34 protein-coding genes and 2 pseudogenes are annotated in these 41475 nt (G+C 72.1%); 21 read left to right on the top strand and 15 right to left on the bottom strand.

Annotated features, from left to right (window positions below; genetic code table 11):
- Positions 1-189: 189 nt before the first annotated feature.
- Positions 190-915, bottom strand: a complete 726-nt coding sequence (locus tag ACFXKZ_RS27645; RefSeq protein WP_380003721.1) for a GntR family transcriptional regulator — start codon at positions 913-915, stop codon at positions 190-192.
- A gap of 189 nt (positions 916-1104) precedes the next feature.
- Positions 1105-1839, bottom strand: coding sequence for a TetR/AcrR family transcriptional regulator (locus tag ACFXKZ_RS27640; RefSeq protein ID WP_380003720.1), 735 nt, complete (start codon positions 1837-1839; stop codon positions 1105-1107).
- Positions 1840-2087: 248 nt separating this feature from the next.
- Between ACFXKZ_RS27640 and ACFXKZ_RS27635 the strand changes: the two are divergent.
- Positions 2088-3587, top strand: a pseudogene (locus ACFXKZ_RS27635) (MFS transporter); the annotation flags it as partial.
- Positions 3588-5545: 1958 nt separating this feature from the next.
- Here the strand turns inward: ACFXKZ_RS27635 and ACFXKZ_RS27630 are convergent.
- The 6 genes and pseudogenes from ACFXKZ_RS27630 to ACFXKZ_RS27605 all read right to left on the bottom strand — a co-directional run.
- Positions 5546-5662 (bottom strand): annotated as a pseudogene (locus ACFXKZ_RS27630) (23S rRNA (adenine(2503)-C(2))-methyltransferase RlmN); the annotation flags it as partial.
- Between the two features lie 528 nt (positions 5663-6190).
- The gene (locus ACFXKZ_RS27625) at positions 6191-6859 is read right to left on the bottom strand and encodes a class F sortase (RefSeq protein WP_380003719.1); all 669 of its coding nucleotides are present in this window, start codon (positions 6857-6859) and stop codon (positions 6191-6193) included.
- A 376-nt stretch (positions 6860-7235) separates the two neighbouring features.
- On the bottom strand, positions 7236-7853 hold the full coding sequence (locus tag ACFXKZ_RS27620; protein ID WP_380003718.1) for a hypothetical protein: 618 nt from the start codon (positions 7851-7853) through the stop codon (positions 7236-7238).
- 307 nt (positions 7854-8160) lie between these two features.
- Positions 8161-8811 carry a pyroglutamyl-peptidase I gene (gene pcp / locus ACFXKZ_RS27615; protein ID WP_380003717.1) on the bottom strand — a complete coding sequence of 217 codons (651 nt, stop codon included), beginning with the start codon at positions 8809-8811 and terminating at the stop codon, positions 8161-8163.
- A gap of 144 nt (positions 8812-8955) precedes the next feature.
- On the bottom strand, positions 8956-9924 hold the full coding sequence (locus tag ACFXKZ_RS27610; protein ID WP_380003716.1) for a DUF979 domain-containing protein: 969 nt from the start codon (positions 9922-9924) through the stop codon (positions 8956-8958).
- Positions 9921-10664, bottom strand: coding sequence for a DUF969 domain-containing protein (locus ACFXKZ_RS27605; protein WP_380003715.1), 744 nt, complete (start codon positions 10662-10664; stop codon positions 9921-9923). The genes ACFXKZ_RS27610 and ACFXKZ_RS27605 overlap by 4 nt, the downstream gene beginning before the upstream one ends.
- A gap of 158 nt (positions 10665-10822) precedes the next feature.
- On the opposite strand from ACFXKZ_RS27605, the gene ACFXKZ_RS27600 reads away from it, so the two are divergent.
- From ACFXKZ_RS27600 to ACFXKZ_RS27565, 8 genes are all read left to right on the top strand, one after another.
- The gene (locus ACFXKZ_RS27600; RefSeq protein ID WP_380003714.1) at positions 10823-11545 is read left to right on the top strand and encodes a GntR family transcriptional regulator; all 723 of its coding nucleotides are present in this window, start codon (positions 10823-10825) and stop codon (positions 11543-11545) included.
- Positions 11542-12345 carry a LamB/YcsF family protein gene (locus ACFXKZ_RS27595; RefSeq protein ID WP_380003713.1) on the top strand — a complete coding sequence of 268 codons (804 nt, stop codon included), beginning with the start codon at positions 11542-11544 and terminating at the stop codon, positions 12343-12345. The genes ACFXKZ_RS27600 and ACFXKZ_RS27595 overlap by 4 nt, the downstream gene beginning before the upstream one ends.
- Positions 12342-12959, top strand: coding sequence for an allophanate hydrolase subunit 1 (locus ACFXKZ_RS27590; RefSeq protein WP_380003712.1), 618 nt, complete (start codon positions 12342-12344; stop codon positions 12957-12959). The genes ACFXKZ_RS27595 and ACFXKZ_RS27590 overlap by 4 nt, the downstream gene beginning before the upstream one ends.
- Positions 12960-13120: 161 nt before the next feature.
- Positions 13121-13996: a biotin-dependent carboxyltransferase family protein gene (locus ACFXKZ_RS27585; protein WP_380003711.1), complete on the top strand. Its 876-nt coding sequence runs from the start codon at positions 13121-13123 to the stop codon at positions 13994-13996.
- Between the two features lie 402 nt (positions 13997-14398).
- Positions 14399-17143, top strand: coding sequence for a class III lanthionine synthetase LanKC (gene lanKC / locus ACFXKZ_RS27580; protein WP_380003710.1), 2745 nt, complete (start codon positions 14399-14401; stop codon positions 17141-17143).
- A gap of 96 nt (positions 17144-17239) precedes the next feature.
- Complete coding sequence (locus ACFXKZ_RS27575; RefSeq protein ID WP_078980719.1) at positions 17240-17371, top strand: SapB/AmfS family lanthipeptide; 132 nt, start codon at positions 17240-17242, stop codon at positions 17369-17371.
- Between the two features lie 203 nt (positions 17372-17574).
- The gene (locus ACFXKZ_RS27570) at positions 17575-19440 is read left to right on the top strand and encodes an ABC transporter ATP-binding protein (RefSeq protein ID WP_380003709.1); all 1866 of its coding nucleotides are present in this window, start codon (positions 17575-17577) and stop codon (positions 19438-19440) included.
- Positions 19437-21179, top strand: coding sequence for an ATP-binding cassette domain-containing protein (locus tag ACFXKZ_RS27565; RefSeq protein WP_380003708.1), 1743 nt, complete (start codon positions 19437-19439; stop codon positions 21177-21179). The genes ACFXKZ_RS27570 and ACFXKZ_RS27565 overlap by 4 nt, the downstream gene beginning before the upstream one ends.
- 82 nt (positions 21180-21261) lie before the next feature.
- On the opposite strand, the gene ACFXKZ_RS27560 is transcribed toward ACFXKZ_RS27565, so the two are convergent.
- The 4 genes from ACFXKZ_RS27560 to ACFXKZ_RS27545 all read right to left on the bottom strand — a co-directional run bounded on the left by ACFXKZ_RS27560 (position 21262) and on the right by ACFXKZ_RS27545 (position 25184).
- A complete protein-coding gene (locus tag ACFXKZ_RS27560) occupies positions 21262-21849 on the bottom strand; it encodes a LuxR C-terminal-related transcriptional regulator (protein WP_380003707.1) in 588 nt (195 codons plus the stop codon).
- A 310-nt stretch (positions 21850-22159) separates the two neighbouring features.
- On the bottom strand, positions 22160-23149 hold the full coding sequence (locus tag ACFXKZ_RS27555; RefSeq protein WP_380003706.1) for a sporulation protein: 990 nt from the start codon (positions 23147-23149) through the stop codon (positions 22160-22162).
- Positions 23150-23254: 105 nt separating this feature from the next.
- A complete protein-coding gene (locus ACFXKZ_RS27550) occupies positions 23255-23899 on the bottom strand; it encodes an isochorismatase family protein (protein ID WP_380003705.1) in 645 nt (214 codons plus the stop codon).
- Between the two features lie 130 nt (positions 23900-24029).
- Entirely contained in the window at positions 24030-25184 is a 1155-nt protein-coding gene (locus ACFXKZ_RS27545) for an ROK family protein (RefSeq protein WP_380003704.1), read from the bottom strand.
- A gap of 148 nt (positions 25185-25332) precedes the next feature.
- On the opposite strand from ACFXKZ_RS27545, the gene ACFXKZ_RS27540 reads away from it, so the two are divergent.
- The 7 genes from ACFXKZ_RS27540 (at position 25333) to ACFXKZ_RS27510 (ending at position 31364) form a co-directional block, all read left to right on the top strand.
- On the top strand, positions 25333-26100 hold the full coding sequence (locus tag ACFXKZ_RS27540; RefSeq protein WP_380003703.1) for an amino acid ABC transporter ATP-binding protein: 768 nt from the start codon (positions 25333-25335) through the stop codon (positions 26098-26100).
- A gap of 71 nt (positions 26101-26171) precedes the next feature.
- A complete protein-coding gene (locus ACFXKZ_RS27535; RefSeq protein ID WP_078980331.1) occupies positions 26172-27137 on the top strand; it encodes a glutamate ABC transporter substrate-binding protein in 966 nt (321 codons plus the stop codon).
- Between the two features lie 206 nt (positions 27138-27343).
- Positions 27344-27988 carry an amino acid ABC transporter permease gene (locus ACFXKZ_RS27530; RefSeq protein ID WP_078980330.1) on the top strand — a complete coding sequence of 215 codons (645 nt, stop codon included), beginning with the start codon at positions 27344-27346 and terminating at the stop codon, positions 27986-27988.
- A complete protein-coding gene (locus ACFXKZ_RS27525) occupies positions 27985-28848 on the top strand; it encodes an amino acid ABC transporter permease (RefSeq protein ID WP_380003702.1) in 864 nt (287 codons plus the stop codon). Before ACFXKZ_RS27530 ends, ACFXKZ_RS27525 begins: the two co-directional genes overlap by 4 nt.
- Before the next feature lie 73 nt (positions 28849-28921).
- Entirely contained in the window at positions 28922-29905 is a 984-nt protein-coding gene (locus ACFXKZ_RS27520) for an asparaginase (RefSeq protein WP_380003887.1), read from the top strand.
- Positions 29906-29995: 90 nt separating this feature from the next.
- Positions 29996-30769, top strand: coding sequence for a copper homeostasis protein CutC (locus ACFXKZ_RS27515; protein ID WP_380003701.1), 774 nt, complete (start codon positions 29996-29998; stop codon positions 30767-30769).
- Positions 30770-30881: 112 nt separating this feature from the next.
- Positions 30882-31364 carry a VOC family protein gene (locus ACFXKZ_RS27510; RefSeq protein WP_380003700.1) on the top strand — a complete coding sequence of 161 codons (483 nt, stop codon included), beginning with the start codon at positions 30882-30884 and terminating at the stop codon, positions 31362-31364.
- Between the two features lie 116 nt (positions 31365-31480).
- On the opposite strand, the gene ACFXKZ_RS27505 is transcribed toward ACFXKZ_RS27510, so the two are convergent.
- Together ACFXKZ_RS27505 and ACFXKZ_RS27500 are read right to left on the bottom strand one after the other, a co-directional pair.
- Positions 31481-32134: a response regulator transcription factor gene (locus ACFXKZ_RS27505; RefSeq protein WP_201261055.1), complete on the bottom strand. Its 654-nt coding sequence runs from the start codon at positions 32132-32134 to the stop codon at positions 31481-31483.
- The gene (locus ACFXKZ_RS27500; protein WP_380003699.1) at positions 32134-34233 is read right to left on the bottom strand and encodes a histidine kinase; all 2100 of its coding nucleotides are present in this window, start codon (positions 34231-34233) and stop codon (positions 32134-32136) included. The genes ACFXKZ_RS27505 and ACFXKZ_RS27500 overlap by 1 nt, the downstream gene beginning before the upstream one ends.
- 212 nt (positions 34234-34445) lie before the next feature.
- Here ACFXKZ_RS27500 and ACFXKZ_RS27495 point away from each other — a divergent pair, with 212 nt between their 5' ends.
- Both ACFXKZ_RS27495 and ACFXKZ_RS27490 read left to right on the top strand, forming a co-directional pair.
- Positions 34446-35144 carry a hypothetical protein gene (locus ACFXKZ_RS27495; RefSeq protein WP_380003698.1) on the top strand — a complete coding sequence of 233 codons (699 nt, stop codon included), beginning with the start codon at positions 34446-34448 and terminating at the stop codon, positions 35142-35144.
- Positions 35145-35189: 45 nt separating this feature from the next.
- Entirely contained in the window at positions 35190-35822 is a 633-nt protein-coding gene (locus ACFXKZ_RS27490) for a hypothetical protein (RefSeq protein WP_380003697.1), read from the top strand.
- Positions 35823-35880: 58 nt separating this feature from the next.
- Here the strand turns inward: ACFXKZ_RS27490 and ACFXKZ_RS27485 are convergent, their stop codons facing one another.
- Positions 35881-36594: a TetR/AcrR family transcriptional regulator gene (locus tag ACFXKZ_RS27485; protein WP_380003696.1), complete on the bottom strand. Its 714-nt coding sequence runs from the start codon at positions 36592-36594 to the stop codon at positions 35881-35883.
- Between the two features lie 172 nt (positions 36595-36766).
- Here ACFXKZ_RS27485 and ACFXKZ_RS27480 point away from each other — a divergent pair, with 172 nt between their 5' ends.
- From ACFXKZ_RS27480 to ACFXKZ_RS27470, 3 genes are all read left to right on the top strand, one after another.
- The gene (locus tag ACFXKZ_RS27480) at positions 36767-39196 is read left to right on the top strand and encodes an alpha-L-rhamnosidase C-terminal domain-containing protein (protein WP_380003694.1); all 2430 of its coding nucleotides are present in this window, start codon (positions 36767-36769) and stop codon (positions 39194-39196) included.
- A gap of 170 nt (positions 39197-39366) precedes the next feature.
- The gene (locus tag ACFXKZ_RS27475) at positions 39367-40899 is read left to right on the top strand and encodes a long-chain fatty acid--CoA ligase (RefSeq protein ID WP_380003886.1); all 1533 of its coding nucleotides are present in this window, start codon (positions 39367-39369) and stop codon (positions 40897-40899) included.
- A gap of 262 nt (positions 40900-41161) precedes the next feature.
- Positions 41162-41365 carry a cold-shock protein gene (locus ACFXKZ_RS27470; RefSeq protein ID WP_078980715.1) on the top strand — a complete coding sequence of 68 codons (204 nt, stop codon included), beginning with the start codon at positions 41162-41164 and terminating at the stop codon, positions 41363-41365.
- Positions 41366-41475 lie beyond the last annotated feature (110 nt).

The following is a 41475-nucleotide window of genomic DNA, read 5'->3' as shown; positions in this document are numbered from 1 at the left end:
CCGGGGGGCCCCCATTCGGGTACTACACCACCCCGATGTGGGTCCCCGAACCGCGGCCGCGGGGGGGGGGGGGCCCGGGGGGGGGCGGCCCCCCCCCCCCCGCCCCGCCCCCCCCCCCCCCCGACCGGCAGGCGCGGATCGGATGCGGAGATGCGGTCGACGAAGACCGAGCCGGGGGCATACCCCCGATCAGAACAGCGGGCGCTCGCCCGTCGTCCCCGCGATTCCCACCCAGCGGCGCCATTCCGCGACCAGACCCCAGCTGTCCTCGCCGGTGTTGGCCACCAGCAACTCCCCCGAGCGCACGACGTGTTTGCGCATCGCGCTCTCCGCGGCCACCCCGTCGCGCCGGCGCAGTGCCTCGACGATGTCGGTGTGCTCCCGGAGCGCGGTCTCCACCGATTGGTACCTGGGCACGCTGAGCCGCCCGTCCAGTGCCAACGTCTGACGCAACTCGCCGACGAACTTGGCCAGTCGCCGGTTTCCGCCGGCCCGCAGGATCACGTCGTGCAGCTTCTCGTCGGCGGCGAAGTACTCGGGGCCGGCGTCGGGGTGCGCCGCCATGATCGCCAGTTGGGCGGCCAGTTCCTCGTCGTCGCGGGTGGTCATCACCGCCGCGGCGCTGCGGCACGCCGGCGGCTCCAACAACACGCGCAGGCTGCACAGTTCGACCACGCCGCGCCCGTCCGGGCCGAGCACGCGCGCGCCGCGGTTGCGTTCGATCCGGACCAGTCCCAGGTCCGCCAGTTTGAGCAGGGCCTCCCGTACCGGCGTCCGGGAGGCACCGAACCGTTCGCCCAACTCCCGCGCGGAGTACAGCGTCCCGCGTTGGAGTGTGCCGAACCGGATCGCGTCGCGGATCTCCGCGGCGATCTGCTCGGACTTGATGTCCGCCGACGACGGTAACGACGACAAGGGGTTCCCCAGACCGGCCGAGCGACCAGGAGTACGATTCCCGGCCCGCTCGACCCGAGGCCGGAGCGGCCAGGATAGCCGCCGGAACCCGACCCCCGTCCGCCGCCCGCCGGCGGCTCCGGCACCCGCCCCGACGGGCTCTGCGTCCGGCGCGGCGGGTTCACCGGCCGCCGCGAACCCCCTCGTGGATCAGCCGGTTGCGAGATGTTCGAGGCGGACCGCCAGGCCGTCCAACATGCGCTGGAGGCCGTAGTCGAAGTTCGCCTCGCGCAGTTGCTCGGGATCCCTGCCGCGCATCGCCGACTGGCTCTCCCGGACCCGGGGATGGTCGCGCATCGCCTCCTCGGCGCTGGGTTCCAGGCTCTCCATCAGTTCCTGTTCGGTCCGACCGCTGCGGGCGAGCATGGACAGGTAGGCCGCCTCGCTGGTGGCCATCCCGATCACATAGGCCAGGACCGTACTCATCGCCTGATCGCTCTCCTCGACGGCGAAGCCCGCGCCCTCGACCACGGCGAGCATGCGCTCGGACAGCCGGATCACGTTCGGCCCCAGGTAGGCCAGTCCCACCTGGCCGAGCACCGCCGCCACCCAGGGATGGCGCAGCACCATCGCGCGCACGCTGTACGCGCAACTCCCGATCGCGGCACGCCAGTTCGCCGGATCCCCCGGATCCGGCACGGTCAACTCGCCGTAGACCTCGTCGACGACCAGCTCGATCAGCTCGTCCTTGTTGGCCACGTGCCGGTACAGCGAGGTGGCCCCCGCGCCCAAGCGGGTACCCAGGCGCCGCATGCTCAGCGCCTCCAGCCCCTCGGTGTCGAGCAGCCGCACCGCCTCGGCCACGATCTGCTCCCGGCTCAGCTGCTCGCGTTGGCGACGCGGGCGCGTCCATACGGATTCGATCGGCTTTTCGTCGGCTGCCATGGCGCCCCTCGTCTCTCCGTACCGCGTGTATCGCGCGTTTCGCGTGTGTCGCTGTCTTCGAGCCACCGTAGCGCACAGTGTTCGCATTCTGCGTACACCTGATCCATAACTGCGCACGGAACGACGTTCACAACTTGCGCACACTGTTCCGTGATGCGTACAGTGTTCGCAACGGGAGCACGGCGTACGCATCACGCATCGTCCGCTGCGCCGAGAAGCCGTGAAGCCGAGAACTCGAGGGGCCCACCATGGAGAACCACCGCAATCCGCGCCGCTGGCTGATCCTCATCGTGTTGTGCCTGAGCACGCTGGTGCTGGTCGTGGACAACATGGTGCTGACCGTCTCGGTCCCGCCGATCGCGACCGACCTGGGGGCGAACGCCCAGGAGATCCAATGGATCATCGAGTCGTACGTACTGGTGTTCGCCGGTCTGTTGTTGACCGCGGGCAGCCTGTCCGATCGGTTCGGTCGAAGGCGGATCATGATCGTCGGGTTGGCGATCTTCGGCGCCGCCTCGCTGGCCGCGACCTTCGCCGCCAACCCGGAGCAGCTGATCGCCGGTCGGGTACTGATGGGCGTCGGCGGGGCGCTGATCATGCCGAGCACGCTCTCGATCCTGATCACCGTGTTCGACGACGAGGAGCGGCGGAAGGCGATCACCGCGTGGAGTGCGGTGGCCATGGTGGGTCTGGTCGGCGGGCCGGTGGTCGGCGGCGTACTGATCGCGCACTTCTGGTGGGGCGCGGTGTTCCTGATCAACGTGCCGATCGCGATCGTCGCGATCATCGCCGCGCTCGTGCTGATGCCGGAGTCGAAGGGGCCGTGGCGCAAGTCCGACCCGCTGGGCATGGTGCTGTCGATGGTCGGCATGACCGCGCTGGTGTGGACGATCATCGAGTCGGCCAACGGTGGTCTGTCCCACCCGGGTACGCGGATCTCGCTCGTGGTCGCGGTCGTCGCGCTGGTGGCGTTCGGCTTCTGGGAGACCCGTACCGCGCACCCGATGGTCCCGCTCGCGCTGTTTCGGAACCGGGTGTTCAGCGGTGCCGGTTTCTCGCTCGTCCTGCTGACGTTCGCCAACGGCGGGCTGATGTTGATCCTGACCCAGTACCTCCAGTTCGTGCTGGGCTACTCGCCGAGCAGGACCGGTCTGGCCTTCGCCCCGATGGCGGTCGCGTCGCTGCTGTTCAACGGCATCGGCGCCACGCTCGGCAACAGGATCGGCAACCGGCCGATGACGGCGGTCGGCCTGGTGGTCATCGCGGTCGGCTTCGGCACCGTGGCGAGCCTGCCGTCGGACGCCGGCTTCGCACTGCTCTCCGCCGCGACCGTGCTGATCGGAATCGGCAGCGGGCTGGCGATGCCCGCGGCGACGGCGGCGCTGATGGGCGCGGTACCGGCCGAGCACGCCGGCGTCGGCTCGGCGCTCAACGACACGGTGCAGCAGGCGGGCGCGGCGCTCGGAGTGGCCGTCCTCGGCAGCATCCTGTCCGGCACCTACACCGGCGCCATGCCCGACACGGCCCCCGAACAGGCCAAGCAGTCGATCTCGGACGCACTCGCCATGGCCGACACCGCCGACGACCACCACCTGGCGAACACCGCCCGCGAGGCCTTCACCACGGCAATGTCCGCCGGCTTCTGGACCGCCGCAGCCTGCATCCTGGCCGCCGCCGCCCTCGCCCTACTCCTGATCCGCAACCAGACCGACCCCGGGAAGGCCACGGGCGCGGAGGCGGAGGGCGCGGGCACGGGCACGGGCGCGGAGGCCGAGGGCGCGGGTGCGGAGGCCAAGCGCGCAAGCGCCGGGGCCGAGGGCGCAGGCGCGGAGGCCAAGCGCGCAGGCGCCGGGGCCGAGGGCGCAGGCGCGGGCGCGGGCGCGGGCGCGGGGGCCAAGCGCGCAAGCGCCGGGGCCGAGGGCGCGGGCGCGGGCGCGGGGGCCAAGCGCGCAGGGGCGGGGGCCAAGGGCGCAGGCACGGGAACGGAGGCCACGGGGACTGGGGCGGGGGCAGAGGCCGAGAGCGAGGGCACGGGAGCAGAGGTGGCGGGGACCGTGGGCGCCGTGGCCGAAAGCGTGAAAGCCATGGGCACTGTGGCCGCAGGCGCGGTGGGCATCGTGGCCGAAGGCGCCCAGAGCGACATGAGCGTGGCCACAGGGGTGGTGGGCACCATGGCCGAGAGCGCCAAGGCCGACAGCGAGGGCAAGCGCGCAGGCGCCGAAGGCGCCGTGGACGCGAGGACCGTGGACGCCCAGAGCGAGGGCACGGGGGCCATGGCCGCCGGGGCAGTGGCCGCCGACGCTGCGAGCCCGGAGGGCAGCGAAGCCCAACCGGCGTCGGCCGAGCCCGCCCCCGCCTGCGCAGCGGCGGCCCACTGACCTTCCGCACCCGGACGATCTCGCACCACAACGCCCCGACAGCCCACCCGCCGTCGGGGCGCGGTGGCATCAGTCGGTCCAATTGGACTCGAACACCCACACGCCACCCGACAACCGATCGGCCTCGAACACCGGCCGGACCGATGGCACGCGCACTGTGGACGAAGCCACAGCCATCGCCCACCCACCTGCGGCCCGCCGGATCTCAACCACGGCTGGGCCGAGGGCGATCGCACCCCAAAGCGGACCGCAGCCGTTGCCCACCCACCTGCGGCCCGCCCGCCCTCAACCACGGCCGGGCCGAAGGCGATCGCACCCCACAACGAACCGCCACCGATACCCACCAGCCTGCGGCCCACCGGCCCTCAACCACGGCCGAGCCGAAGGCGATCGCACTCCCCCGCGAACCGCAGCCGGCCGCCCACCAACCTGCAACCCGGTTGCCCTGGGACGCCGAACGAGCCGAACGTATTCGCCGGTCGCCGCAACCTCGGCCGACAAGCCCGGCAACCGGCCTGCGGCCCACTCGTCCTCAAACGCCGGACGGGCTGGATCCGTCCACCAGCGCTCTCGGCCTGCGGCAACAGACCGGCAGGTCGAGTGCCTATGACGGTAACTACAACCGGACGAGGTGCGATGGACGTATTGGGGGGCGGGAGTTCACAAAACCGGACGGCGTGAAGTGCCGTGGTCTCGGCGCGAGAGAAAACCGCAGGTCAACGGGAAGAGAAGCCGTTTCGAGTGCCTCGGGATCCGGTTTCGACCTCGCTGGGCACTTTCGGTGGTCTCAACGACCTCCGCGAGGTCGCAGCAATCGAAGCCGACCCCCACCGGGCAATTTCGGTCTCCACAGCGACGGTGCAGGAGGCCGGAGCACACGAAACCGGCACTCGACGCCCGACTTTCCACCCCAACCACACAAAACCGCAGGTCACCGAAGCTCGACGCCCACAACCACCCACCGCGATCCGGTTTCCAACCCCAACTCCCCTCCAAACACCCCCGAAACTCCCCGACCCACCCTGGAAGGCCCTGGAGAACCCGACCCGACCACCCACCCGCTCCCCGCTGCCGGCCGGTTTTCACCGAGCAACACACCCGTCTCGTCGGGAACCCTCCGTCTCGGAGCCCCGCACGCCGGCGGCGGCCCACCACCGACTCTGACCAGCCCCGCACCGGCCGGCCGCAACCCAAGGCGCAACGCGCACCGGCAGCGCCCGGCCCACTTGGGAAGGCTCGCCGGCGGACTCGACCCGAGCGGCGGATACGCCGCGGTGCTGATCGGGGCCGCGCTAACCGTGCCGTGGTTGGCGGCCCGGCTTGATGTCCAGCACGTACTCGATGGACCCCCGGCGACCGGTGACACCCTCGTAACGCCAGGCGGCGTCCAGCACCTCACGCACGTCCCAGCGGGCGTTCGGCTGCTGGGTGGCCCGGGCCGGGTCTGGCCCACTTGAACGGATCCCACCCAACGCCCGCAGATGTTCGAAGCCGGCTCGAAGTGGCCCCACCCAGGCGGATACCGTCACAGCCCAGGCCCGCCGCCAGGGACCAACCGCGTTGCCACGGCCCAACTATGCTCAAGGCCATTGCCCGCGGCAGCTCCGCGCAGCGCCCGGTGAGACCGGCAAACGCCACGACATATTGCCCAGGCAGCGCTGTCGGCGGGGTTGGGACCGCCGCCAACGTCGGCTGTCGGAGCGCTGCCCTGTCGACGGATGCACCCGCACGCCGCCCGGTGACGTGCGCAAAGGCCATCCCACGGTCGAACCACCGCCGCGAGGGATCACCGGGCGGCGCTCCATCGACGGGTCGTGGTCCCCTCCCACCGGCGGCTGCACGCTTGGTGGTCGGTGCGGTGGGTGAAGGCTGTCACGCGGCCCGAGCGGCGCTGTTCGACCGGGTCGAACCGCTGCCGTGGGTGATTGCCGGGCGGTGCTTCGTCGGCGGGCGTGGTTCCCTTCCGCCGGCAGTTATGTGTGGTGGCTGGTGAGGTGGGCGAAGGCGACCACGTTGCCCATGTAGCGCCGTGTGGTTTGGTCGAAGCCGGCGCCGCAGGTGATCAGGCGGAGTTCCGCTGTCTTGGTGGCGCCGTAGACCCGTCGGTCCGGGAAGTGCTCGGCGCGGTAGACCTCGATCGCGTCGATCGTGAAGACCGCGGTGCCGCCGTCGGCGCGATCGACCTCGACCGTGTTGCCGCGATGCAGCGCCCCGAGGTGGTAGAAGACGGCCGGGCCCTGGTCGGTGTCCACGTGTCCGGCCACGATCGCGGTGCCGCCGGAGCCGGGCGACGTGCCCCTTCGATACCAACCCGCGAGGTTGGGCTCGTCGGTCGGCGGGGCCGCGAGCCTGCCCCCGCTCTCCAGGTCCAGGCCGGTCAGTGGGGCGTCCACGCCGATGGCCGGGATCCGCACGCGGGTCGGCGCGGCGGCGGGCAGCGGGGCGAGCGGCGGCGGATCTTGCGGCGCGGGTCGGGCCTCGTCCGGGTACACGTCCGCGACACCGGGCTGCGGCGGCGGCCCCGGAGTCCCGGTGCCGTTGACGAGCAGCGCGACCCCCAGACATATCGCCACCACCCCCGCCCCGACCGGCCCGATCCTCCGCTTCACCACACGCTCCTCGGCGACGACCTCTGACTCCACCGAACCTCCCGTCACTGCGATCGAGGTGGGTCGACATCGACCCGGGGCTGCTGGTGATGCCCGACGTCACACGCCGCCGGTGGTGGCGCCGACTCACTGACGTGAGGGAGCGACACATGGTCGACGGGGCGCAGGTGGGTGAAACACACGACGTCGGCAGCGCACGCCCGCCGAGTCGAATGGGCAGAGCATCGCCGGTGGCGCGGGCCCGGCGGCAAGCGCGCGAAGCGCCATCGATGGCACGAACGCGGGCTGCGCCGTCGCCGGGTCGCGCCCCCGCCCGCCGCTGCGCCCGCCGCGCCCCCTCGTCCGTGGCCGTCCGAGTGCCCGCGTCGCCGATGTGGATCGGGCGGCGCGGGCACCTGGTGCGTGGGGGTCAGGGGTTGCCGGCGTTGCGGCGGCGGTGCAGCACGATCAGGCCCGCGCCGGCGGCGAACAGGCCTGCGCCGAGGGCGATGTCGGCGTTGGTGTCGGTGTCGCCGGATCCGTCGGACGTACCGCCCGCGCCGGTATGCATGCTGCCCGAGGGGGCTGCGGCGTGTGCGTCCTCGTGGCCGGGGGCGTTGCCATGCGCCGACTCGGGCTTGCCGTCCGCACCCTTGCCGTCGGCGGCCTTGGTGTCGGCGGCCTTGCCATCCGCACCCTTGGCGTCTGCGGTCTTGGCGTCTGCACCCTTGGCGACTGCGGCCTTGGCGTCCGGGCACTGCTTGGCGGCGTTCGAGGCGGTGGTGGTCATCTCATTCTTGGCGCGTTCGAGTTGGTCCTGGTGGGACTTGTCGGGCCGGCCGGCGGCCGTGGCGGTGTCCTTGCCGTAGTCGGCGACGGCCGCGTCGTACGCCAGTTGCGCTTTCGCGGCGTCGGCGACCGCCTTTGCGCACTCCGCCGGATTGCTCTGGGACGAGGCCGGTGCGGCGGCATAGGCGAGCGCCGGGGCGGCCAGGGCGAGACTCGCGCCGAGCAACGGCGGACCGAGCAGCCTGTGGATCGAACGCATGATGGAACCTCCGGCGAGCGCGGACGCGATAGCGACCTACCGCTGGGACAGCCGTGCTCGCGACTTCCAGGTAAGCCGGGCGGATACCCTCGCGCACGCCGAAATCACCCGAAATGGGATCGAACAGCCACGCTCCGTAAGCATGGGATTCCCGGTTTCCCCGCCCACACGGCCCCGACGAACCGGAGACACATTTCCGCCCCCGTCTACCCGAACGGGTGACCTGCGGCGTGCCCGCCCGCGCCGTCGCGGCGGCATCCCACCCCCGTGTGTGGGATGACGCCGCGACGGCTCGGGTCCGGAAGCGTCAGTGGGTGCTTCCGCCCTGGGCGGTGATGTCGGTGGTACGGGTGGCGGCGGTGGTCACGATCGCCCGCAGCGCGTCGGCGATGGCGGGCAGCGGGAGCGAGGCGACGGCACGGTCGGCCACCTGCTCGGAGGCGAAGGGGACGTGTACGAAGCCGCCCCGGGTGGTGGGCCGTTCGGTGGCGATCAGGTGCATCAGGCCGTAGAAGACGTGGTTGCAGACGAAGGTGCCCGCCGTCGAGGACACCGACGCCGGCACACCCGCCGCGCGCGCCGCCGCGACGCACGCCTTGATCGGCAGGCCGGCAAAGTAGGCGGCGGGCCCGGTCTCGACGATGGGGACGTCGATCGGCTGCCGGCCGGCGTTGTCCGGGATGCGGGCGTCGTCGACGTTGATCGCGATCCGCTCCACCGTGACGTCCGGCCGGCCGCCGGCCTGGCCCACGCACACCACCAGGCCCGGGTCGACCCGCTCCACGGCGGACCGCAGTTCGTCGAGCGCGGTCCCATATACACAGGACAACCGCACCGCCGTCACCTCCAGGTCCGCCGCGGCCCCGGGCTCCGCCGCTACCAGTCGCACCGCCTCCCACGACGGATTGCTCGCCTCGCCGGCGAAAGTGTCGAATCCGGTGAGGAGTACGCGGGTCATGGGTGATGCCTCCTGAAACGGCGGAGCAAAGCGGGTGACGAAAGGGCCCGATCGCAACGCGAGAACGAATCGCGAGAACGAATCGCGAGAACAAAACGCGAGAACGAAACGCCAAGCCGGAACGCAAAACCTCGAAACGCGAGGTCAGAACGCGAAGGCCGACATGATGCCGATGTTGACCACGAGCAACGCACCCGCCGTCGGCAACTGCGCCTTGATCGGACCGTATTGGTCCTTGAGCCCGAGCAACGCCGCAGGCACGATGTTGAAGTTGGCGGCCATCGGTGTGCACAGCGTGCCGCAGAAGCCGGCGAGCATCCCGAGCGCGAGCACCACGGCCGGGTCGCCGCCGCCCTCGACCACCAGCACCGGCCAGCCGATCGCCGCGGTCATCACCGGGAAGGCGGCGAAGGCGTTGCCCATGATCATGGTGAACAGGAACATGCCCAGGCAGTACACGATCACCGCGACGTAGATCTTGCCGTCCGGCAGCACCTTCGAGGTGATCACGCCGACCTGCTTGCCGACACCCGACACCTGGAAGATCGAGCCGAGCGTGGCCAGCAGTTGGGGCATCAGCAAGGCCCAGCCCATCGCCTCCAGCATCGACCGGCCCTCGTGCACGGGCACGCTGATCCGCTTCTCGCGGACCACCAGCATGCCCACGACGAGCGCGACGATCGCGCCGACGCCGAGCCCGAGGATGGTCTCGCTGCCCTTTTGCAGCACCGGTTCGGTGCCGATGTGCCACTTCTTCACGAACACCGCGCACACCATCGCCACCACCGGGATGGTCAGTGCCGGGATGAAGATGCGGCTGCCGAGCCGGGACGCGATGGCGACCCGCTGCTCACGGCTGGTGGTGGGCACGGTGCCCTTGCCGGTGAAGCCGAAGCCGGCCAGACAGACCATCACCAGCACGGCCACGCCCAGCGGTTCGGCCGGGGAGGTCTTCTCCACGACCCGGGTGCTGTAGATGAAACCCGCGCCGAGCAGGCCCCAGAACGCGGCGCTGCCGAAGCGCTTGGGATTGCTGCGATCCACCAGCATCTGCGCGGCCATCACCAGGAAGACGGCGCCGACCAGCCAGAAGAACCATTCGACCTTGATCACTTGAGCTTCCCCTCGGCGGCGGAGTCGACGGCGGACGCCATGGCGGGGACGGCCCCCGCACCGGCCGGCGCCGCGGCGAAGTCGCGGGCCAACGTGCGGTCCAGGCGCAGCAGTCGGGCGCCGTGGATGAGGAACGCGAAGACGGCGGTGGGGATCGCCCACAGCGCCACGTGCAGCGGCTCGATGTGCTGGTGGTACGTGGTGTTCACGAAGCCCGTGATCAGCAGGATGGAACCGACCGCCAGGAAGCAGTCCTCACCGAAGAACAGGCCGACGTTGTCCGCGCCCGCCGAGTGCGAGCGGATCTTCTCGCGCGTCTTCTCGGGCAGCGGGCCGTGGCTGCGCTCGGCGGCGCCCTCGGCCATCGGCACGACGAGCGGGCGCACCGTCTGGGCCGGGCCGCCCAGGCTGACCAGGCCCACGGCGGCGGTGATTTGCCGCAGTCCCAGGTAGAGCACCAGGAAGCGGCCGGTGGTCAACTTGCCGAAGCGCGCGATCAGCGTACGGGCCTGTTCCTGGAGGCCGTTGCGTTCCAGGAGCCCGATGACGGGCAGGGTGATGGCGAAGATCGTCACGCCGCGACTGGACGCGAAGCCGTTGCCGAAGGCGGCCAGCACTTCACGCGGCGACAGGTCGCCCAGCAGGCCGGTGGCCACACCGGAGACACCGACCACCAACAGGGGGTTGCGTCGGGTGGCGAACCCTACGATCACCAGTAGGACGCCGAGGAGCACAATCATTGCGCAGCCTTCCACGCTCGGGTCCTCGAACAGTGGGGACGAGGAGGTGCCGAGGAGGCTAGGCTATTGTTGAACAATCCCACAAGACCTTGTGAACGGCGCGGGAAATTGGTGTACTCCTCCCGCACCGCTCGTCGCACTCTGGGGGACTCCACCGTATGACCCAAGATGTCGACCTTGCCCGGACTTCCGGCGACGATACACTCAGCCGTCTGGCCGCCGACCGCGACCTCCTCGGTCGCGCCGGCACCGCGCAGCGCGTCGCGGAGGTGTTGCGGGATCGGATCGCCGAGGGCGCCCTGCCACCCGGCACCCGGCTCTCCGAACAGGCCCTGGGCGCCGCCCTCGGCGTCTCCCGCAACACGCTGCGCGAGGCGTTCCGCACGCTGGTCGACAATCGCCTGGTGGTGCACGAGATGAACCGGGGCGTCTTCGTCCGGATGCTCGACCCCGACGACGTCACCGACATCTACGCCGTCCGACGCGCCCTCGAAGGCACCGGCCTGCGGGCGGTCTGTACGGCGGCGCCGGAGCGGATCGCGGCCCTGCACGCCGCGGTCGCGGGCGGCGAGGCGGCGGCCGAGGCGGGTGACTGGGCCGAGGTGGGCACCGCCGACCTGCGTTTCCACCGGGCCCTGGTGGCGCTCGCGGGCAGTCCGCGGCTCGACGAGTACATGACCCGCCTGATCGCCGAACTGCGCCTGGCCTTCCTGGCCATGCCCTCGGCGAGAGCGCTGCACGAACCGTTTCTGCGGCGCAACCGGGAGATCGTGGACCTGCTCGCGGGCGGCGACTTCGACGGCGCGACGGTGGTTCTGGACCGGTATCTCGACGACGCGTGCGAGATGATCTGCACCGCGATGCGAATGGACGGCGCATGAGCGTGAACGCCGACGCGACCCCGACGGGCGAGGACTCGGGCTCCGTCGTGATCGACCTCAACGCCGATCTCGGCGAGGGCTTCGGGCGGTGGCAGCTCACCGACGACGAGGCGTTGCTCTCCGTGGTCACCAGCGCCAACGTCGCGTGCGGCTTCCACGCCGGGGATCCGGTCACCATGCGCCGGGTGTGCGAGCTGGCCGCCGAGCGCGGTGTGCGGATCGGCGCGCAGGTCTCCTACCGCGACCTGGCCGGCTTCGGGCGCCGGGCGATGGACGTGCCCGCCGCCGAACTGGCCGCCGAAGTCGCGTACCAGATCGGCGCGTTGGAGGTGTTCGCGCGCGCCGCCGGTTCGCGCGTGTCCTATGTCAAACCACACGGGGCGCTGTACAACCGCACCGTGTGGGATGCCGATCAGGCCGGCGCGGTGGTGGCCGGCGTGCTCCTGGTCGGCGGCGCGTTGCCGGTCCTGGGGCTGCCGGGCTCGCGCCTGCTCGAAGCCGCCGAGTTCGCCGAACTGCCTTGTGTGCCCGAGGCGTTCGCGGACCGCGCATACACCGCGCGGGGCACCCTGGTGCCGCGCGCGGAACCCGGTGCCGTCGTTCACGACGGCGACCGGGTCGTGGCCCGCTCGTTGACGATGGCGCGTGAGGGCGCCGTCGTCGCCATCACTGGAGAGCGGGTCGCCGTCTCGGCCCGGTCGCTGTGCCTGCACGGCGACACCCCGGGCGCGGCCGAGTCGGCGCTGCGGGTCCGCCGCGCGCTGCTGGCCGCCGATGTGTCCCTGGAGCCGTTCGCGTGAGGACCTTGCCGGTGGGCCGACACGCACTGCTCCTGGAGGTGGACACGGCCGACCGGGCCGAGGCACTGCACGCCGAACTGCTGCGCCGGCGCGCGGCGGGTACGCTGCCGGCCGTCCGGGAGATCGTCCCGGCGGCCCGCACCGTCCTGCTCGACGGGCTCGCCGACCCCGCCGCGCTGGCCGCGGACGTCACGGGCTGGCGCATCCCGCCGCTGTCGCCGGAGGCGGGCGAACACATCGAGATCGCGGTCCGCTACGACGGGCCGGACCTGGCCGAGATCGCCGGACTGTGGCGCGAGCCGGTCGAGCGCATCCCCGAGATCGTCGGGGCGATCACCTTCCGGGTGGCGTTCTGCGGCTTCGCGCCCGGTTTCGGCTATCTGACCGGCCTGCCCGAGCGCTATCACCTGGCCCGCCGGGCCACCCCGCGCACTGCGGTCCCGGTCGGCTCGGTGGGCTTCGCCGGGGAGTACGCGGGCGTATATCCGCGCTCCTCGCCCGGCGGCTGGCAACTGGTCGGCAGCACCGACGCGGTCCTGTGGGACGCCGACCGCGAGCCGGCCGCGCTGTTCGCTCCCGGTGTCCGCGTCCGCTTCGTGGCGGTGGGGCCGTGAGCACGGGACGCGGCGGCGTGGGCGGAACCGAGGCCAGGCGGGCGGAGCGGGACAAGCCGCGCCGGGGCGAGGCGGGTCGGGGCGAGACTCGCCGGCGGGGGGTGAGCGGGGGTGAGGCGGCGCAGCGCGATCCGGGGTCGGAGGGGCCTCGGGTCACCCACGTGAGTGACGCATCACGCACGATCGAGGTGATTCGAGCCGGCGCGCTCACCACCGTCCAGGACCTGGGCCGAATCGGCTTCGCACACCTGGGAGTGCCACGCTCGGGCGCACTCGATCAGCCGGCCCACCGCCTCGCCAATCGCCTGGTCGGCAATCCCCCCGAGGCGGCAACCCTGGAGACCACTCTGACGGGCACCGCCGTGCGGGTGCGCCGAACCACCGTGGCCGCGGTGGTCGGCGCACCCTGCCCGGTCCGCGTCGCCGGTCGCCCCGTCGCGTGGGGCGCGGCGATCCGAGTGCCGGCCGGCGCCGTCCTCGAGGTCGGGCCGGCCACCGCGGGCCTGCGCACGTACGTGGCACTCGCCGGCGGCGTGGCGGTCGAACCGGTCCTGGGCAGCCGATCCACCGACCTGCTGTCCGGACTCGGCCCGCCCCCACTCGCCGACGGCGACCTGCTCCCACTCGGCGAGCCCACCGGCCCCACCCCGCCGGGCGCGGACGTCCACCGCCGATCGGGCCCGCCCACCGAACTGGTACTCCCCCTGGTACTCGGCCCCCGGCAGGACTGGTTCACCGACGCCGCCCGTAACTCCCTCGGCGCCGCCCACTACACCGTGGCCTCGGCAAGCAACCGCATCGGACTACGCACCGACGGCCCCGCCCTGACCTGGGCACGCACCGAGGAACTCCCCAGCGAGGGCATGGTGTTGGGCGCGGTACAGGTCCCGCCCGACGGCCGCCCGGTCCTGTTCCTGGCCGACCACCCGGTCACCGGCGGCTACCCGGTAATCGGCGTCGTCCCAGAGGAACACCTACCCGCCGCCGCCCAAGCAACCCCGGGCACCCCGGTCAGATTCACCCCCACCACCCACTGAACCCCAACCCCACGCGGCCCGTTCCCACCCCAAAAGCCCCACACACACGGGCCACCCAAAGCCCACCCAAACCCGGCCCCACCCAGCCGAGACGCAACCCCCGCCACAAACGCCCGACCCACCCGGAACGGCTCCTGGCGGGGGCAACCGCACCACCCACCCTCCCCGCCACCGGACGCCTACTCGCCGGTAGCAGCCCCGAGCCCGCCTTCGAAGCCCGGCCCGGCCGCTTGCACATCACCCCCACCCACCCAGCATCTCGCCCGATTTGTCCATGAGTTCATCACACTCCCGCCCATGAATTCCTCACTCCGCATTGATGACGAATGCGACTTTCGGCGGCTTCGGGGCGCCGGCAGTGTTCCGGTTGGCACCCGGTCTTCCGGACGGAATAGGAGTGCGATGAATCAGGGATACGCGGTCTTCTGCGACGCCGATCGGCTGTTCTACGACGCGCCGTATCGGCTCCGCGCGGACGACGCCGGCCTGGCCACGCACTACGCCACGCTGAGTCGCGAACTCCCCGTCGGCTGGCTGCGTAACCCCTCCGGTGACTGGCTCGCGTTCCGGCCCGATCCGTGCGAACTGCCGGAGCAGGGCTGGAAGATCCACATCTCCGCCGTACACGCCAACGCCGAGCGGGTGTTGACCGTCGTCTGGGACTACTGCATCCCGCGCGGCATCGCGTTCAAGTGCATGCCGAGCCCGTATCTGCTGCACAACCGCAACGGCAAGTACGCCGACCGCGCGGCCAGCGGCAAGTTCGTCACCGTCTACCCCGCCGACGACGAGCAGTGTCGCGTGGTCGCGGAGGAGTTGTCCGCCCGTCTGGCCGGCGAGCCGGGGCCGTACATCCTGAGCGATCTGCGCTGGGGCGAGGGGCCGGTGTTCCTTCGCTACGGCAGCTTCACCGAGCGCAACTGCCACGACGCGCGCGGCGAGTTGTGTCCGGCGATCGAGGACGACACCGGCACGCTCGTCCCGGATCGGCGCGAACCCACGTTCCAGGTACCGCCGTGGCTGGACCTGCCCGCGTTCCTGGAGCCTCACCTGGCCGCCCGCGCCGCGACCACGGTCGGCGAACTCCCGTACCGGATCGAGCGCGCGCTGCACTTCTCCAACGGCGGCGGGGTCTACCTGGGCCGGGACCCGCGCACCGACGAGCAGGTCGTCCTCAAGGAGGCCCGACCGCACGCCGGACTGGGCGCCGACGGCGCGGACGCGGTCACCCGCCTCGAACGCGAGCGCGACGCGCTGCGCCGGCTGAGCGGACTGGCCTGCACGCCCGAGGTGCGCGACTGGTTCACCCTCGGCGATCACCGGTTCCTGGTCCTGGAGTTCGTCGAGGGCCGCCCGCTGAACACCCTCTTCGCGCTCCGCCACCCGCTGATCGAGACGGACCCCACGCCGGAGTGCCTGGCCGACTACACCGCGTGGGCCATGCGGATCTACGGCCTCGTGGCCGACGCCGTCGAGGCGATCCACGCGCGGGGCGTGGTCTTCAACGACCTGCACCTGTTCAACATCATGATCCCCGAGGACGAACAGTCGGTCACACTCCTCGACTTCGAGGCCGCCGCGATCGACGACGACACGCGCCGTCAGGTGGTCGCCAGCCCCGGCTTCGTGGCGCCCGCCGACCGACGCGGCTTCGACATCGACCGCTACGCGCTCGCATGCCTGCGAATCGCCCTGTTCCTGCCGCTCACCAGCCTGTTCGCGGTGGACCGGAACAAGGCCCGGCACCTGGCCCAGGTCGCGCTCGCGGAGTTCCCGATCCCGGCCGGCTGGCTGGACCCGGCGGTCGAGGAGATCCTGCGCGGGTACGACCCGGCACCCGAACGCGAATCCGGGACGCCTCCCGAGCGGGAATTTGGTACGCCCCCCGAGCACGCCCGCGCCGACATCCCCAAGCCCGAACACGCCCGCGCCGACGCCCCGACCCCCGGGCCGAACCGGGCGGGGACCACCACCCCCAACAGTTCGCCCACCGTCTCCCCCTCCGACGGCTACCTCCCCGTAGCCCTCGCCGACTGGCCGCGCAGCCGCGACTCGATGGCCCGGGCGATCATCCTGTCCGCCACCCCCGACCGCGAGGACCGCTGCTACCCGGGCGACATCGCCCAGTTCGCCGTCCCGGGCGGCGGGGCGTGCCTCGGCTCCGGGGCCGCCGGCGTGCTGTACGCGCTGGCCGAGACCGGCGCCGAACGCCACCCGGCGGGCGAGGAATGGCTGTTGCGCGCGACCAAGAACCCGCCCGCCGGCAACCCACCCGGCTTCTACGACGGCCTGTCCGGCGTGGCCTGGATGATGGAGCGCCTGGGTCACCGCGATCGCGCCCTCGACCTGGTCGACCTGATCCTCGGTCAGAACCGGCACGGCCTCGGCGTGGACCTGCACAGCGGACTGGCCGGACTCGCCCTCGCGCTGGACGACCTCGCCCGCACCACCGGCGAACACGCTCTGCACGATCGGGCGTTGGCCTGGGCCGAACAGGTCGCCGACCGAATCCGCACCGGCCCCCCGTCGACCCGAGCCGGCCTCCTGTACGGCGCCACCGGCGGCGCCCTCCTCTTCCTGCGCCTGTACGAACGGCTGCGCGACCCGGGCCTGTTGGACGCCGCCGCGGACGCGCTGCGCAGTGACCTGGCCCGCTGTGTGGTCGCCATCGGCGGCGCCCTGCACGTGAGCGAGGGCCGCCGTACGATGCCCTACCTCGGCGCCGGCAGCATCGGCATCGCCATGGTCCTCGACGACTGCCTCGCGCACCGACCCGACGAGCAATTCGCCGCCGCCCGACTGGAGATCGCCCGCGCCGCCCGGGCCCGGTTCTACGCCCACCCCGGCCTGTTCCGGGGCACCGCGGGGATGATCCTGCACCTGAGCCGCACCACCGCCGACGAACATCACACACCCGATGAACCCCACACACCCGACACACGTGCCGCCGACCTGCGCCGGTTGGCCGACACGCTCTCCTGGGGCGCGATCCCCTACCGGGGCGAACTCGCCTTCGCCGGCGACCAGATGATGCGGCTCTCCATGGACCTGGGCACCGGCACCGCCGGTTGCCTGCTCGCACTGGGCAGCTCCCTGCACGACCATCCCGTGCACCTGCCCTTCCTCCCGCCGCCTCGGCGGCCCTGAAGCCGGTCCCGTTCTTCACGGACCGAGGCAGAATCGGCCCACCCTTCGGGCGGGTCGCGGCACCATCCCGTTCCACTACCGAGAGGAATGATCACCATGGCACTTCTCGACCTGCAGACGATGGCGGCGGAGGAGACCGAGCTGGGCGGCGGCGGCCACGGCGGCGGCAGCAACGTGAGCCTCCTGCTCTGCGGCAACAGCAGCCTGAGCCTGCTTCAGTGCCGCTGACCTCTGCCTCTCTTCGGGAGGCTCCGAGCACGCCTTCGAGCACGCCTCTGAGCACCCCGAGGTAGCCAGGACGAGTCGACAGCGGTCCCGGGCGGCGGCATTCCGCCCGGGACCGCTATTCGTGCATTACCCCCGCACCCCCACGCCCCCACACCTCCAACACCCCCCACACCCCCGCGACGAAAGCGAGGAACCGCGCCGGCATGGCCGCCACGGACCGCACCCCCGACGGCGCATCGGCCGCGCCCCCCGGGACCGCCCATCTGCTGGCCGGCGCCATGCGCCACAGCCCGGGCCGCACCGCGGCCGTCTTCCTGTGCAGCGCGGTGGCCGCCGGCATCGCGATCGTGCTCCCGGCCGTCCTGGGCCGCACCCTCGACCTGCTGCTCGACGACGCCGACGGCCTGCACGGCGCGGTCGTCCTGTGCGCGGTGCTGATCGTCGCCGAGATCGTCTGCACCGCCCTGGAGGCCCTGCTCGGCGGGGTCGTCACCGCCCGAAGTGCCGCCTGGTTGCGCCGACTCGGCGTGGACCACCTGCTCTCGCTCGCCCCGCACCGGGCCGGCGAACACGCACCGGGCGATCTGGTCACCCGACTCACCGGCAACGTGGCCGAGGCGAGCACGGCGCCGACCACCGCCGCTGCCGGCCTGGCCGCGCTGTTCGTCCCGATCGGTGGTCTGGTCGCGCTGGGCGTGATCGACCCGTGGCTGCTCGCGGTGTTCCTGGCCGGTGTCCCGCTGCTGGTCTGGCTGTTGCGTGCCTTCGCCCGCGGTTCCTCGGAGAGCGTGTCCGGCTACCAGAAGGTCCAGGGCGAGATCGCCACCCGACTGGTCGAGGCCCTGGGCGGCGCCCGCAGCATCGCCGCTGCCGGCGGTGCGGCCCGCGAACTCGAGCGGATCCTCGACTCGTTGCCCAGATTGAACGCGCAGGGGCGGCGGATGTGGCAGGTGTACGGGCGGGCCATGGCGGGAGCGGGCATCCTGGTCCCGCTGCTGAGCACGGCGGTGCTCGCGGTCGGCGGGGTACGGCTGGCCGGCGGGCACCTGACCGTGGGCGAACTGCTCGCCGCCTCGCGCTACACCGCGCTCGCCGCCGGACTGGGCGTGGCGGTCGGCGGCCTGGACGCGCTGGTGCGCAGCCGTTCGGCCGCGCGGCGCACCGCCGAACTGCTCGCGATCCCGCCGATGCGGCACGGCACCCGAGCGTTGCCGGCGTACGGTCCCGGGCGGCTCGAACTGTGCGGGGTCACCGTACTTCGGGGCGGCGAACCGGTGTTGCGCGGCGTGGATCTGGTCGTGCCCGGCGGCGCCACGATGGCCGTGGTCGGGCGCTCCGGCGCGGGCAAGTCGACGCTCGCCGCGGTCGCCGGGCGGTTGTGCGACGTGGACGCGGGCGTGGTGCTGCTCGACGGCGTGCCGCTGACCGAGATCGACCCGGCGCGGTTGCGCCGCGAGGTCGGCTACGCGTTCGAACGGCCCGCCCTGTTCGGCGAGACGATCGCCGACGGCATCGCTTTCGGGCCCTACCGACCGCAGCCCGCCGGGATCGAGGCCGCCGCCGCCGCGGCCGGCGCGGACACCTTCATCCGACTGCTGCCCGGCGGGTATGCCGCGCCGCGCACGACCGCGCCGCTGTCCGGCGGTGAACTGCAACGCCTTGGCCTGGCTCGGGCGTTCGCGCACGCGGGCCGGTTGCTGGTGCTGGACGACGCGACGTCCAGCCTGGACAGCGTCACCGAACTGCGGGTGGATCGGGCCCTGGTCCACGACGTCCGCGCGGGTACCCGGCTGCTGATCGCCCACCGGGTGTCCTCGGCGGCCCGGGCCGATCTGGTCGCCTGGCTGGAGGCGGGCCGGGTGCGCGCGGTCGGAACACACGAGCGGTTGTGGGAAGAGGCGGACTACCGGGCCGTGTTCGTCGCCGCCAAGGCGGACGACGCGTCGCCGGGGCCCGGTTCGACCCGGGACTCGACCGGGACATCGGAGTATGGCCCGATCGGGGACTCGACCGGGACATCGAGGTATGGCCCGATCGGGGATGGGCATTCGACCCGGGAGGGCAGGTGACCGAGGAGCGTTCCGGGGTGCCCGCCCTGGCCCGGCGTTTCCTGGCCCGACGCAGGCGGGTGCTGGTCCGGCTCGGCGCGTGGTCCCTCCTGGAATCGGCGCAGACCTTCCTCGGCGGCTACGGCGTGGCGATGGCGCTCGACCACGGTTTCCTGGCCGGCCACACCGGTACCGGCCTCGCCTGGCTCGCGGTCGCGGCGGTGGCGGTGATCTGCGGCGGGGCGGCCACCGGCGGGGTGTTTCGCGGACTGGCGGACCTGGTCGAGCCGTTGCGCGACGGGCTGATCCGCCGGGTGGCCGACCGGGCCCTGACCGAGGCGATCGAGGCCCCGTCGCGCGCGGCGGACGGGGCGGTGGTGTCCCGGTTGACCAATCAGACCGAACTTGCCCGGGACAGCTTCGCCGGACTGGTCCTGGTGGCCCGCTCGTTCGTTTTCACCATGCTCGGCGTGCTGCTCGGACTCGGCGCGCTGGCCCCGGAGTTGCTGATCGTAGTGCTGCCCCCGCTGGTGCTCGGCCTGGCGTTGTTCCTGGCCACGCTGGCGCCGATGGCGGCCCGGCAGCGGGTGTTCCTCGATGCCGACGAGGCGTTGTCGACGCAGCTCGGCGCGGTCGCCGAGGGGCTGCGCGACGTAGTGGCGGCGGGCGCCGGGGAGTCGGTCGCGGCACGGACGCATGCCCTGATCGAGGCCGAGGCCCGGGCGGCGCGGGTCCTGGCCCGGTGGGCTGCGGCCCGTACCGTCGCGCTGGGCGTGGCCGGGCAGTTGCCGGTGTTGCTGCTCCTGGTCACCGCGCCCTGGTTGTTGCGGCAGGGGTTGACCGCCGGAGCCCTGCTGGGCGCGCTGACCTACCTGACCCAGGCCCTGCTGCCGGCCCTGCACACCCTGATGAACGCACTCGGCGCGGCGGGGACACGGCTGCTGGTCGTGCTCGATCGACTGACCTCCGGGCCGCGAAGTGCCGTTCACGGCGAGCCGGTTGCCGGGGAGCGGGACAGCCCCGCGGCCGAACGCGGCGCCTCCGCCCGGGTCGAGATACGCGGGCTGACCTTCGCGTACGGCCCGAACGCCCAGCCGGTCCTGCGCGACCTGGATCTGAGCGTCGAACCCGGCGAGCACCTCGTGGTGGTCGGCCCCAGCGGGATCGGCAAGTCGACGCTGGCCGCGCTGATCGCCGGCCTGCTCGAACCGGACCGGGGCGAGATCCGGGTGGCGGGGCAACCGGTGACGCCGATCGCTGCCGAACCCTCCCGCCGACGCGTGCTCATCCCGCAGCAGGCGTACGTGTTCACCGGCAGCGTCCGGGAGAACCTGCTGTACCTGTGCCCGGACGGCGCGTCGCCCGCCGCGCTGACCGCGACCGCGGCCGCGGTCGGTCTGCTGCCCCTGATCCACCGACTGGGCGGCTTCGACGCGCCGGTGGACCCCGCCTCCCTGTCCCAGGGCGAGCGCCAATTGCTCGCGCTCGGCCGGGCGCACCTGTCACCCGCGCCCCTGGTACTCCTGGACGAGGCCACCTGCCATCTCGATCCGGCGGCGGAGGATCGGGCCGAACGGGCCTTCGCCGAACGGCCCGGGACGCTGATCGTGGTGGCTCACCGGATCAGTTCGGCGCATCGGGCCGACCGGATCCTGGTGCTGGACGGGGTGCACGCGGTGTGCGGGACGCATCGGGAACTCCTGGACCGGTCACCGCTGTACCGCGACCTGGTCGGCCACTGGCACGCGGAACGCATCTGATCGGCCGTCCGGGCTCCGGGGGCGGCGGCGTGCGGGGCCAGGAGGCGTGGCCCCGCCAGGTCCGCCACAAGAAAAACGGACCCTAGACCCACCCGGCGTCGCGCGAGATGCGGATCGCGTCGATCCGGTTGCGGGCACCGGTCTTGCGGGTGATCGCGCACATGTAGTTCCGTACCGTCCCGATGCTCAGCCGCAGGCTGCGGGCGATCTCCGGGGCCGAGGCGCCCTTCGCGGCGAGCGAGAGCACCCCCAGTTCGCGGGGCGTCAGCGGTGCGGTCGCGGCGCGCAGCAGGTCGAGCGCGAGCGTACCGTCCACGTAGCGGCGGCCATTGGCCATCAGTCTTATCGCGCGCGGCAGTTGCAGCGGTTGGGCGTCCTTGTCCACGAAGCCCAGCGCCTTGGCCTCCGCCGCCCGGCGCAGGCTGCCCGGCCGCGCGGTGGTGGCCAGTACCAGCAATGCGCAGTCCCGGTCGACGGGACGACTCGGTAAACGGGATGCGCCGGGACAGTCCACGTCCACCACGCATACGTGCGGACGTTGGGCACGCGCCCGGTCGGGAGCGCTCTCCCAACTCTCGGCGACCACCTCGATGTCCTCCTCCCGATCGAGCAGCGCGGTCAGCGCCGATCTCATCAGCTCCGTGTCGTGCACCAAGAGAACCCTGATCATGTCCGCCCCCAGTCTGTGCCGACGCGCCTGAGGTGCCCGCCAAGCACGTCGATAGGTACCCCATCCCGAGAGTCTCAGCACTACCTGTAATCGGATGATTCTTTAATGCGACATTCAGATCTCGGGTTCTCGTCTCCTGTCGAACCATGATCGAGCCGGGCCGCTATCAACCGAGGGTTCGAAGGACTTCGGACACGCCGCCCGCGCCATCGCCGGCCGGGGTATACGGGGCTTGCGCGCCAAGGAGTCGGCCGCCGAGGCCGGCGTCGGCTCGGGGCTCAGGCTCGGGGCTCAAGCCCGGGGCTCAGGCTCAGTCGTCGTCGCCGCCGAAGACCTCCTCTGCGAGCATGCCGCCCAGGAAGCCCGCCGCCGCGCCGGTCGCCATGCCGCCGACCATCCCACCCAGGCCGGAGCCGCCGCCGCGCGCGCCGGCCCGCGATCCCGCCTCGCCGCCGGTGTTCACCCACGGGCTCGGCCGCATCGCGTCGTACGACGAACCGCCGTGCGGGGTACGCGCCGCGTACTCCTCGACGGCGCGCCGGATCCAGGTGTCCACCGTGCCCGCGAGGTCCTTGTTCAGGTCGGTGTGGTCGAGGCGGGTGCCGGTGTCGACGCCCAGGCCCGGACCGAGGCCGAACGTTTCGCCGCGCGGGCCCACGCGCACCGAGACGTGGGTGGCGTTCGGGGTGGAGCGGAAGGACAACGCCACCTCCCCGCACCTGTCGGCGTAGCGCGGGGCGGCGTGGAACGCGACCTCCTGGCGGAACGGCAGGTCCTGCTCGGCTTCGAACCGACCCATCGTCGGATCGGCGTCCTTGAAGGTGAAGCCGAGCGCCAACGCGGCCTCCAGGACCCGCTGTTGCACCGGCAGCGGGTCGATGTCGACCGCGTCGACGCTGTGCCGCCGGCGACGACCGTCCAGGGCCATCAGCGTGCGCAACCCCACCGCCGGGTTGGCCAGACGTTGCCCCCCGATGGTGGTGAACGGCGCCGCCCAGGGCACCGGGAACGAGAACGGCAACTCCCGCTCCTCCCGCGCGGCCAGACGCAGCGGGCCGCTCACCACGGCGTCGGCGAACGGGATGGGGCCCTCGCCCGCGCCGGCGGGACGCCCGATGCCGGCGGCCGTCGACAGGACGAGGGACAACGTCACGCCGCCGACCTCGGCCGGGCGGCTGCCGCCGACCAGGGTGACCCGGCCCCGGAGGGTTTCGCCGGGCCGGGTCACGGGCGTCGACAACGTCGTCCGTACGTCGGGGGCGCCCACGCCGATGGCATCGAGAACACGGTTGAACACCATCTGGTGCTTTCCTTTCGGAGATGTGCGGTCGCAGATAGGAACGCGCACGAAGCTCCGATAGTTGCATACTTGCGCAACTTTTAAATCACAGCACCCCGAGAGGACCTACACGCCCGCCTCGCGCACCCGTTCGGCGAACTGCTCCGAGGTGACCACGTCGGCCGTGGACTGGGCCAGCACCACCAGCGCCGCGCGGTGCACCTCCTCGGCCGACATCGCGCCCCAGCCCAGGTCGGGGTGGTCGTAGGTGGCGCAGGCGTCGGCGATCACCAGCGTCCAGTAGTCGCGGAACATCGCGTCCCGGGCGGTGGCGTGCACGCAGTCCTCGGTGGTCACGCCGGTCACCGCGACCGTGGTGATGCCCCGACCGCGCAGCAGCATGTCCAGATCGGTGCCGTGGAATCCGCTGTAGCGGTGCTTCTTGACCACCACCTCGCCCTCGGCGGGCGCCACGTCGGGGTGGATCTCGCTCCCGGGCGTGCCGTCGACCAGCGCCTCGCCCGCCGCGATCGGCGGGTACAGGTCGCCGTAGCGCCCCCGGTCGGAGCCGTCGGCGCGGTGTACGTGCGCGGTGTAGACGACCATGATCCCGGCCTTGCGACACAGGTCGAGCAGGCCGGCGAGAGTGGGCAACATGGCGCGCCCGGCGGGCGATTCCAGCGGCGCGCCGGGGGAGATGAAGTCGTGCTGCACGTCGACGACGATCAGCGCGGTGCGCGCCGGATCGACGGTACTCACCTGGTAGCCCATGACGCGGACCTCCTCGACACCGTCTGGATATGGCGTTGAATTGACGGACGCCACAGTAGCTCTATATCCCAAGGTTGAGAAGATCCGTTCCCGGGACAGAGCCAGGGCGAGGGCAGAGCCAGAGCCAGAGTCAGCGCGCCGCCAGCGTGTCGTCCACCCACTCGCTCGCGAGCACCTCGTCCAGGACCAGGCTGCCGGCGCCGAGCATGCACGCGTCCCGACCGGTGACCGCCGTGGCGATCTCCAGGTCGCGGGTGGCCAGCGGGAGGCAGCGCTCGTAGATCGCCCCGCGTACGGCGGCCACGAACGGCTCGGCGGCGGACAGGCCGCCGCCCAGGACGAGCACGTCGGGGTTGAAGAAGTTCACCAGCGGGACGAGCACCTGCCCGGCCAGCCGGCCCGCGTTGCGGACCAGCGTGGTCGCCTCCGGCACGCCGTCGTTGACCAGTTCGACCAGATGGCGCGAGGAGGTGACCTCGATGCCCTGCGCGCGCAGTATGCGGCGCAGCGCCGCGCCGCTGGCGTGCGCCTCCAGGCAGTCGGAGTGGCCGCACGAGCAGGTGACCGGCTCGGGCACGTGTACGGGGACGTGGCTGATGTCGCCGGCGGCGCCGCGTCCGCGATGCAGTCGGCCGGAGACGATGATGCCGCAGCCGATGCCGGTGCCGGCCTTGACCGCCATCAGGTTGTCCCGGTCCGGCCAGCCGTAGCGGTGTTCGCCGACCGCCATCAGGTTGGCGTCGTTCTCCACCACCACGCGTACGCCGAGCAGTTCGCTCATCCGGCGGCCGATCGGGAAGTCGTTCCAGCCGGGCATCCGGGACGGGGCGACCACCTTGGCCTCGCCGGGGTCGACGGGTCCGGGCATGCCGATGCCGACGCCGAGCAGCGGCAGGTGCTCGACCTCGGCCTGACGCAGCGTCATGCGCAGGTTGTCCAGGAGTCGTTCGATCACCCGCTCGGGGCCTTCGGCGATCTCGCCCGGGAGTTCGTGTTCCAGGAGCACCCGGCCGGCCAGGTCGAGCACCGCCATGCGCACGTGGTGGGTGCCGACGTCGACGGCGACGACGACGCCCGCGTTCTCGTGCAGGCGCAACTGTCGGGGTCGGCGCCCGCCTCGGGAGGCGCCCTCGCCGTCCTCGCGGAGCAGGCCGGCCTCTATCAGCTCCTCGACGCGCAGCGACACGCTCGACGGTGCCATGCCGCTCAACCGGGCGAGTTCCGCCCGGGATCGACCGTGCCCCTTGGCCACCAGTCGCACCAGGTCACCCGCGCTTCCACCCAACGTTCCACTCCCGTTCGAGGCACACCTGCTGCGGTACGGCAGTGACAGGAATAGCACACCCCGTAATAACCAGCAAGGCATTGACTTTATTCGAATTTCGCTTCTACTGTCACCTGAAACTTCGATTCCGAACAAAGATGGAGCGTTGATGAAGCCCGCGTCGCCTTCTTCCGCCGTAGTGACGCCCATGGTCGAGGCGCGGGCCATCAACAAGTCGTTCGGCGCGGTCCGCGTGCTGACCGACGTGGACCTGACCGTCGCGGCCGGCGAAGTCGTCGTACTGATCGGCCCGTCGGGCGCGGGCAAATCGACGCTGTGCCGCTGCCTGAACCGGCTGGAGAACGTCGACTCGGGTGTGGTCCTGCTGGACGGCGAGGAACTGCCCGCCGAGGGTCGGGCCCTGGCCCGGCTGCGCACCGAAGTGGGCATGGTCTTCCAGCAGTTCAACCTGTTCGCGCACAAGACCGTGCTACAGAACGTCACCCTCGGCCCGACCCGGGTCAAGGGTCTGTCCGCCGCCGACGCGGAGCGCCGGGCCCGGGAGTTGCTGGACCGGGTCGGCATCGCCGACAAGGCCGACCACTACCCGGCCCAGCTCTCCGGCGGTCAGCAGCAGCGGGCCGCCATCGCCCGGGCGCTGGCCATGCAGCCCAAGGTGATGTTGTTCGACGAACCGACCAGCGCGCTGGACCCGGAGATGGTCAACGAGGTCCTGGACGTCATGGTCGACCTGGCCCGCGAGGGCATGACCATGGTCGTGGTCACGCACGAGATGGGCTTCGCCCGCCGGGCCGCCGACCGCGTCGTGTTCATGGCGGACGGTCAGATCGTCGAGGTCGGCACGCCCGACACCTTCTTCACCGCCCCCACCACCGACCGCGCCCGCGACTTCCTGTCCAAGGTGCTCAGCCACTGACGCCCGCACTCCGCCGGGCCCGTCCGTCCCGTCCCCTCTGTACCCCTGCCTAGCTGCAAAGGAAGGCCCCGATGTCCGGCTTCCCCCTGCGTCGCCCGCGCTCCGGCGCGTCATCGCGTCGGCTGCGTACCGCCGTTCCGGCCGTTTTGGCCGCGTTGTCCCTGAGCGTGCTGGCCGCGTGTTCCAGCGACTCCTCGTCCGACGCCGTCCCCGGCGGCAAGCCGGCCGGCGAGGACGTCGCCAAGAAGGCCGAGGGCGCGCCCGACGCCGCCATCCTGCCCGGCTCCACGATGGCCAAGATCAAGGAGCGCGGCTACCTGATCGTCGGCGGCTCCCAGGACGCGCCGCTGTGGTCGCAGCTCAACCCGATATCCGGCAAGACCGACGGGTTCGACGCCGAGATGGGCCGGCTGCTGGCCAAGTACATCATCGGCAAGCCCGAGGTGAAGATCGTCAGTTCGGCCACCGAGACCCGTGAGGCGCTGCTGCAGAACGGCACCGTCGACGTGGTCTTCCAGACGTACACGATCACCCCGAAGCGGGCCGAGCAGGTCGCCTTCGCGGGCCCGTACTACTCCTCCGGCCAGGCCATCCTGACCAAGAAGGGCGCGAGCGGGATCAAGACGCCCGCCGACCTGAACGGGAAGACCGTGATCGCCGGCGCCAACACGCCCGCGATCGCCGCGATCAAGCAGGTCGCGCCGGACGCGAAGGTGGTCACCTTCGGCAGCGACCCCGAGTGCGTGACGGCGCTGCGCCAGGGCCGGGGCGACGCGTACGTGCAGGACCAGGCGTTGCTGGTGGCCGACGTGAAGCAGAACCCCGACACCACCGTCGTGGGCGAGCCGTTCACCTCCGACCCGTACGGCATCGGCCTGAAGAAGGACGACGCTGCGTTCAAGACGTTCGTCAACGACTGGCTGCGCAAGATCGGCCAGGACGGTTCGTGGCAGACGGTCTGGAAGCAGACGCTCGGCACGGTCGTCGAGGGCAACCCGCCGACGCCGCCCGCGATCGGCGGCGTCCCCGGCTCCTGAGCCCCGGGGTCGGGAGGGCGTGCCGCCCTCCCGACCCTCCCGGCCTTCCCGGCTTTCCCGGCTTCCCGGCCCCCGCAGCCCTCCGCAGCCCTCGCGCCGGAGCCCGCGGCCCGGGCCCGGCCCGCCGTACGCCCCCGCCGAGCCCCCGCTCGCCGAGCTTCGCCCGGACTCGTCCCCGCCCACCCCCTCGCGAAAGGTCCTCGCCGATGGATGTCGTGCTGCGACATCTCTCCGCCTTCACCGACGGCATCGTCACCACGCTCGAACTCACCGCGCTCTCCTTCCTCGGCGCGCTGCTGATCGGCGTCGTGGTGGCCGCCATGCGGGTGTCCCCCGTCGCCGCCCTGCGCGGCGTGGGCACCGTGTACGTGGAGACCTTCCAGAACACCCCGCTCCTGGTCCTGCTCGTGCTGTTCGTCTTCGGCCTGCCCGAAGTCGGGGTGATCTTCCCGCTGTTCACCACGGCGGTGATCGTGATCGCGCTCTACGAGGCGGCCTACATCGCCGAGGCGGTGCGCTCGGGGATCAACACGGTCTCGATCGGCCAGGCCGAGGCGGCCCGGGCCCTGGGGCTGACGTTCGGTCAGTCGTTGCGGCTCGTGATCCTGCCGCAGGCGCTGCGCGGCGTGGTGCAGCCGATCGGCAACATCTTCATCGCGCTGACCATGAACACCTCGCTCGCCGCCGCCGTCGGCGTGGTGGAACTGACCTCCGCCGCCAACCGGGTCAACCTCATGGAGGCGCAACCCATCCCCGTGTTCGTCGGTGCGGGCATCGGCTACATGCTCATCTGCGCCACGGCGGGGATCGTCACCGGCATGATCGAGCGGAAGGTGGCGATCGTTCGATGAGCGCGTCCCGAGTGTTGTTCGACGAACCCGGCCCGATCGCGCGGCGCCGGATGCGGATCGCCACGATCGTGGTCGGCGTCGCGGTGGCCGCGCTGCTCGCCGTGGCCGTGAAGCGGTTCGCCGATCACGGCCAGTTGGACGCGGACAAGTGGCGGCCGTACACCACCTGGCCGATGTGGCGGTATCTGCTGGAAGGGTTGTGGGCCACCGTCCGGGCCGCCGCCGTGGCCACCGCGCTGTCCGTGGTCGGCGGCATCGTGCTCGCCCTGGGCCGGTTGTCCCGGCAGCGGGCGCTGCGCTGGTCGGCCACCGTGTACATCGAGGTGATGCGCACGGTTCCGGTGCTGCTCCTGGTCTACCTGGTGCTGTTCGGGCTGCCGCACTACGGCGTGGACCTGCCGCTGTTCTGGAAGTTGGTCCTGCCGCTCTCGGTGTCCGCGTCGGCGGTGTTCGCGGAGATCTTCCGGGCGGGCATCCTGTCCCTGGATCGTGGGCAGCGCGAGGCGGGGCTCGCCGTCGGGCTGACCGACGCTCAGACGATGCGGCTGATCGTGCTGCCGCAGGCGGTGCGCCGGTTGTTGCCGTCGCTGGTCAGCCAGTCCGTCGGGCTGCTCAAGGACACCTCGCTCGGCTTCATCGTCAGCTATTCGGAACTGCTGTACAGCGGGCGCGTGTTGGCCACCTACAACCGGCTGCTGATCCAGACCTACATCATCATCGCGCTGGTCTACATCGTGCTCAACGCGTCGTTGTCCAAGCTGGCCCGCACCCTGGAGGCCCGGCAGGGTTTCCGCTCCGTCGGCCGACGCCGGCTGCGCACACTGGTCCGGGCCAAGGCGGCGGCCGACCAACCGCTGTGACGGCAACGAGCCGACCCTCGTGACAACTTCCCTGTTCGACGGCCGCACCGATCGGCCCATCCCGGAGGACCCCATGCGACCGGAGGACACCGTGCCCCACGAATCGACCACGCGCTACGCCGAACTCGCCGAGGTGGTGCGGTCCGGGTTCGTGGAGAGCCGGCACTTCGGCAGCCTGGTCGCACTCGCTCCGGACGGCCGGCCGGCGCTCGAACTGGGCGTGCCGAACGAGCCGGTGGTACCGCGCTCCTCGGCCAAGCCGTTCCAGGCGCTGGCCTGCCTGCGCGCGGGCGCGCCGCTGTCCGGGGCGCACGTGGCGATCGCGGCGGGCAGCCACACCGGGCAGGACTTCCACGTGGACGCGGTCGAGGACATCCTGACCCGCTCGGGGCTGACCTTCGACGCGCTGGGGTGTCCGCCCGACCGCCCGGAGAACGAGGACACGTACCGGGAGATGATCGCGCGCGGCGAGGAGAACACCCGCGAGCGGATGAACTGCTCGGGCAAGCACGCCGCGATGCTGGCGGCCTGCGTCGCGTCGGGGTGGCCGACCGAGGGCTACCTCGACCCGGGGCATCCGCTGCAGGTGCTGGTCCGCGAGGGCATCGAGGAACTGGCCGGCGAGTCGGTCGCGCACACCGCCGTGGACGGCTGCGGCGCACCGGTGTTCGCGATGACCCTGACCGGACTCGCCCGGGGCGTACGCGCGTTGGCCACCGCGACCACCGGGCCCGGGCGCGTGGTGGCCAAGGCGATGCGCGAACACCCGGCGTACGTGGGCGGGGACGGGCAGGCCAACACCGAGGTGATGCGGCTGCTCCCGGGCGTCCTGGTCAAGGGCGGCGCCGAGGGCGTGTTCGTGGCGGCGACCACCGCCGGACACGCGGTCGCGGTCAAGGTGATCGACGGCAGCCCCCGGGCCACCACCGCACTGGCGCTGGCCGCGCTGCACACACTCGGCGTGGACGTCTCGGCCGCCCACGAATGGACCACCGTGCCGGTCCTGGGCGGCGGCCTTCCGGTCGGCGAGGTCCGCGTGACGTCCCACCTGGCGTAGAGCACCGCACGTCCCACCCGGTGCGGCACCGATCCCCGTCACCACCCCACCCCCTCCGAACAACCCTTCGCACCATCAGGAGTTCGCGTCATGACCGTCAACGCCGGCCCCACCCCCGCGCCCGCCTTCGAGATCTGCATCGACGACGTGCCGGGCGCGCTCGCCGCGGAACGTGTGGGCGCGCAGCGCGTCGAGCTGTGCGCGGACCTGTTCGAAGGCGGCATCACGCCGAGCCTGGGCCTGATCGAGACCACCCTGGCCGCCGTCGAGGCGATCCGGGTCCATGTGATCGTGCGTCCGCGCGGGGGCGACTTCGTCTACGACGAGTACGAGGCCGCCGCGATGCGTCGGGACGTCGAGGCGATCCGGGCCGCCGGCGCACAGGGTGTGGTGATCGGCGCGCTGACCCCCGAGGGCGACCTGGACCGTCCGGTGATCGAGGCGTTGCTGGCCGCGGCCGGCGACCTGTCGGTCACCTTCCACCGCGCCTTCGACATGACCCGCGACCCGCACGCGGCGCTGGAGGAGCTGATCGAGCTGGGCATCGACCGGGTGTTGACCTCGGGGCAGGACAGCAGCGTGCTGGAGGGCGCGCCGCTGATCGCCCGCCTGGTCACCCAGGCGGCCGGTCGGATCGTGGTGATGCCCGGTGGCGGCATCACCGCGCGCAACATCGACCGGGTGCTGGCCGCCACCGGCGCGCGCGAGGTGCACTTCGCGGCGGGCGCGATCCTGGAGAGCCCCGCCACGCACCGCAACCCGCACCCGTACATGGGCGGCGCGCTGCGCCAACCGGAATACGCCCGCCGGGTGACCTCCGCCGACGGCATCCGCGACGTGCTGGACGCCGCGCGCAAGGGCTGATCGGACACCTCCGGACCCGAAGTGGAAGTCCTGCGCCCGACACCGATGAGTTTGTGCGTCGGGACGGGTCGGTACTGGTGAGAGCGTCCACTACGGAGTACCGGAGGTTTCCATGCCCGCCCAGGGATTCACTACCTGCCTGTGGTTCGACGGCCAGGCCGAGGAGGCCGCGAACTTCTACCTGTCCGTGTTCAAGGACGGCAAGCAGGGCCGCGTCGGCTACTACAACGAGGCCAACCCGGACCAGGCCGGCCAGGTGCTCGTGGTCGAGTTCGAGATCAACGGACAGAAGTTCGTCGCGCTCAACGGCGGGCCCCAGTTCAAGTTCAACGAGGCCGTCTCGTTCCAGATCCACTGCGCCGACCAGGACGAGGTCGACCACTACTGGGGCCTGCTCACCGCCGACGGCGGCGAGGAGGGCCCCTGTGGCTGGCTCAAGGACCGGTTCGGCCTGTCCTGGCAGGTCGTGCCGACCGAGGTGATGGACATGATCGGCGACCCGGACGGCGCGAAGGCGACCCGGGCCACCAGTGCCATGTACACCATGAAGCGCCTGGACATCGCCGCGATCCGCAAGGCGTACAACGGCGAGTAGTCGGGCGAGCGGCCCGATGGCCCACGGCGTGACCGCACGGGTCGGGTCGACCCCCGGATGGGGGGACGACCCGACCCGTGCGCGTGCGGGCCGCCGGGGGCCCGCGATGTGTGCCCTCAACCGCCCAACCCCGCGTCGCGGGCGATGGCCACCGCCTCCGCGCGGCTGCGGGCGCGCAGCTTGGTCAGCACGTCGCTCACCCGATTGCGGACGGTCTTCTCCGACAGGATCAACCGCCGCGCGATCGACGCGTTGTCCAACCCCTGCGCGAGCAGGTCGAGGACCTCCCGCTCGCGGTCGGTCAACTGCGGGAACGGCACCGCGCCGCGTGCGTGCGCGGGTGCCGACGCGAAGAACGACAACACCCGCCGGGCGACACGCGGGCCGAAGACGGCCTCGCCGCGCGCCACGCCCAGGATCGCGCGGCGGATGTCGTCCCCGTCCGCCTCCTTGAGGAGGTAGCCACGCGCACCGGCCCGCAGCGCCGCGAAGACCGTGTCCTCGTCCTCGTCCATGGTCAGCACGATCACCGCCGTGTCCGGATGGGTCGTGGTGATCCGCGCCGTCGCCTCCAGCCCGCCGACGCCCGGCATCCGCAGGTCCATCAGCACCACGTCCGGCCGCAGCGCCGCCACCTCGGCCAGCGCCTCGGCCCCGTCACCGGCCTGACCGACGACGTCGAGGTCGGCCAGGTCCTCCAACACCGCGACCATGCCGGCCCGAAAGACCGGGTGGTCGTCGACGACGAGCACGCTTACCGATGTGTCCACTACGACCTCTCCGACCCGTCGGGCAGGCTCGCCCGTACGACCACCCCGCCGCCCGGCGCGGGCAGGATCTCCATGCGGCCGCCGACCTCGTCCGCGCGTTCACCCATGCTGCGCAGGCCCACCCCGGCGGCCGGGTGCGCGGGCAGGCCGCGGCCATTGTCGCGTATCTCCAACCGGAGCTTCGCGTCCACCACCGCGGCCGACAGGCGCAGTTCGCTCGCGGCGCTGTGCCGCACCGCGTTCGAGACGGCCTCGGCGGCTATCGCGTAGGCCGCGACCTCCACCGCCGCGGGCAACTCGTCCAGTCCTGGGCCGAGTTCGACCGCGCAGCGCGGCGTCTCGTAGCCGGCGACCACGTCGCGCAGGGCTCCCGCGAGGCCGAGTTGGTCGAGGATGGGCGGACGCAGCCCGTGCACCACCGAGCGCAGGTCGGTCACCGTCTGGCGCAGTCGATCGCGCACCCCTCGGGCCCGATCGGCCAGGTCCGGCTCTCCCGCCGCGGCGATTCGCCGGGCCAGCGCGTCGAGTTGGTGCGCGGCGCCGGCGAGCGCCGGGCCCACGCCATCGTGCAGGTCCGCCCGCAGGCGGCGGCGCTCCTCCTCGCGCGCGACCACGATCCGGGCGCGGCTGCGGGCCACGTCGGTGACCAGTCCCGCCGCGTACGCCAACGTCGCCGCCCGGGCGGCGACCTCCTCGATCGCGGCGTATTCCTCGGGCGTCCAGCGCTCGCCGCCCGGCCGCAGGCCGACGCGCAGTTCACCCATGTCCCGGCCCAACGAACTCGCCGGAACGGCCCGCCAACGGGCCACCGGACAGCCGCTCTCCACCCGCAACGCGGCGCCGTGCTGCGGGAGATGGCTGTGGAACGCCGCGTACGGCAGTCGCAGCGCGCGGCGCAGCGCGTCCACCAGACGTTGCAGCGCCTCGTCGGGCTCCGACGCCGGCGCCACCTGCCGGCCCACCCGGGCAAGCACGGCGTAGGGATCGTGCCGGTGTCCGAACAACCAGCGGTCCACCGCCACCTGCACGGCGCTGCGCCCCGTCGCGGCGAGCAGCGCGACCACCGCCACCGCCAGGATCCCGCTCGTCGAGGTCGGCGCGACGCGACCCACGCCCAGCACCAGCGCCGTGTAGACGCCGACCAGCACCGCCGTAAGGACGACGTAGACGATGGTGCGGTTGAGCACCAGGACCACGTCGAACAGCCGGTGTCGCAACATCGCGACGGCGATCCCGACCGGCGGGCTGAGCAACCCGACGGCGAAGAACAGGTCCTGCCCGGGGTCGGGTACCACGAGCGCGAGCAGCATGTTCGCGCCGAGCATCAGGCCGCCGAGCAGCAACCACTGGAGTTGGATGCGCTGGACTCCGACCGCCCGGCGCGTGCGCACGACCAGGGACACCACCGCGGTCACCAGTCCCGGGCCGAGGGTCGCGAACGCGCCGACGAGCGTGAGGTATCCCAGCCACCACGCGCCGGGAACGGCCCACGGATTGTGCACGTCCTCGCTGATGTCGATCGACCCGTCCCGGAACATCGCCCCGAACAGCGCGATCGCCGCCACGACGCAGATCCCGTACGCCGGGAACCGCCACCGGGGACCGGTCAGGTATCCGTCGGGGAAGACCATCAGCAGCAGCGGCACCACCACGAAGTACTGGGCGAATCCCCACGCGCCGACCCACGCCGCGAAATCCGCGCCCGGCAGCGGGTCGGCGCTGATCCGCGCGGAGGAGACCGCGTACAACGACAGCAGCAGATACGGGCCCAGCGTCGCGGGTACCAGGAGCAGCCAGCCCACCGGATTGCGCGGTCGCCCGCGCACGATCAGCGCGCCGATCAGCGGCCACGCCGATCCGAGCACGACGTCGCCCCACGACATCGGGCGCAACTCGGTGCGCTCCGCGACCCAGTGGTAGGCGGGTACGTACGCCGCGGTCGTCGCGATGCCGACGGTGGCCGACACGCCCGCGAACACGATCAGGCGGGACTCGGGGATGCGCAGCAGCAGCGCGCGGATCCAGGCGGGCACGCGCGCGGGCGGGCGCCGGTCCGGCGGACACGCGCCGAGCGGTGGCGGAACGGGCTGGGTGGTCACCGCGCCCATGCTGCCGTACCGCGTCGCGGCATACCCCGTCCCGCCGTGGGGATCCCGGACAGACGGTGTCGATGTCCCTGGAACCCGGGACTGCGGGCCCGCCAGTCTGGCGATGCCGCACGGGCAGGGAGTCCGATACGCGCCACCCGATGGGGGACGTGCGGCCGCCGGGGGAACGGCGACGCGGGGCGGCGACATGTGGAGGGGGAGACATGAGGTATTCGGATGTGAGCCCGGTCGGCGGGCGCGTCGAGGTCGGGGAGGCCCCGGCGCGCCATCGAACCCACTGGCCGCTGCTCGCGGTGGCGGCCGGTGTGCTGGGAGCGTTCGCGACGATCGTGATGGACGTGCACGTGGCGGAGGCCGACGGCGGCATGACGCTCGCCCGGGTCGACGACGTGAGCGTGGTCAAGGCCCGGATCGGCTTCGCCGTCGGGTATGTCGTGGTCGCCCTGCTGATCGTGCTCGCCGCGGCCTGGCGGCGGCACGTGGAGCCGCGCGTGCCCGGGAACACGGCGGCACGGGTGGTGTCGGCGGGCCTGGGTGCCTCGGCGGCGGCGCTGACCCTCGGCTACGGGTGGCGCGGGGCGATGGGCATCTACGGCGAAGGCGGCCCGGAGGACGAGCAGTTCGATCAAACAGCTCGCTATGTGTACTACGTGCTCAACGACTTCGGGGCGTGGATCGGCTGGCTGGGCGTGCTGGTGGCCGCGTTCGCGATCGCCTGGATGGCGCTGCGGGAGCGTACCGTCTCGCGGTGGATCGGCTGGGTCTCGGTGCTTGCCGCGGGTGCGCCGACCGTCGCGATGACGGTGATGTCGGTACCCGGGATGCCCGCGCTGACGATGCCGTTCTGGCTGGTGGTCGCGGGCCTGGGGCTGACCTTCGGCAAGAGCACCATCACCCGCTGAGCCGGCATCGAGGAGACGGACGACGGAACCGGAACACCCACCGAGATGGATTTCCACGTGCGCCGGACACCACCGGCACCGCTCAACCCGTACGGACCGCCGAACCACGGCGCGCCGTATCCGCCGATGCCGCTCCACCCGTCCGCCCCACCGCCCCGAGCGGGTGGGGGCGGCGGCCGGTGGATGATGGTCCTGACCCTGGTCGGCACGGTGGCGACGGTCGTCAGTGTGCTGATCGCGATGAACATCGGCCCCTTCGACTTCTCCGACAAGGGCACGGCGGTCAGCCGGGCGTCGTACCTCAAGGACATCAACCGCACCTGCGCGGAGTCGTACGACAACATCGCCGACAAGCTCAACGACGTCGACGTGGCGGCCTCCACCGAGACCACGGACGTCGCCGCGCTGCAACAGCGCTTCCGGGCCCTGGACCTGTCGCTCGGGGCGCTGATGGACAAGCTCGACGGGCTGCCGAAGCCGGGTCGTGTCGACGCCGACGTCAAGGCGTGGTGGGACCTGTACAAACGGCAGGCCGCGTATGTCGCCACGATGACCGAGCAGTTCAACAACGGCGACGTGGAGGCGGCGTCCGCGACGATCGAGGAGAACACCGAACTCACCGGAGCCAACGGCCCGTTGAGCCTCGCCGCCAAGGCGATCGGGGTGAAGTGCCCCTAACGCCACCGCTTGCGGCGGGGTCGGGCGGCTGGTGCGCCCGACCCCGCCCGGCCCGGTGTCACTCGTGGCCGGTGGTCTCGCCCGTGACGGTGGTCGCGTAGGCCGCCGGGTCGGCGGCCAGGTCGCGGATCAGGGTCAGGGCGTAGGACTCGATGGCGGTGACCAGGTCGACCTCGCCCGGGTCGAGGAGCCACTGCATCTGCAGGCCGTCCATGGTGGCGAGCAGTTCGGCGGCCTTGAGGCCCGGGTCGACCTCGGCGCGGATCTCGCCGGTCGCCTGGGCGTCGGTGATGATCCGCGCGATCAACTCGCGCAGCCGCCGGTAGCGCTGTACGAAGTAGTCGTGGGCGGGATCCTGCGGGTCCAGGTTCTCCATGGTCAACACCGCGAGCAGGCGCGCGAGGCCCGGTTCGCGCGCGTTGCGGTGTGCCGAGGCGGGCATCTCCCGGATCGCCCGCAGCCCGCCGATGGCCACCGACTCCTGGGCGAACTCGATGCTCTGCGCGCCGCGGTGCTCGATCACCGCCTGGAGCAGGCCCTCCTTGCTGCCGAAGTAGTAGAGCAGCGCCGGTTGGGTGATCCCGGCGCGGGCCGCCACCTCCGCGAGGCCCGTGCCCCGGAAGCCGCTGCGCGCGAACAACTCACTGGCGATGGTAACCAGTTCCTCGCGTCGACGGGCGCCGCGCTCGCTGCGGCCCGGGCCCCTGCGGGGTTGCCGGGTCGGGCGGAGGGACCGCTTCGGGTCGTCGTCTTCGCGTGTTGTCGGGGTCACGGAACGCAGGCTAGCAGTTTTATCTAGTGGTTAGTAAAAAACGTGGTTATGGTGTGTGCCGCCGAGCGGAAGGACACGCACCATGCGAGAGACGTTCGCGAACCGTCGATGGCGGGGTCAGTGGGTTTGGGCCGAGCACACCGCGGTGGGCGCACCGTCCCGGGAGAATCCGATGAACGGCTCGCTCGATCCCGAGCGGTTCGACCGCCGCGTGTTGTTCCGGCGCACGTTCGAGCTGGCCGAGGTGCCCGACCACGCGCCGTTCCGGATCAGCTCGGATTCGCGACATGTGCTCTACGTCAACGGCGTCGAACTCGCCCGCGGCCCGATCCGGCACGGCGGCCGGCGGCTGTACCACGACTTCGGCGACGCGGCGGCGGTGCTGCGCCCCGGCCACAACGTGATCGCGGTGCTGGCCCGGTTCTACGGCCACCGCACGGCATGGTGGGTGCCCTCGCCGACCACGTACAGCCTCGGTGGCGGCGCGCTGGTCGCCGAGTTCGACCTCGGCGCGGAGCGTTGGATCGGTACCGACGCCGCCTGGCGCTGCCGGGTGGCCGACGCCTGGACGCCGTGTGCCCCGCAGTCCACGGTGTCCCCGCAGATCCCGGAGATCCTGGATGCGCGCCGGCTGGACCCGGCCTGGACCCATCCGGATTTCGACGACGAACTCTGGGACGCCGCGACGGTGTTGGCCGCGGCCCACGTCGGCAGCACCGGCGCCACCCGGCCACCGGCCGAACCGTACGGCGCGCTGCTGCCGAACCCGCTGCCGGCACTCGGCGGCGCCACCCGCACACCGGCCGCGTTCGACTCCGCGCCGCTGCCCGTCGTGCCGCGCCCCGAGGGCCCGTTGGCGTCCGCCGACGTACACGCCGCGCTGCTCGGCGCGCTCATCACGATCCGGCCCGAGGCCCGCCCGGACGCCGTCCCCGACCCGACCGGCGACGCCCCCTCGTCCACCCTCGCGCTGCCCGCCGGCCGCCGACTGGTGATCGCCGATCTGGGCCGCATGGTCAGCGGCACGGTGCGCCTCGACCTCGAAGCGGCCCCGGGGACCGTGGTGTTCGGCGCGCTCGCCGAATCGCCCACCCCGGCCGCGCTGGCCGGTGCCGCGTGCTTCGCCTACACCGCGCGCGGGGACCAGGCGGGCGAGCGGTTCCGGCTCGGCGACCCGGCCGGGGGCCGCTACCTGGTCCTCGTGGTGGACGCCACCGGGCCGGTGCGGCTCGCGCCCGCCGTGCTGGAGCGGCTGCGGCCGCGCCCGGCCGGGCCGTACTTCGCCTGCTCCGACCCGCTGTTGGACCGTATCCACCGGGTGGGCCTGCGCACCGTGGACCTGACCGCGCACGACGCCTACATCGACTGCCCCAGCCGGGAGCAGCGGGCCTGGACCGGCGACGCGGTGGTGCACCAGTCGGTCGACCTGGTCACCAACCCCGACTGGAGCCTGGCCCGGCACCAACCCGTGCTCACCGCGACTCCGCGCGGCGACGGCCTGTTGCCGATGGTGGCCGCCGGCGACGGCGGTGATCCGGAGCTGGTCAGCATCCCCGACTGGTCGCTGCACTGGGTGCGTTCGGTGTACAACCTCCACCGCTACACGGGCGATCGGGCGCTGATCGCCCGGCTGTTGCCCGCCGCCGAAACCGTGCTCGACTGGTTCACCGCCTTCCTCGGCGCCGACGGCCTGGTGCACGACGTGACCGGTTGGGTGCTGATCGACTGGTCCCCGGTGCAGGTCGAGGGCACCAGTGCGGCGCTGAACGCACTGTGGGCGCGTGCGCTGGGCGACTTCGCGGAGATGGCGCATTGGTTGGGTGACGCCAACCGGGCCGCCCGGGCGCGGGAGTTGCACGACGCGGTGCGGGTCGGCTTCGAGGTGTTCTGGGACGAGGAGCGGGGCGGCTACCGGGATCACGCGGTGGAGGACGTGGTGCGGCCCGCGATGAGCGAGCACACCACCGCGGCGGCGGTCTGCGCCGACCTGGTGCCGGCCGAACGCGCGGATCGGGTGCGGAGGTTCCTGCTCGCACGGGACGTGATGTTCACCCTGGCACCGGTCGCCGCGCACGGCGGGGACGCGGACGGCGCACCCACCGGGCATGAGGTGGCCCGTTTCACCCCGCCCGCCGTGACGTGGGACGCGCGGCACCGAGTGGTCGGCGCACAGCCCTTCTTCCGCTACGTCGTGCACGACGCGCTGGCCCGGCTCGGCGCCGCCGACACCATCGCCGACCTGTGCCGCGACTGGCGGCGCCTGCTCGCCTCGGGCCCCACCGCGTGGCGGGAGACCTGGGAGGGCGGCAGCTACTGCCACGGCTGGTCGGCCACCCCCACTCGCGATCTGCTCGTGTACACCCTCGGGATCACCCCCGCCGAGCCCGGCTACACGAGGGTCCGGGTCGCCCCGCGCCTGGGCGACCTGGAATGGGCCAGGGGCGCGGTCCCCACCCCGTACGGCCTCGTCCACGTCGCGGTGGAGGGCACCCGCGTGCATGTCGAGTCCCCGGTCCCGGTGCGGCTCGTGGCCCCCGACGGCACCGTCGCCGACCGGCCCGCCGGCACCTTCGACGCGGACCTGGCCACGCTACCGGTGTAAGCCCGCCGCACCGTCGCGGCGGGCGCGGCATTGACGATTCCATGGCGCCAACTTAACAATACGCGTAACGAAACATCGGCACGGTGTCCGCGTCCGGCCGCGCCCCCACCCGAGCGGCGGCCTCCTCCGGCCTGCCCCTCGGCCCCCGCCGCCTACTCTTGGAGTCCTTCGTGCACCAACACCTCGGCGTGGCCGCTCTGCTGAGCGACACCGCGCTGCGCTTGCCCGACCGCACCGCCGTGGTCGAGGGCGACACCCGGATCACCTATCGCGACCTGTGGGCCGACGTGCTGCGCTACGCCGCCGCGCTGCGCGAACGGGGCGTGCGGCCCGGTGACCGGGTCGCGGTGATGTTGCCCAACATCGCGGCGTTCCCCCGCGTCTACCACGCGGTGATCGCGGCAGGTGCCACCGTCGTGCCGGTGCACGGGCTGCTGGTCGCCGAGGAGGTCGAATTCGTGCTGCGGCACAGCGGATCGGTGCTCGCGATCAGCGGCGGCGCGTTGTGGCCGACCGCGCGGGCCGCCGCCGACGCGGCCGGGATACCGATGCTGGCCGCCGACCACGAACACCCCGGCGCGCCGCTGACCGCCGCGCACCCGACCGCGGCCGACGACATCGCGGCCATCCTGTACACCAGCGGCACCACCGGCCGACCCAAGGGCGCCCGGCTGACCCACCTCAACATCGTGCTCAACGCCACGGTCTGTGCCCAGGACCTGCACGAACTGGTGCCCGAGGACGTGGTGTTGGGCTGCCTTCCACTGTTCCACAGCTACGGCCAGACCTGCGCGATGAACGCCGCGCTGCGCGCCGGAGCGACGCTGGTCCTGATGCCGCGCTTCGAGGCCGCCGCCGCGCTGGAACTGATGGCCGCGGAGGGGGTGAGCGTGTTCATGGGTGTACCGACGATGTTCCACGCGCTCACCGAGGCGGCACAGGCATCCGGCGCGAGCGCACCGACGCTGCGGTTGGCCGTGTCCGGCGGCGCCGCACTGCCCGTCGCCGGTCTGGAGCGCTTCGAGGCCACGTTCGGCACACGGGTGTTCGAGGGGTACGGGCTGACCGAGACGTCTCCGGCGGCCACGTTCAACCAGCGCCTGCTCGGGCGCCGGCCCGGCACGGTCGGCCACGCGATTCGCGGGGTGGAGATCGCGATCGCCGCCGCCGAGGTGGACGAGCGCATCGAACTGCTGCCCGCCGGGGCGGTCGGCGAGGTGGTGGTCCGGGGCCACAACGTGTTCGCCGGCTACCTCGACGACCCGGACGCGACCGCCGCCGCGATCGTGGACGGCTGGTTCCGCACCGGCGACCTCGGCGCGGTCGACGACGACGGCTTCCTGAGCATCGTGGACCGCAAGAAGGACCTGGTCATCCGCGGCGGGTACAACGTCTACCCGCGCGAGGTCGAGGAGGTCCTGGCCCGACACCCCGCGATCGCCCAGGTCGCGGTCTACGGCACCGCGCACGAGGCGCTCGGCGAGGAGATCCACGCGGCCGTCGTCCTGCGCCCCGCCGCGCCCGGCACCGAGCCGCCCACCCCCGAGGACCTGATCGCCTGGTCCCGCGAACACCTCGGCCGGCACAAGTACCCCCGCGTCTTCCACCCGATGCCCACCCTCCCACTGGGCCCCACCGGCAAGATCCTCAAGCGGGCGCTGCGCGAGGCCACGCCGCCGGAGCCGGGGGCCGCCATCCGATAGCGGGCGCGGCCCCGGGGCGCCGATCGGCCCCGCTTTCGGGTGGGCGATGTCCGGCCGTCGGGGGCGAGTTCGGGTGGGTGCGTGGCGCGGGAGGGCGGGCTCGGGTACCTTCGGTTCCCAAGTAGTCGTGGCCCGAAGTTCGTTCGCCCGTGATCGCGATCACGGGCGATTTTGCTGTGCACAGCCGCTTCGGGTCCGGTGAGCACCTCCGGGCCCGCATCTTGCGCGGCACGGTTCCATTTTTCTGAACGAGGAGTTCGGCGTGGCCAGTGGCACCGTGAAGTGGTTCAACAGTGAGAAGGGCTTCGGCTTCATCGAGCAGGACGGTGGCGGCCCCGACGTCTTCGCCCACTACTCCAACATCTCCGGCAGCGGCTACCGCGAGCTGCAGGAGGGCCAGAAGGTGACGTTCGACGTCACCCAGGGCCAGAAGGGCCCGCAGGCGGAGAACATCGTCGCCGGCTAGTACTCCCGTTCGTGGCGCGGCGGGGGCCCCCCCCCCCCGCCCGCCCGGGGCGGGGGCCGGCCCCGGGGGCCAGGTGGGGGTGTGGGGGGAGTTGCCCCCCCGGGGCCTCG

It is taken from the genome of Embleya sp. NPDC059237 (genome assembly GCF_042754105.1).
GTDB lineage: Bacteria > Actinomycetota > Actinomycetes > Streptomycetales > Streptomycetaceae > Embleya.
Note: the sequence above shows the minus strand (reverse complement) of the source record. Positions and strands in the feature narration are given on the sequence as shown.

What these genes read in the sequence shown, in the direction of transcription:
- ACFXKZ_RS27520 (WP_380003887.1), top strand. Translation starts at nt 28,922, where the DNA reads ATGCGACCGGAGGACACCGTGCCCCACGAATCGACCACGCGCTACGCC.
- ACFXKZ_RS27530 (WP_078980330.1), top strand. Translation starts at nt 27,344, where the DNA reads ATGGATGTCGTGCTGCGACATCTCTCCGCCTTCACCGACGGCATCGTC.
- ACFXKZ_RS27535 (WP_078980331.1), top strand. Translation starts at nt 26,172, where the DNA reads ATGTCCGGCTTCCCCCTGCGTCGCCCGCGCTCCGGCGCGTCATCGCGT.
- ACFXKZ_RS27560 (WP_380003707.1), bottom strand. Translation starts at nt 21,849, where the DNA reads ATGATCAGGGTTCTCTTGGTGCACGACACGGAGCTGATGAGATCGGCG.
- lanKC (WP_380003710.1), top strand. Translation starts at nt 14,399, where the DNA reads ATGAATCAGGGATACGCGGTCTTCTGCGACGCCGATCGGCTGTTCTAC.
- ACFXKZ_RS27605 (WP_380003715.1), bottom strand. Translation starts at nt 10,664, where the DNA reads ATGATTGTGCTCCTCGGCGTCCTACTGGTGATCGTAGGGTTCGCCACC.
- ACFXKZ_RS27540 (WP_380003703.1), top strand. Translation starts at nt 25,333, where the DNA reads ATGAAGCCCGCGTCGCCTTCTTCCGCCGTAGTGACGCCCATGGTCGAG.
- ACFXKZ_RS27510 (WP_380003700.1), top strand. Translation starts at nt 30,882, where the DNA reads ATGCCCGCCCAGGGATTCACTACCTGCCTGTGGTTCGACGGCCAGGCC.
- pcp (WP_380003717.1), bottom strand. Translation starts at nt 8,811, where the DNA reads ATGACCCGCGTACTCCTCACCGGATTCGACACTTTCGCCGGCGAGGCG.
- ACFXKZ_RS27600 (WP_380003714.1), top strand. Translation starts at nt 10,823, where the DNA reads ATGACCCAAGATGTCGACCTTGCCCGGACTTCCGGCGACGATACACTC.
- ACFXKZ_RS27550 (WP_380003705.1), bottom strand. Translation starts at nt 23,899, where the DNA reads ATGGGCTACCAGGTGAGTACCGTCGATCCGGCGCGCACCGCGCTGATC.
- ACFXKZ_RS27495 (WP_380003698.1), top strand. Translation starts at nt 34,446, where the DNA reads ATGAGGTATTCGGATGTGAGCCCGGTCGGCGGGCGCGTCGAGGTCGGG.
- ACFXKZ_RS27480 (WP_380003694.1), top strand. Translation starts at nt 36,767, where the DNA reads ATGAACGGCTCGCTCGATCCCGAGCGGTTCGACCGCCGCGTGTTGTTC.
- ACFXKZ_RS27595 (WP_380003713.1), top strand. Translation starts at nt 11,542, where the DNA reads ATGAGCGTGAACGCCGACGCGACCCCGACGGGCGAGGACTCGGGCTCC.
- ACFXKZ_RS27490 (WP_380003697.1), top strand. Translation starts at nt 35,190, where the DNA reads ATGGATTTCCACGTGCGCCGGACACCACCGGCACCGCTCAACCCGTAC.
- ACFXKZ_RS27640 (WP_380003720.1), bottom strand. Translation starts at nt 1,839, where the DNA reads ATGGCAGCCGACGAAAAGCCGATCGAATCCGTATGGACGCGCCCGCGT.
- ACFXKZ_RS27575 (WP_078980719.1), top strand. Translation starts at nt 17,240, where the DNA reads ATGGCACTTCTCGACCTGCAGACGATGGCGGCGGAGGAGACCGAGCTG.
- ACFXKZ_RS27620 (WP_380003718.1), bottom strand. Translation starts at nt 7,853, where the DNA reads ATGCGTTCGATCCACAGGCTGCTCGGTCCGCCGTTGCTCGGCGCGAGT.
- ACFXKZ_RS27515 (WP_380003701.1), top strand. Translation starts at nt 29,996, where the DNA reads ATGACCGTCAACGCCGGCCCCACCCCCGCGCCCGCCTTCGAGATCTGC.
- ACFXKZ_RS27570 (WP_380003709.1), top strand. Translation starts at nt 17,575, where the DNA reads ATGGCCGCCACGGACCGCACCCCCGACGGCGCATCGGCCGCGCCCCCC.
- ACFXKZ_RS27525 (WP_380003702.1), top strand. Translation starts at nt 27,985, where the DNA reads ATGAGCGCGTCCCGAGTGTTGTTCGACGAACCCGGCCCGATCGCGCGG.
- ACFXKZ_RS27555 (WP_380003706.1), bottom strand. Translation starts at nt 23,149, where the DNA reads ATGGTGTTCAACCGTGTTCTCGATGCCATCGGCGTGGGCGCCCCCGAC.